46 protein-coding genes and 1 tRNA gene (2 of these 47 cut by a window edge) are annotated in these 57,671 nt (G+C 32.3%); 12 read left to right on the top strand and 35 right to left on the bottom strand.

What is annotated here, in order from left to right:
• Positions 1–276, top strand: the 3' portion of a protein-coding gene (coaD, locus tag K8Z87_RS05530; RefSeq protein WP_227476494.1) for a pantetheine-phosphate adenylyltransferase. The gene continues 180 nt to the left of window position 1, outside the view; 276 of the gene's 456 nt are visible here — the last part of the coding sequence; its start codon lies off the left edge, out of view; the stop codon is at positions 274–276.
• Positions 277–461: 185 nt separating this feature from the next.
• On the opposite strand, the gene K8Z87_RS05525 is transcribed toward coaD, so the two are convergent.
• A complete protein-coding gene (locus tag K8Z87_RS05525) occupies positions 462–1,412 on the bottom strand; it encodes a GSCFA domain-containing protein (protein WP_227476493.1) in 951 nt (316 codons plus the stop codon).
• Positions 1,413–1,445: 33 nt separating this feature from the next.
• Positions 1,446–4,055, bottom strand: coding sequence for an alanine--tRNA ligase (gene alaS, locus K8Z87_RS05520; protein WP_227476492.1), 2,610 nt, complete (start codon positions 4,053–4,055; stop codon positions 1,446–1,448).
• 231 nt (positions 4,056–4,286) lie between these two features.
• Here alaS and K8Z87_RS05515 point away from each other — a divergent pair, with 231 nt between their 5' ends.
• Genes K8Z87_RS05515 through K8Z87_RS05495 form a run of 5 tightly spaced genes read left to right on the top strand, consistent with a single transcriptional unit; the run spans position 4,287 to position 7,461 of the window.
• Positions 4,287–5,258, top strand: a complete 972-nt coding sequence (locus tag K8Z87_RS05515) for a M23 family metallopeptidase (protein WP_227476491.1) — start codon at positions 4,287–4,289, stop codon at positions 5,256–5,258.
• A gap of 1 nt (position 5,259) precedes the next feature.
• A complete protein-coding gene (locus K8Z87_RS05510; protein WP_227476490.1) occupies positions 5,260–5,589 on the top strand; it encodes a MerR family transcriptional regulator in 330 nt (109 codons plus the stop codon).
• Between the two features lie 12 nt (positions 5,590–5,601).
• Entirely contained in the window at positions 5,602–6,204 is a 603-nt protein-coding gene (locus K8Z87_RS05505) for a LemA family protein (RefSeq protein ID WP_227476489.1), read from the top strand.
• Entirely contained in the window at positions 6,205–6,642 is a 438-nt protein-coding gene (locus tag K8Z87_RS05500) for a TPM domain-containing protein (RefSeq protein ID WP_227476488.1), read from the top strand. It abuts the gene before it with no gap.
• Positions 6,643–7,461 (top strand): TPM domain-containing protein, encoded by an 819-nt coding sequence (locus K8Z87_RS05495; protein ID WP_227476487.1) that lies wholly within the window; start codon positions 6,643–6,645, stop codon positions 7,459–7,461.
• 84 nt (positions 7,462–7,545) lie between these two features.
• Here K8Z87_RS05495 and K8Z87_RS05490 read toward each other — a convergent pair whose 3' ends face one another.
• The 26 genes from K8Z87_RS05490 to K8Z87_RS05365 all read right to left on the bottom strand — a co-directional run bounded on the left by K8Z87_RS05490 (position 7,546) and on the right by K8Z87_RS05365 (position 43,331).
• Positions 7,546–10,329: an outer membrane beta-barrel protein gene (locus K8Z87_RS05490; RefSeq protein WP_227476486.1), complete on the bottom strand. Its 2,784-nt coding sequence runs from the start codon at positions 10,327–10,329 to the stop codon at positions 7,546–7,548.
• A 191-nt stretch (positions 10,330–10,520) separates the two neighbouring features.
• Positions 10,521–11,828: a ribosome biogenesis GTPase Der gene (gene der, locus K8Z87_RS05485; protein WP_227476485.1), complete on the bottom strand. Its 1,308-nt coding sequence runs from the start codon at positions 11,826–11,828 to the stop codon at positions 10,521–10,523.
• Between the two features lie 110 nt (positions 11,829–11,938).
• Positions 11,939–12,820 carry a GTPase Era gene (era, locus tag K8Z87_RS05480; protein WP_227476484.1) on the bottom strand — a complete coding sequence of 294 codons (882 nt, stop codon included), beginning with the start codon at positions 12,818–12,820 and terminating at the stop codon, positions 11,939–11,941.
• 50 nt (positions 12,821–12,870) lie between these two features.
• On the bottom strand, positions 12,871–13,734 hold the full coding sequence (locus K8Z87_RS05475; protein WP_227476483.1) for an alpha/beta fold hydrolase: 864 nt from the start codon (positions 13,732–13,734) through the stop codon (positions 12,871–12,873).
• A gap of 74 nt (positions 13,735–13,808) precedes the next feature.
• Positions 13,809–14,657, bottom strand: coding sequence for a DMT family transporter (locus tag K8Z87_RS05470; RefSeq protein ID WP_227476482.1), 849 nt, complete (start codon positions 14,655–14,657; stop codon positions 13,809–13,811).
• 130 nt (positions 14,658–14,787) lie between these two features.
• On the bottom strand, positions 14,788–15,456 hold the full coding sequence (locus K8Z87_RS05465; protein WP_227476481.1) for a bifunctional 4-hydroxy-2-oxoglutarate aldolase/2-dehydro-3-deoxy-phosphogluconate aldolase: 669 nt from the start codon (positions 15,454–15,456) through the stop codon (positions 14,788–14,790).
• Between the two features lie 7 nt (positions 15,457–15,463).
• Positions 15,464–16,486, bottom strand: a complete 1,023-nt coding sequence (locus K8Z87_RS05460; protein ID WP_227476480.1) for a sugar kinase — start codon at positions 16,484–16,486, stop codon at positions 15,464–15,466.
• A 15-nt stretch (positions 16,487–16,501) separates the two neighbouring features.
• On the bottom strand, positions 16,502–17,263 hold the full coding sequence (locus K8Z87_RS05455) for an SDR family NAD(P)-dependent oxidoreductase (RefSeq protein WP_227476479.1): 762 nt from the start codon (positions 17,261–17,263) through the stop codon (positions 16,502–16,504).
• 35 nt (positions 17,264–17,298) lie between these two features.
• A complete protein-coding gene (locus K8Z87_RS05450) occupies positions 17,299–18,597 on the bottom strand; it encodes an MFS transporter (RefSeq protein WP_227476478.1) in 1,299 nt (432 codons plus the stop codon).
• A gap of 35 nt (positions 18,598–18,632) precedes the next feature.
• Entirely contained in the window at positions 18,633–19,340 is a 708-nt protein-coding gene (locus tag K8Z87_RS05445; RefSeq protein ID WP_227476477.1) for a FadR/GntR family transcriptional regulator, read from the bottom strand.
• Between the two features lie 68 nt (positions 19,341–19,408).
• Positions 19,409–20,329, bottom strand: coding sequence for a polysaccharide lyase family 7 protein (locus K8Z87_RS05440; protein WP_227476584.1), 921 nt, complete (start codon positions 20,327–20,329; stop codon positions 19,409–19,411).
• A gap of 46 nt (positions 20,330–20,375) precedes the next feature.
• Positions 20,376–21,662 carry a PKD domain-containing protein gene (locus tag K8Z87_RS05435; protein ID WP_227476476.1) on the bottom strand — a complete coding sequence of 429 codons (1,287 nt, stop codon included), beginning with the start codon at positions 21,660–21,662 and terminating at the stop codon, positions 20,376–20,378.
• Positions 21,663–21,679: 17 nt separating this feature from the next.
• Positions 21,680–23,116, bottom strand: a complete 1,437-nt coding sequence (locus K8Z87_RS05430; protein WP_227476475.1) for a RagB/SusD family nutrient uptake outer membrane protein — start codon at positions 23,114–23,116, stop codon at positions 21,680–21,682.
• A gap of 19 nt (positions 23,117–23,135) precedes the next feature.
• Complete coding sequence (locus K8Z87_RS05425; protein ID WP_227476474.1) at positions 23,136–26,264, bottom strand: SusC/RagA family TonB-linked outer membrane protein; 3,129 nt, start codon at positions 26,262–26,264, stop codon at positions 23,136–23,138.
• Between the two features lie 293 nt (positions 26,265–26,557).
• A complete protein-coding gene (locus K8Z87_RS05420) occupies positions 26,558–26,905 on the bottom strand; it encodes a cupin domain-containing protein (RefSeq protein ID WP_227476473.1) in 348 nt (115 codons plus the stop codon).
• A gap of 24 nt (positions 26,906–26,929) precedes the next feature.
• A complete protein-coding gene (locus tag K8Z87_RS05415; RefSeq protein WP_227476472.1) occupies positions 26,930–29,242 on the bottom strand; it encodes an alginate lyase family protein in 2,313 nt (770 codons plus the stop codon).
• A gap of 2 nt (positions 29,243–29,244) precedes the next feature.
• The gene (locus K8Z87_RS05410) at positions 29,245–30,273 is read right to left on the bottom strand and encodes a polysaccharide lyase family 7 protein (RefSeq protein WP_227476471.1); all 1,029 of its coding nucleotides are present in this window, start codon (positions 30,271–30,273) and stop codon (positions 29,245–29,247) included.
• 1 nt (position 30,274) lies between these two features.
• The gene (locus K8Z87_RS05405; protein ID WP_227476470.1) at positions 30,275–32,575 is read right to left on the bottom strand and encodes a chondroitinase-B domain-containing protein; all 2,301 of its coding nucleotides are present in this window, start codon (positions 32,573–32,575) and stop codon (positions 30,275–30,277) included.
• A gap of 215 nt (positions 32,576–32,790) precedes the next feature.
• Complete coding sequence (locus K8Z87_RS05400; protein WP_227476469.1) at positions 32,791–33,927, bottom strand: T9SS type A sorting domain-containing protein; 1,137 nt, start codon at positions 33,925–33,927, stop codon at positions 32,791–32,793.
• Positions 33,928–34,268: 341 nt separating this feature from the next.
• Positions 34,269–34,341, bottom strand: a tRNA-Met gene (locus K8Z87_RS05395).
• 169 nt (positions 34,342–34,510) lie between these two features.
• On the bottom strand, positions 34,511–35,368 hold the full coding sequence (locus K8Z87_RS05390) for a leucine-rich repeat domain-containing protein (protein WP_227476468.1): 858 nt from the start codon (positions 35,366–35,368) through the stop codon (positions 34,511–34,513).
• Positions 35,369–35,485: 117 nt separating this feature from the next.
• Positions 35,486–35,680: a CPXCG motif-containing cysteine-rich protein gene (locus K8Z87_RS05385; protein ID WP_227476467.1), complete on the bottom strand. Its 195-nt coding sequence runs from the start codon at positions 35,678–35,680 to the stop codon at positions 35,486–35,488.
• A gap of 11 nt (positions 35,681–35,691) precedes the next feature.
• Entirely contained in the window at positions 35,692–37,008 is a 1,317-nt protein-coding gene (locus tag K8Z87_RS05380) for a TolC family protein (protein ID WP_227476466.1), read from the bottom strand.
• Entirely contained in the window at positions 36,998–40,195 is a 3,198-nt protein-coding gene (locus tag K8Z87_RS05375) for an efflux RND transporter permease subunit (RefSeq protein ID WP_227476465.1), read from the bottom strand. The genes K8Z87_RS05380 and K8Z87_RS05375 overlap by 11 nt, the downstream gene beginning before the upstream one ends.
• A gap of 22 nt (positions 40,196–40,217) precedes the next feature.
• Positions 40,218–41,342 carry an efflux RND transporter periplasmic adaptor subunit gene (locus K8Z87_RS05370; RefSeq protein ID WP_227476464.1) on the bottom strand — a complete coding sequence of 375 codons (1,125 nt, stop codon included), beginning with the start codon at positions 41,340–41,342 and terminating at the stop codon, positions 40,218–40,220.
• Between the two features lie 81 nt (positions 41,343–41,423).
• Positions 41,424–43,331: an ABC-F family ATP-binding cassette domain-containing protein gene (locus tag K8Z87_RS05365; protein ID WP_227476463.1), complete on the bottom strand. Its 1,908-nt coding sequence runs from the start codon at positions 43,329–43,331 to the stop codon at positions 41,424–41,426.
• A gap of 113 nt (positions 43,332–43,444) precedes the next feature.
• Here K8Z87_RS05365 and K8Z87_RS05360 point away from each other — a divergent pair, with 113 nt between their 5' ends.
• Positions 43,445–43,831 (top strand): DUF983 domain-containing protein, encoded by a 387-nt coding sequence (locus tag K8Z87_RS05360; RefSeq protein ID WP_227476462.1) that lies wholly within the window; start codon positions 43,445–43,447, stop codon positions 43,829–43,831.
• A 17-nt stretch (positions 43,832–43,848) separates the two neighbouring features.
• Here K8Z87_RS05360 and K8Z87_RS05355 read toward each other — a convergent pair whose 3' ends face one another.
• The 7 genes from K8Z87_RS05355 to topA all read right to left on the bottom strand — a co-directional run bounded on the left by K8Z87_RS05355 (position 43,849) and on the right by topA (position 53,448).
• The gene (locus tag K8Z87_RS05355) at positions 43,849–44,892 is read right to left on the bottom strand and encodes an NAD(P)/FAD-dependent oxidoreductase (protein ID WP_227476461.1); all 1,044 of its coding nucleotides are present in this window, start codon (positions 44,890–44,892) and stop codon (positions 43,849–43,851) included.
• 100 nt (positions 44,893–44,992) lie between these two features.
• Positions 44,993–45,892, bottom strand: coding sequence for a type IX secretion system ring subunit PorN/GldN (porN, locus tag K8Z87_RS05350; RefSeq protein ID WP_227476460.1), 900 nt, complete (start codon positions 45,890–45,892; stop codon positions 44,993–44,995).
• Positions 45,893–45,930: 38 nt separating this feature from the next.
• On the bottom strand, positions 45,931–47,499 hold the full coding sequence (gene porM / locus K8Z87_RS05345; protein ID WP_227476459.1) for a type IX secretion system motor protein PorM/GldM: 1,569 nt from the start codon (positions 47,497–47,499) through the stop codon (positions 45,931–45,933).
• A gap of 46 nt (positions 47,500–47,545) precedes the next feature.
• Positions 47,546–48,178 carry a type IX secretion system motor protein PorL/GldL gene (porL, locus tag K8Z87_RS05340; RefSeq protein WP_227476458.1) on the bottom strand — a complete coding sequence of 211 codons (633 nt, stop codon included), beginning with the start codon at positions 48,176–48,178 and terminating at the stop codon, positions 47,546–47,548.
• Between the two features lie 86 nt (positions 48,179–48,264).
• A complete protein-coding gene (gene porK / locus K8Z87_RS05335; protein WP_456119780.1) occupies positions 48,265–49,611 on the bottom strand; it encodes a T9SS ring complex lipoprotein PorK/GldK in 1,347 nt (448 codons plus the stop codon).
• 165 nt (positions 49,612–49,776) lie between these two features.
• Positions 49,777–50,943: a formimidoylglutamase gene (locus K8Z87_RS05330; RefSeq protein ID WP_227476456.1), complete on the bottom strand. Its 1,167-nt coding sequence runs from the start codon at positions 50,941–50,943 to the stop codon at positions 49,777–49,779.
• A 3-nt stretch (positions 50,944–50,946) separates the two neighbouring features.
• A complete protein-coding gene (gene topA, locus K8Z87_RS05325) occupies positions 50,947–53,448 on the bottom strand; it encodes a type I DNA topoisomerase (RefSeq protein ID WP_227476455.1) in 2,502 nt (833 codons plus the stop codon).
• 267 nt (positions 53,449–53,715) lie between these two features.
• Here topA and miaB point away from each other — a divergent pair, with 267 nt between their 5' ends.
• The 5 genes from miaB to K8Z87_RS05300 all read left to right on the top strand — a co-directional run.
• Entirely contained in the window at positions 53,716–55,161 is a 1,446-nt protein-coding gene (gene miaB / locus K8Z87_RS05320; RefSeq protein WP_227476454.1) for a tRNA (N6-isopentenyl adenosine(37)-C2)-methylthiotransferase MiaB, read from the top strand.
• A gap of 84 nt (positions 55,162–55,245) precedes the next feature.
• Positions 55,246–56,514, top strand: a complete 1,269-nt coding sequence (locus tag K8Z87_RS05315; protein WP_227476453.1) for a sigma-54 interaction domain-containing protein — start codon at positions 55,246–55,248, stop codon at positions 56,512–56,514.
• Between the two features lie 93 nt (positions 56,515–56,607).
• Positions 56,608–56,805, top strand: a complete 198-nt coding sequence (locus K8Z87_RS05310) for a hypothetical protein (protein ID WP_227476452.1) — start codon at positions 56,608–56,610, stop codon at positions 56,803–56,805.
• Positions 56,806–57,312: an LptE family protein gene (locus K8Z87_RS05305; RefSeq protein WP_227476451.1), complete on the top strand. Its 507-nt coding sequence runs from the start codon at positions 56,806–56,808 to the stop codon at positions 57,310–57,312.
• A 1-nt stretch (position 57,313) separates the two neighbouring features.
• On the top strand, positions 57,314–57,671 hold the 5' end (the start) of the coding sequence (locus tag K8Z87_RS05300) for a hypothetical protein (protein WP_227476450.1). 560 nt of this gene lie beyond the right edge of the window; only the first 358 of its 918 coding nucleotides appear in the window; the start codon lies at positions 57,314–57,316; its stop codon lies beyond the right edge, outside the window.

Genomic DNA, 57,671 nt, shown 5'->3' with positions numbered 1-57,671 from the left:
GAGCCAAAAGTAAAGGTGGTAACCTATAAAGGTTTAACCATTGATTTTTGTCGTGAGATTAATGCTGAATTTATACTCCGTGGACTACGCAACCCTGCGGACTTTGAGTTTGAAAAGGCTATTGCTCATACCAATAGAAAACTCTCTAATATTGAAACCGTTTTTCTTTTAACAGCTGCAAACACGTCTTACATATCGTCTTCTATTGTACGCGACGTCATAAGAAATGGTGGAGATTATTCTGTCTTAGTTCCGAGTAGTGTTTTTATTAAATAATTCTAAAAAGACAAAAAGTGCTAGCTATCTCTTTTTAAGAAGACAACTAACACTTTTGTAAAAATTGATTAATAGCATATCGAATATATTGTTAAATCGTTTAACCGTATATTTTATTCGGTTATATGCAATAAAAAAAGATAAAGTGTCCTAAATTTAGGTGAAATTAATCTAGAATTTCTTCTCTAAAATGATATATGCGGAAAGTTAGCCTTAAGGTTTTCAATCTTAATTTCTAGGTCTTTTAAAAATAATTGATGCTGAGTAGAATTTTCATTAAAAGGTTTGTGCATTAACCCTTTTTGAATAGTTTGTATTATATCCCTTGTTTTTTGAGTGGTATCATTAATCCAAACTGTAATAAAACAATTCCATATATAATCTATAGCAGTAGTGTTTGGATGAATCATATCGGTTTTATAAAATCTATAATCCCTTAATTCGTCCATCATAATCTCATAAGATGGAAAATAGAACAATTGTTCTCTCGTCGACACAACATTGTGCACTGCAGAAATTAAATGTGCTTTACTACGTGTATTTTCTGTAAAACCATCTTTTAAATGGCGTACTGGAGATACCGTAAAAATAAATGTTATTTTAGGGTTTATAGTCTTAACTAAACTGATTATTGCTTGAAGCGAAGCTGTAATATCTTCAACAGATAATAATTCTTTTAAAAATTGCTTCTGTGGTATTTTATGGCAATTGGCAACAATTTTATCGGTTTCAATAAAACGATACGTCCAACTTGTTCCTAGAGTAATAATAATATGTGATACTTCTTTTATTTGAATCAAAGTATCACTTAATGTGGTATTTAAATTAAAAACTAATGATTTTGCTTCTACCGTATTTAATTTTGAATGTGCATCAAAAGAAAAGAAAGTGTCTTTATTTGTTTTTATTTCATCTTCACTATAATAGTCTTCATTAATAGCTCTAGTAATTAAATTTTCTATAGCTAATGGGTGAAATAAAATACCAAAAGGGTTAATAATTGCCTGAAACTTATAATAATTAAACTTCTCTCCTATATTTTCAGAAAAACAAGACCCTAATAACAACACTTTAGAATTGTAATCTACCTGATGGTGAGATTGTTTTTGTAGTGATATTTTGGTTTGTAGTTCCATAATAGATTAGACAATATCGTATAGAAGGTAACCTTATATATAATTTTTAGCTGCACTTAAAGCTTCTGTAATTCCTGCTGGGTTTTTACCGCCAGCTGTTGCAAAGAATGGTTGTCCACCTCCACCACCTTGAATGAACTTTCCTAAGTCTCTAACCACTTGCCCAGCATTTAATCCGCGTTCAGTAACCAATTCTTTAGAGATATAGCAAGTTAATAAGGCTTTTCCTTCGGTAGCAGTGCCAAATATTAAGAATAAATTTTTATGCTTTTCTCCCATTCCAAAGGCTACATCTTTAATTCCTGATGGATCTAAGTCTACTTTCTTAGCCAAAAACTGAACTCCATTAATGTCTTCTAACTCATTAATTAATTCATTTTTTAGATTTTTAGCTTTATCTTTAAGTAATGTTTCTATTTGCTTTCTAAGATTTGTATTCTCTTCTTGTAAACTCTGTAGCGCTTTTACAGGGTGTTTTGCATTATTTAAGAGGTCTTTCATCTCATAATACGATCTATTATTTTCAAAATAAAAATCTTTAACTGCGTCACTTGTAATAGCTTCGATTCGTCGAATCCCAGATGCCACAGCACTTTCTGATCTAATTTTAAAATGCCAAATATCTCCTGTATTATTTACATGTGTTCCACCGCATAATTCAATAGATTGTCCAAATCTAATGGTACGCACAGCATCTCCATATTTTTCACCAAATAATGCCATAGCTCCTTGTTTCATTGCATCTGCTACTGGCACATTTCTGCGTTCTTCTAACGGTAATTTTCCATCTATTCTCCTATTGACAAAATCTTCTATTTGGCGTAATTGATCTACTGTGACTTTAGAGAAATGTGAAAAATCGAAACGTAAATATTTAGAATGTACTGCCGATCCTTTTTGCTCTACGTGTGTTCCTAAAACTTCACGCAAAGCTTGATGCAATAAATGTGTTGCTGTATGGTTACACTCTGTTCTAAAACGCTGTTTAGCATCTACAACTGCTTTAAAGGTTTCATTAATATGTTTTGGCAGGTTTTTAGAGAAATGTATAATTACATTACTCTCCTTCTTTGTATCTATGATATAAACCACATCTCCATTTGGCACTTCCAGATATCCTTTATCGCCAACTTGTCCGCCTCCTTCGGCATAAAATGGAGTTAAATTAAATACCATTTGATACATTTCTCCATCTTTTTTAGAGGTAACTTTTCGGTATCGTGTTAATTTAACCTCAGCTTCAAGTGTATCATAACCCACGAATTCTTCCTCACAATCTTCTAATAAAACCGTCCAGTCTTCAGTAGATGTTTCACTTGCAGAACGTGAGCGTTCTTTTTGTTTTTTTAACTCAGCTTCAAACTCTTGTTCATTATAAGTAAACCCTTTTTCATTTAAAATAAGTGCGGTTAAATCCTTTGGAAAACCATAAGTATCATACAATTCAAAAGCGCGCTTACCAGATACTTCTTTACCTTTTGTAGATGAGATAACACCATCGAGTAGCAATAAACCTTGATCTAAAGTTCTTAAAAAAGAGGTTTCCTCTTCTCTTATAACATTTTCAATCAACTGTTTCTGAATTTTCAATTCTGGAAACGCCTTACCCATAGTTTTGGTTAATACATCTACCAATCGGTAAATAAATGGTTCTTTCTTACCCAAAAATGTAAAACCATAACGCACTGCTCGTCGTAAAATACGACGTATTACATAACCTGCACCTGTATTACTCGGCAATTGACCATCTGCTATAGAAAATGCAACAGCTCTAACATGATCTGATATAACTCGGACAGCTATGTCTATATTTTCAAGCTTACCATATTTCATTTTGGTAATCGTCTCAATTTCTCTAATTAGTGGTGTAAATACATCTGTATCGTAATTAGATTGTACTCCTTGTAAAACCATACAAAGGCGTTCAAAACCCATACCAGTATCAATATGCTTATTCGGTAAGTTTTCTAATGAACCATCAGCTTTACGATTGTATTGCATAAATACAAGATTCCAGATTTCAACCACATGTGGATGATCCATATTGACTAAAGTTTTACCATCAACTTTAGATTTTTCTTCTTCAGAACGTATATCTACATGAATTTCACTACAAGGGCCACAAGGTCCTTGCTCTCCCATTTCCCAAAAGTTATCTTTCTTATTTCCCATAAGAATACGATCTTCAGGAATTATATTTTTCCATAAATCGTATGCTTCATTATCCATAGGTGTACCATCGGCTTTATCTCCTTCAAAGACGGTAACGTATAATATATTTTTGTCTATACCATAAACTTCAGTAAGAAGCTCCCATGCCCAAGCAATAGCTTCTTTTTTAAAGTAATCTCCAAAGCTCCAATTGCCTAACATCTCAAATAGAGTATGATGATAGGTATCATAACCCACTTCTTCTAAATCGTTATGCTTACCAGAAACACGTAAACACTTTTGAGAATCTGAAATTCTATTGTTCTTAGGTTGGGCATTGCCTAAAAAATATTCTTTAAAAGGAGCCATCCCCGAATTCACAAACATTAATGTTGGATCATCTTTTAAAACCATTGGTGCAGATGGAACAATACTATGTTTTTTACTCTCAAAAAAGTTTAAAAATTTAGTGCGAATATCTTGAGACTTCATGTTGATATATTAGAGCTAATTTTTATTAATTTGTATTAATTGGCTAACAATTTTTAATTTTTATCAGATCCTTTTTATTTAATCTTAAGGTCTAAAAAAAGCTTCTACAAATATATTCCATTAGTTTCTTAAATTTGTAATGAAAATATTTTTGTAGGTTTGATTGTTTTGTTAATAAAATTAAGACACTTATAGTGCCTTAATCACTGCAAAAATAGTATAAATTGCGACATGGCTAAGGTAAAATATTATTATGATGCTGAAACGCTTTCCTACCGAAAGGTAGAGCGTAAAAAAAGAACGACTCTTAAATATGCCACTGTTTTTATTTTAGCTTCTGCGCTTTTTGGTTTTTTCTTTGTTTTAATTGCTAGTCAGTTTTTTCAATCTCCTAAAGAATTGCAACTTGCAAGAGAATTACAAAACATGCAATTGCAATACGATTTATTGAACAAACGTATGGATGATGCCATTGCAGCCTTAGGTAATGTTGAAGAACGAGATAATGCTATTTACAGATTGTATTTTGAAGCCAATCCTATACCCGAAGAACAAAGACGTGCTGGTTTTGGCGGTGTTAACCGTTATAAAAAATTTGAAGGTTTTGATAACTCACAACTTATTAGTGAAAGTAATAAACGTTTAGATATTTTAGAGAAAGCCATTGTTGTACAATCTAAGTCTTTAGACGAGATAAAAATATTAGCAAAAGATAAAGAGAAATTTTTAGTAGCTATACCTGCCATACAGCCTGTTAACAATGAGAATTTAACACGCGTAGCTTCTGGTTATGGTTATAGAACAGATCCATTTACTAAAGTTAGAAAATTTCATTACGGTATGGATTTTACGGCTCCAAGAGGCACTCCAATTTATGCTAGTGGAGATGGTATTGTAAAGCGAGCTGATAGTAAAGCCTCAGGTTTTGGAAAGCACATCCGCATTGACCATGGTTATGGTTATGTGTCATTATACGCTCATTTATATAAATATAATGTACGTGTTAATCAACGTGTAAAACGTGGAGATTTAATAGGCTTTGTTGGAAGCACAGGTCGCTCAGAAGCGCCACATTTACATTACGAAATTATAAAAGACGGTAACCGTATCAACCCTATTAATTTTTATTACGGTAATTTATCTGCTGAAGAGTTTAACGATTTATTACAAAAAGCATCATTAGAAAATCAATCTTTAGATTAATATGCATATAAACTTACCTGAAAAACGATATTATGGCATTGGAGAAGTTGCCAAAGCTTTTAAAGTTAATGCTTCTTTAATTCGATTTTGGGAAAAAGAGTTTGATGTCCTTAAACCAAAAAAAAATGCCAAAGGCAATCGTAAATTTACACCTGAAGATATTAAAAACTTAAAGTTGATTTACCATTTGGTGAAAGAACGTGGATTTACACTAGAAGGTGCCAAAACACATCTTAAAGAAGAAAAAAAACAAACACTTAGTAATTTTGAAATTATTACTAAACTTGAAAGCATAAAGAATCAACTTCAAAAAATAAAAACACAACTTTAAAACATATCAATTATGAAAAAATGGCTACCATTAATTATAATAATTATAATTGCACTATTACTATATACTAAAAGCTCTGGGTTTTATAATAATGTTATAGAAAAAGAAGAAAATATTGGAGAGCAATGGGCAAAAGTAGAAAGTGCATACCAATTACGAAGTGATTTAATTCCTAATTTAATGAAAGTAGCTGAACGTTATGCAGAATATGAACAAGAAACTTTTAAAATTGTTACTGACGCTAGGTCTAAAGCTACCAGTATTCAAATAGATCCTTCAAATATTACTCCACAACAACTTGAGCAGTTTAAAAAAGTTCAGAGCGGAATGACATCTGCTTTATCTCGTTTACTTGCTGTTTTTGAAAGATATCCTGATTTAAAAGCTAATGAAAATTATAAAGAATTAATGAATTCTTTAGATCGTGTTGAGAAAAGAATAAAAGTAGAGCGCGATCGTTTTAATGAAAAAATAACCCCATACAACAATTTAGTTAGACAATTTCCTGGCAATATATATGCTATGATATTTGGTTTTGAGAAAAAAGAGCGATTTAATGCTGATGATGGTGCTGAAAAAGGTGTTGATGTTAACGACTATAAATCTGATAATTAAATGCCTAGCATTGAGGATTTTTTAACAGCATCTGAAGAACAAGACATTATTGAAGCCATCCGTATTGCCGAACTAAACACTTCTGGTGAAATACGAGTACATATAGAACACAATTGTAGTAATGATGTCTATGAACATGTGATGGAAGTTTTTCATTATTTAAAAATGGATAATACTAAGCTTCAAAATGGTGTGTTAATTTATGTTGCTGTAGATAAAAAAGAGTTTGTAATTTATGGTGATAAAGGAATTAATGATGTCGTTCCTATAGATTTTTGGAATACAACTAGAGACGTTATTGCTTCAGAATTTAAACAAGGTGAATTTGCAAAAGGCTTAATTAAAGGAATTAAAAAAGCAGGAGAAGAATTGACTGAACATTTCCCTTGGATACATGGAGATACTAACGAATTGGATAATACAATCTCTACCAACTAAATGATTCAACTAAAACATATAGGTATTATCATTTGCTTTAGTATTCTGACAAGTTTCTTCTTTGTCGCGAATGCCCAATATAAAATTCCGACTAAACCTGATAAAGAAACAAGTTTATATGACGAAATAAATCTATTATCTGATTTTCAAAAAAACAATCTCGAACAAAAATTAATTCGTTATGCAGATACCACTTCTACACAAATTGTAATTGCTATTATTAGTTCTACTAATGATGATGATATTTCTTTAGTAGGTGCAGAATGGGGACAGAAATGGGGTATTGGACAAGCTAACAAGGATAATGGAATATTAATATTACTAGCTAAAGACGATAGGCAAATTGACATAAACACTGGTTATGGTATTGAATATATACTTACCGATATTGACGCAGAGCGTATTATTAATAGAATTATACTACCAGAATTTAAAAAAGGAAACTTTTATTCAGGACTAGACAAAGGCACTGATGTTATTTTTAAAATTTTAAATGGAGAGTATCAAGGCACACCAAAATCTTCTGGTGATGATTTCCCTTTAGGAGTATTCATTATCTTATTTGTTTTTTTTATTATCATTATCATTATTATCTCTAACCATAAAAATGGTGGAGGTGGTCATAGAGGCAATCATAGAGATGCTACAAGTATACTTGAAGCTATTATTTTAAGCAATATGGGACGTGGTAGTTACTCTAGAGGTTCTTCTTCTGGCGGTTTTGGAGGATTTGGAGGAGGAAGTAGTTCTGGCGGTGGTTTTAGTGGTGGTTTCGGAGGCGGCAGCTTTGGTGGTGGTGGCGCTTCTGGTAGTTGGTAATAAAACCTATAAGCTAAAACAACAACCTAAATGTAGATTGTGTTTTTATTTTTAATCGTTTTTAAATTAAGTACCTTTTTGAGTCTAATCAAATATTATAAAATTATTTGATCTTGTTTCTCCTTTACTCCCTAGGCTATTAAATTTCCAACTAAAACTCAACAAAAAATACTGTTCTAATACTGTACTCTGAGTATCTTGTATAAAGTTAGCATTAGAGACACGACGTGCATTCGTATTTTGGTTTAGCAAATCGTAAACCTTAAGCGTCAATGTGGCTTTATCTCTTAAGAAGGAATATGCAACTGTAGAATTCCAAAACCAAGAAGACCTTTGAAATCCGTCTGCAACATTAGGATTAAAATTGTAATTGAGATCATTCCTCCATTCAAACTTTTTAGGCAAATACGTTGTAGTACGTAATCTTAAATTATGAGTTGTAAATTCTTGATCTTCAAAATTATTAATATCAAAATCAGTCGATGTAAATGATAATCTATAATTTGGTCTAAGCTCTAAAATGTCTTTCCATGTAAATGTTACTCCTAAACTTGGCCCTAGAGTTGTATTTGTTGATGCATATTTTACATCATCATTAAAATTTATTCTTCTGTTAACTCCAGCTGATAAACCTAAATTTAATTTTAATGTCCTTACAGAATCTATTTTAACTGTTTTATTAAATCTACCACTACCAGAAATTCTAAAATTACCATTAACATTATCGTAAGTGGTACGACGTGCAAAGTTATCATCTACTAGTGTACGTGTAATGATTTGATTTTGTACTACCGATACATTTAAATTACCAAAAAAACCTGTGCCTTTCTGAAAATCGAACTTGTTATAACCGGCATATAAACTATGCGTGTTTGTTGGTTCTAAATCTGGGTTACCTGTAATAATATTTAATGGGTTTGAAACATCTTCAAAAGCTTGGAGTTGTCTTAAATCTGGCGGACTATTACTCAATGAGTATCCTGAATATATGGAAGCTTTATTACTAAATCTATAATTAAAATTACTACTTAACTCTACCGCTTCAAAGTCTCTTTTATCACTCAACTCTGGTCGCAAAGCATCTTCATTCTCTATGGTTCTAAACACATAACCTACTTCGCCACTAATTGACCATTTTTCTTTTCTGTAAGTAACATCTACACTCGGAGTAAAACGATTATTAATATACTCAAAATCTGAACTCAACTGCGAATTAAACAAATCGTATTCTTGTGTTACATCATTAAAATCGAAATTAGAATTTAAGCTATTATCTTTACTACTTCTGTAACTTAATTTAGTATCTATAAATAATTCTTTAGCTATAATGGGTATTCTATATGTAGCATTTGCACTAATAATAGTAGACTCTCCATCATTGTTGATAAATTGATCTCTTATTACATCTGGTACGTTAAGATCTTCAAACAAAGCTTCTGAACGTTGAAAGTTTTCACCTTCGTTATTATTAAATGTGGTAGTTAAGCCAAACTTTATAAAACTTCCATTACTACCAAAACGCTTTGTAGCATCTACTCTATTACTGAAATTTCTAACTTCTCCTTCAGAAATTGAACTGGAAGTAGACTGATTGGTCAACACATTATTTTCATCAAAAGATTGATTAGAAGCATTATTAAAGCGTTCTGTATCCCCAAAGGTAAATGAAGGCCTTATATTAATAAGAAACGTAGAATCTATTTTTATATCGAACTCTGTATTAAAACGGTGATTTCTATTATCTGAAACATCTCTAGACTCTGAATTCGTAAAAAAACGACGGTCTGGTAAAATGTTTTCACTTTCAGAACGTGTATCATTTTCGGAAGAACTATCTGAATAAAAATAATCTGCAGAAACATCAAATCCTTTTGTTATTTCATCAGCATAATTGACACCTCCATTACGAGAAGTTACTATACCTTGACCGCCACCACCAAAAGAGCGTCCATTAATAGAAAAAGCACCTGTACTACTAACACTTACTGAAGATATATTTCCTAGCATACGTTCTATCTCACCAAAACTAAAACTTGGTGAGTTGATATTATTTCCACCAGCTAGAATACTAATCCGCCGATCATTATCAAATATATTTAGGATGCCAGCAAACTCATTTCTATCATCGGTTCCTGCACCTGCTGCTAGTCTCCCAAAAACGCCTTTATTATTTTCTTCTTTTATGGTTAAGTTTATGGTTTTATTTTGATCATCTCCTTCTTCACCCGAAAAAGCTTCTGCTTTAGTCTTAGTATCAGTAACCTGAACTTTGTCTATAATTTCTTTCGTTAAGTTACGTGTTGTAATTGTAGGATCATCCCCAAAAAAAGGTTTTCCGTTTACTAAAATTTTATTCACAGGTTTTCCATTTACTGTTATATTTCCTTCTGCATCGACCTCAACACCTGGTAATTTTTTAAGTAAATCTTCAACATTTGCATCTTTCTTAGTCTTAAAGGAACTTACATTAAACTCTAAAGTATCTTTTTTAACGGTTATCGGAGCTCTAGATTTAATAATAACTTCATCCAATACATTGTTATCTACTTTTAATTGAATATCGCCTAAATCTATATTTTCCTTATCTATAGTTATATCTTTAGTAAACGTAGCGTAACCTACATAAGAAATGTACATTTTTAGTATATCATCGTAGGTTCTGTCCTCTAAAGAGAATAATCCATCTTTATCCGAAATGGTATATGTCACTAAACTACTATCCTTTAGGCGTTCTAAATAAATTGTAGCAGATTCAAGAGGCTCTTTTGCATCTTCAGCTACGACCTTACCAGTAATTTTAAATGATTTTTGTTGAGAAATTGAAAAAAGACTAAATAATACTGCAAAAACTAAAATTAGTTTCTTCATGATCTTTGATTGATGATTAATAATTCAAACATATAACTATTTTTATAGTTATACAACTGTATTTTTAGTTAATTTGAAATATTAAAATTGTTGACTGTTGTTATGGTAACGAATGTATATGAATAATCGTATGAAAATTCTTAAAAAAATGATAATTAACATTAGTAAATGTTAAATTTCGTATTACCATACTACTTCTTTCGCATATAAACACTCACTGGAACTCCATTAAAATCAAAATGCTCTCTTAGTTTATTCTCTAAAAAACGTTTGTAAGGATCTTTTACATACTGAGGAAGATTACAGAAAAATGCAAATTGCGGTTGTGGAGTTGGCAATTGCATAATGTATTTAATTTTTACAAACTTACCTTTATATGCTGGCGGTGGATAGTTTTCAATTATTGGTAAAAACACATCATTAAGCTCACTTGTCTTTATGCGTTTACTCCTATTTTTATATACATCAACTGCTGTTTCAATAGCTTTGAAAATACGTTGTTTATTTAAAACCGAGATGAAAATAATAGGAACATCTGTAAATGGAGCAATTTGTGCTTGTATGTACTTTTCAAAATCACGAGCTGTACGTGTTTCTTTTTCAACTAAATCCCATTTATTAACCAATATTACAATTCCTTTTCTATTGCGTTCTGCTAACCAAAAGATGTTTTGTACTTGTCCATCAAAACCACGAGTAGCATCTAAAACCAATAAACAAACATCGCAATGTTCTATGGCCCTAACACTTCGCATTACTGAGTAAAACTCTAAGTCTTCTTTTACTTTTGATTTGCGGCGAATACCTGCTGTATCCACTAAATTAAACTCAAATCCAAAACGATTGTATTTTGTATCTATAGCGTCTCTAGTAGTGCCAGCAATATCTGTAACTATATAACGATCCTCTCCTATTAAAGCGTTAATAAATGACGATTTTCCTGCGTTTGGTCTACCTACTACTGCAAAACGTGGTAAAGCTTCTTCATCCTCATCTTCTTCAACTTCAGGTAAAGCATCTACTAAAGCGTCTAATAATTCGCCTGTACCACTTCCATTAATACTAGCAATAGTATAATAATTTCCTAATCCTAATCCATAAAACTCTACAGCATCTTCTGCACGTTTCCCATTATCAACTTTATTAACGGCTAAAAAAACAGGCTTATCAACTTTACGAAGTAATCTTGCTACATCTTCATCCATACCTGTAATACCAGACTCTACATCTACCATAAAAATAATAGCATCAGCTTCTTCTATAGCTAACTCTACTTGTTTGTCAATTTCGGCTTCAAAAACATCATCGCTTCCTACAACATAACCTCCAGTATCTATAAGTGAAAATTCTTTGCCATTCCAATCGCTCTTTCCATAATGGCGATCTCTGGTTACGCCACTAACAGCATCAACAATAGCTTCTCTTCTTTGAATTAATCGGTTAAAAAAAGTGGATTTACCGACATTAGGTCTACCAACAATGGCAACGATACTACTCATAACTTAAGTTTTAATTTGCATTACATATCCTGTAAGCGGCTGCAAATATACTATTTAGTATCCAATTTGTAGTCTTAGTATATTTTTTATATATCTAAATATATAATAAGTTACCGTTGATTGTAACCAAAACGTTTTAACTGGTTTTGATTACTTCTCCAATTTTTGTTAACCTTAACATATAACTCTATATGTACTTGCTTACCAAAAAATTGTTCTAAATCTTTACGTGCTTCCATACCAACACGCTTTAGAGCAGAACCTTTATGCCCAATAATAATTCCTTTTTGGGTTTCGCGTTCTACCATGATCACAGAGCGGATTTTTATAATCTTCTCTTCTTCAAAAAATTCTTCTGTATCTACCTCAACAGCATAAGGTATCTCCTTTTTATAATGTAATAATATTTTCTCTCTAATCGCTTCATTGACAAAAAAGCGTTCTGGTTTATCTGTCAGTTGATCTTTAGGATAAAATGCAGGAGATTCGGGTAATAACTCTACTATACGATCAAATACATTTTGAACATTAAAACCATTCAATGCAGAAATAGGATAAAACTCAGCGTTTGGAACCTTCTGTTGCCATAACTCAGCTTGTTCTTCTAATTGCTCTTGATTAGAACTGTCAATTTTATTAAGTAATAAAAGTACTGGAATCTTAGAGTTGGTTATTTTCTTAAAGAAGGATTCGTCTTTTAACGCTTTCTCACCAATCTCAACCATATAGATTAAAACATCTGCATCTTCAAAAGCAGATTTTACAAAATCCATCATAGATTCTTGCAACTCATACGCTGGTTTAATAATACCTGGTGTATCACTTAATATGACCTGGAAATCTTCACCATTAACAATACCTAAAATACGATGACGTGTAGTTTGTGCTTTAGAGGTAATAATAGATAATTTTTCGCCTATAAATGCATTCATTAATGTAGACTTCCCTACATTAGGATTACCAATAATATTTACAAAACCTGCTCTATGCATTCTTACTTAATTTGCCACAAAGATAGGTTTTTGTATTCTGATGCAATCGTTTATTTTGCAATACTATTGGCTATGTTTTGTATAAGCTTATACAAATGCGGCTTTATAAGTTCTGGTCTTGCCCATGCAATTTCATGACCTGTATTTGGCGTTGTTATAATGTTATTATTTTTAAATTTTTTTTTGGTATAATTAATATTTCCATATGGCACCAAATCGTCTTTATCTCCGTGAATATGAATTACAGGTACGCTAACTTTTGGCCAATCTGCATCTATATAAGACAACTCTTTAGCATGAGTTTCTTTTTCATCGCCTGCAACACGATAACCTGTAGGAACCAACCAACGTGTTAACCAAAATTGCGTAAATTTTTGACCTTTAACACGTTTTTCTTGCTCTGGGTCTATTGCTGGAGATATCATTACCACTCCTTTTACATTAGTATTTATAACCGCAAGTCTGGCCGCTAAAGGACCTCCATACGATGAACCTACGGTAATAACATTATCTAACTTATAAGTGCAAATTAATTTACTTATTATTTCAGCTTGAAGTTTTATAGACACTAATTCATCTCCAAAGTTTGAATACCCATAACCCGGACGATCTATAGCATATAAATTAGCTTGTTTAATTAAAGATGTATCTTTTAAATAACCATTCCAGGCTGAAAGTGAACTTGGAGAACCATGAAGAAATAGAATATTTATAGTATTATTAACCTGTTTAATTTTTTGTGCTCTAACTTTTATATCTAAAGTATCTGCGGTATAATATGATATTTCTGTAGGAATATTAAGACTACTAAATCTATCGTAAATTTCAGCATCTGTAGAACGCCATTGCAATACAGTACAAGAACTAAATGTTGCTACTATTATTAAAAAATATATAAATTTAACAAGCTTCAATACTCTAATTCTATTATTTACTTTTTCGAAAGTATAAAATTGAATACACGTTGGCACGTTATTTAACAGTATTTCTATTTCGTATTTTTTATGTTTTGTTTGTAAAATACATTAAGTATTAAACCTAATAAAATAAGAACAATTGCAAATACGCTTAATAGTGTATAAACTTCGCCAAACCAAAACACACCTATAATTAATGTAAATACTACTTCTACATACTTTACTGGCGCAATTTTGTTTGTCTCTACTGCCTGAAATGCTTTAGTCATATACAACTGCCCATAATAACCAAAAACGCCTAAACTTAGAAAAAGCAACCACTCTATATAGGTAGGCTGTTTCCAATGAAATAACATAAAAAACATACTCACAAAAGCAGAAACTCCCATAAAGTAATTAACAACTACAACTGGATGATCTCTTTTACCTATTTTACGAAGTATAACAAATACTAAACCTGTAAATATAGCTGAGAATAATGCGGCAAGCAATCCTATAGTATTCATTTGTGCATCAAAACCTTTTAATAAAAGTACACCTAAAAATGCCATAGCAAAAAACAACCATTGTGTTGGCCAAATCTTTTCTTTTAATAACAATACAGCAAATAGAGCAGCAAAAATTGGAGAGATATAGCGTATGGATGTTGCAGAACCCATAGATAAATATTTCAAAGATAAAAAGAACAATGTCATGGCTATAAGTCCCATTAATGCTCTTAACAACAATAATTTTTTATTATTACCTAATACAGAAATCTTATTCCGCTTTAAGTAAATCATACAAAACCCAAACGAACCTAAGGCTCGAAAGTATATAATTTGAGACACATTAAAATCTGATAAATACTTAACAATAGCGTTTAAAAATGCAAATGCAAACGTGCTTATAAGCATATATTTAATCGCTGATCTTAGCATTTAATGTGCTGTAATTTATTTAAGCAAAGTTAAATTAATTTCAATGATACGCTTTTAGAAACTATTTTAACCTAATTAATGGTAAAGAGTGATTGTAGTTTGCTCTAAAATCAGAATATATTATATGCAATTAATCTCTTATTTTTTTGATAATTGCTATGGTTTTAGCTGTAAGTTCCTCTATTTGATTAAAATCGTAGTTATCGTTTTTATCTTTAACAATAAGTTTTGAACCCATGCCAACACAAGTTACACCAGCATTAAACCAAGATAAAAGACTTTCTTCTGTCGGGGACACACCGCCTGTAGGCATTATGCTCGTCCATGGTTGTGGTGCTTTTATAGCTTTCACAAAATCTGGACCATAAATTCCTCCTGGAAATAGCTTAACAATTTCGCATCCTAATTCTTCAGCTCTAGTAATTTCTGTTAAAGAGCCACAACCAGGAGACCACAAAACTTTTCTTCTGTTACAAACTAATGCAATATCTTCTCTTAATACTGGTGTTACTATAAAGTTTGCTCCCATCGCCATATATGTTGACGCCGAAGATGCATCTGTCACAGAACCTACCCCTAAAATCATTTCGGGGAGCTCCCCTGACACATATTTACTTAAATCCGAAAATACCTCTTGTGCAAAATCACCACGAGCAGTAAATTCTAAAAGACGTGCACCACCATCGTAGCATGCTTTAACAATTGATTTACTTTGATCTATATTTTCATTAAAAAACAGTGGCACAAGTCCGGTTGTTTTCATTGTTTTTATTACGTCTAATCTTGTAAATCTAGCCATATTACATTTATCTAGAAACTTTACCTGTTGCGTTTCCTTTTATTAAATCTTCTATTTCTTCCTTAGTCACTAAATTATAGTCACCAGATATGGTATGTTTTAAACAGCATGCAGCTGCTGAAAAATCTATAGTGCGTTGTAAATCTGTTTTATAGGTCATCAAGCCATAAATTAATCCACCCATAAATGCATCTCCGCTACCTACTCTATCTACTATTGGTGTTACTTCTTTTATAGCAGCTTTATATATTGTATTTCCATTATATAAAATACCACCTATTCGTTGATGAGAAGCACTAATAGAATATCTCAATGTTGTTGCAACCATTTCTAAATTAGGGCAATACTCAAAAATAACATCATATAAATTAGGCAACGTAGCTTCGTCTTGATAATTAGGTTCGACTTTATTCTCACCTAACATAAAATACGCTGTATCAATATCTCCTAATATTACATGGCTATACTTTAGTAATTCAGGCATCACCTCATGAGGTTCTTTACCATATTTCCATAGTTTAGATCTGTAATTTAAATCACAAGATATTTTTAATCCTAATTTATGAGCCGTTTTTATTGCTACTAGGCATTGTTGTGCTGCTTGTTCTGAAATTGCTGGTGTAATACCACTCCAATGAAACCAAGTCGCATCTTTTAGAATAACTTCCCAATCAAAATCATCTGGTTCTGTTGTAGCAAATGCACTATGAGCTCTATCATAAACAACTTTACTACTTCGTGTTCCTGCTCCCGTTTCTAAAAAGTAAATCCCTAATCTATCACCTCCAAAAGCAGTATGATCTAAACCTACTTTAAGCTTACGCATTTCTTTTACCGTGCAAGCTCCTATATCATTATCTGGAACCTTAGTTACAAATTCAGTATCAATTCCGTAATTAGCTAAAGACACAGAAACATTGAACTCACCGCCACCATAAGAAGCTGCAAATGATTTTGCTTGTATAAATCGCAAATGCCGCTCTGTAGATAAGCGCAACATTATTTCTCCAAATGTTACTACTTTTTTCATTGTATTATTTTACAATTAAATACCTAAAGCTTGTCCTCCACCAATTTGAATAGTTTCCGCTGTTATAAAAGAAGCATCTTTACTTGCTAAAAAAGAAACTACACTTGCAACATCTTCAGGCTGACCTAATCTTCCTAACATAATATTATTTGCCCAAGAAGCAAAAACCTCTGGTTTAGTTGATTTAATTTGCTTATGAAAATCAGTATCAATTGTACCTGGAGATACAGCGTTTGCTCGTATTCCATATTCAGCTAAGTCTTTAGCTAAAGCTCTTGTTATTGCATGAACACCAGCTTTTGATGTGCCATAAATTCCTGCTCCTGGTCCACCTGCTGTCCATCCTGCATTTGATGTGTAATTAATTATTGACGGATGTTCTCCTTTCTTTAAATATGGAATAGCAGCTCTTGAAGCAAAAAATACTGAATCTAAATTTAGCGCCATAACATTTCTATAGAACTCAGTAGTCATTTCTTCAAATCGAGATCTACCGCCAAGACCACCTGCATTATTCACTAAAACATCAATTCTACCATATTTTTCACCAATAGCTTTAATGTTTTGATCTACAAGTGCTTCTTTAGTTACGTCAAAACCATAATATTCGGCTGTAATCCCTGCCGAGCTTAATTCTTTAACTCTTTTAGCACCTGCTTCGTTATCAATTCCATTAATAATCACGGTATATCCATCTTTACCTAATCGTTCTGCTACAGAGAAACCTATGCCACCTGTCGCTCCCGTTATTATTGCTATTTTTTTGTTTGAATTCATACTTTTCAATATATTATTATAAATTATAGATTGGTTTATTTTTCTTTTAAGGGTTCTATTTTAGGGCATAATAACCAAACAGCTAATAGTGCTATAACAGCTAAAGCTCCACCTACTATAAATGCTGGTATATAGTTTTTACCTGCTGTTAATATTGGAATTAAAGCCGTTAGTCCAAATGCACCTAATTTTGCTGCTGTTCCGGCAAAGCCAGATAAGGTACCTACTATTTTACCACTGAACATATCACTAGGTAGTGTTTGTACATTACCAATTGCTGTTTGAAACCCAAATAATAATACAGCCATTATAATAACTGCATTGGTCGCTGATCCTGGTGCTTTTAACAGGAAAAAACAAGGAATCATAATTAAACAACCCAATGTAATTACCATTTTTCTTGTTTTATTAACAGTCCATCCTTTACCTAATCTATTTTGAGCTAAAAGTCCACCGAACCAAGCACCTAACATTGCCCCTACATAAGGTACCCATGCAGAAAATGCAATTTCTTTTACATCGAGACCAAAAACTTCATTAAGATATATAGGAATCCATACTATAAATAACCACCAAATAGGATCTATTGCTGCTGAAGCAATTATGACTCCCCAACTTTCTTTATGACTAAGAAGTTTAGCTGTACTAGGATTATATCCTTCTTCATGATCCTCATCTTCTTCAATATTTTGATTTTGTTGCCCAGATAGGATATATTTTTTCTCATCTTCTGATAACCAAGGATGCTTTTTTGGTGGTGATTTTACAAGATACAACCATGGTAATAACCATAAAAAGCCTATTAGACCTACACAAACAAATATTGCTTTCCATGATAAATAGACAGAAAGAAGTCCTATTATTGGATATGCAACAATTCCTCCAACAGCTGCTCCAGAATTGAATATGCCTTGGGCTAAAGCTCTTTCTTTAGTAGGAAACCATTCTGCGTTGGCTTTTGCAGCGCCTGGCCAATTACCCGCTTCTGCAATTCCTAAAATCGATCTAAAAACAGAAAAACTCAACATGCCTTTCGCAAACGCATGAAGCATTGTAGCTATTGACCAAATCCCTATTGATAAAGCAAACCCTATGCGAGTACCTATCCAGTCAAATATCTTTCCAAATATTGTTTGACCGGCAGCGTAAGACAATATAAATACAGCTGATATTGTACCATAGATAGCTTTCGTATCATCCGAATCCATGTCTGGAAATAAATCTTTAGCTATATCTGGCCATAATGCTCCAAAAGCTTGTCTATCAATATAATTTATAACAGCTGCTAGGGCTACTAAACCTACTACCCACCATCTAAGTCCTTTTATCTTCATAATGTTTTATATCCGTTATTATCTAGGAATTACTATTAAGTTTTAATGTTATAACAATACTGATATAAAACAGCAAAATGATCTTTCATTTTTTGTTTAGCTAATTTTGGGTCTTGTGCTTTAATCGCCTCGTATATAGATTTATGTTCATCGATTGCCTTTTGCGGCAAATCATTATCGCAGACATGATATTTAGTGAAATTAGTTATGATTTCGGGAATTATAATAAGCATAAACTCATTCATGGAATTATTACCACATGCTTTTGCAATAGCTAAATGAAATAATAAATCTTCTTGCACTGCGTCTTCCCCATTACGTACTTTAGTACTATATGCGTCTAATGCAGATTTCATTTGTTGCAAATCCTCTTCAGTTCTTCTTAATGCTGCTAATCTTACCGTTTTTAATTCTAATAAAATTCTAGTTTCTACTAGTGATTTAAAATCTGGTTCTTCTAGACTTAAAATATCTTCTATTAAACCATTTAAAGCTATTATGCCTATGTTAGCTACAAAAGTTCCACTTTGTGGTATAGACTTTAATAAGCCATAAAATTCTAATTTTTGTATTGCATCTCTAACATTACTTCGAGATACTTCAAACTTATCTGAAAGCATGCGTTCTGAAGGTAATTTGTCTCCAGGTTCTAGATTTTTATAATTAATTAAATCTCTAATATTAGAAATGATCTGCTTTTGAATTGTTATTCTATCATTCTTTATTATTGTATCTAATTTCATAAACGAGTTTATTATAATTCTACTTAAGGTTATTATATACTAAATTAAGCATTTAAAATGCTATACAATTAATGACTAACTTCCAATTCATAATACCTAACTTTTGCATATGCACCTTCATCTCTAGTTTGAAAATAGTTACCTGCTTTAAAATAATTTTCAAAAACGCCCCATTTTTTAATATGAATACTGTCGTAAACTTTGTATTCATTTTTATTTAAAATTATAACCATTTTACCTTCACTTACTTTTACTTCTAGAGTAAATTTTCTAAAGCCTACTTCTTCTTCAAAATTAAAACCTACATCATTTCCCCATGCGTCTTCATGAAGTATTTCTGTATCAGAAGCATTTAAATCTTTTAAGACTTTAGTTTTAACTCTAACCTTACCTTTATCCCAATAGATTTTTAATATAGGTGGTGCATTATTATCATCTTCACCAATTAAATCACGTTGTTCATTAGTTAATCTACCATGTATTTGCATAATAATGACTCTATGATATTTACCTTCTGAATCTTTTGTAACCTCATCGATAGCAAGTTTTCCTTTCATATATCCGCCATCTTTAAATGTCCAATTAACATTATTCTCACCAGGAACCATTTGTTCTCTCAACTCGGATCTGGTAAACTTGGTGTTTCTAGTTTTAGATTCTGTAGGTAAAGCATGAAACACAATAGCTCCTCTTGTAGAGTCAATGTACATATAAGGTTTTGCGACTTCATCTAAAGCAAAATCTTTAATCTCTGGCGGAGATATTTCATAAGGTCTCCCTTTATCATTATTTACGGGAAGTGTAACTTTCCAGTGGCTTAAATCTATATTTGGTAGTTTAACCTTCTTTTTACGCTTTTTTGATTTCTTATCTTTCTTCTTTAATTCAGATACTTGCGATGCATTATCGGATTGCTTGTCTTGAGCATTAATATAGATCGAAAAAACAAAAGTAATTAAAAGTAAAAGTGTTTTTTTCTGATATCGCATCATTTATAATATTTATTTTATGCTTAAGATTCGGTATTAATCTATATTAAAGCGTTGTTATTTCAATATCCGTAAGAAATACTTCATTAGAACCTGTAACAGTGTTTGTAGGAACAAAATAAAGTATTACAAAACGCTGTACAACAGAATCTAAAATATCTTCTGTACTTTCATCTACTCTACTCTGAGGAAAAGCAAATGATGAACTCGCATTAAAATTAAATGTTACTTGTTGCCATGTATCTACTTCTGGCCCAGCAATTACTTCATGACTAGCTAGAGCTAAAGACATTAAATCATCATCACTAGTAGGCTGTCCGGATAACACATAGAATGTACCTTCAACAACACCTTCAGGTGTGGTTTCAGATTTTATAAAAGCAGAAATCTCATAACCAACATTTGTTTCTATTTCAAAAGGTTGATAAGCTCTTTCTCCAGAACTATCAAATTTCAATGATCTTCCTGATGTACCACCAGCACTTTGAGCATCTGTACCTGAAGAACTTGCTTTATCTGTGGTTCCTGAACCACCGTTATTAACAGGGTTAGAAACCCAAGACTCTAAAGGATCGTTTCTCCAAAAATTAAATGTAGAAGAAGAGCTATCATTAAAAGAGTTATCTGGATCTATAGTCCATGCATCTACTAAATCATTATTATTCATTTCTGAGGTAGGATAGCTTTCCATATCTCCATTTTGAATAACAGCATCAAATGTTGCTACAACACCAACATTTACCTCTTTAACTATATCTGCTGTAACTCCATTAGAATCTGTAATTACTAAAGTAACATTGTATGCTCCTGGAACCGCATATGTATGCGTAGGATTAGTATCTGTCGAGGTATTACCATCTCCAAAATCCCAACTATGTGATTCAGCAAAAACAGAATTATCAGTAAATTCAACAATTAGACCAGCTGTTGTAAAATTAAAATCTGCAGAAGCAGGTGGCTGAATAATTTCTATAGTTTCAGTATGAACAGATGTTTGATTCAATGAATCTGAAGCCGTTAATGATACTACATATGTTCCTTGGCTAGGAAATATATTCGTTGGATCTACATCATTTGATGTGTTTCCATCTCCAAAATCCCAGTTAAAAACAATTGCATTATCAGATTGGTTTGCAAACACTACTCGAGTAAAGTCATTGACTCCAGTACCTGCTTCAAAGGTAAAGAATGAAGCGGGTGGCGTCTCATCCGCTATAGAACCTTCTTCTGGAAGATCATCTATAAATTCACATGAGAAAAACACAAAACTAAAAACCAATAACAGTATAAAATTTAGTTTAAAGGTATTTTTATTGAAGTTTATTGTATTCATAATATTATATTTTAATTTTAATATCCTGGATTTTGAGTTAATACACCTTGACTTATAGCAATTTCTGGACCAGGAATAGGCAACAATAATTCAAAGGCTTGAAAATCATGGCTATTTGCCGCCGAAAACGCTGCTAAAACTTCTTGAGCAACACCAAATCGCTTTAAATCTAAGAAACGGTGATTTTCAAATGCTAATTCTACACGTCTTTCATCCATAATTAATTGTCTGGTAATTACCGTTTGTGGATCTAGACCTGCTCTCACTCTAACTGCATTAAAGGATTCTAACGCAGCTGATGACGTCGTTTGGTCAGCTCCTGCTAAAATAGCTTCTGCATGCAATAGCAATACATCTGCATAACGTGTTACTATCCAATCATTTCCTGCAATTCTTGGATTTGATGGCACAGTAAAGGTTCCTACATTAGGATCTGGTATTGGTAAAAATTTCACTGTTTGAAAAAGACCTGGGTTTCCTGGATCTTCTCTAATTGTAAATTGTGTTCTGTCACCACCATTATTTTCAAGAGCTTCAACAAGTTCTGCAGTAGCATAATTTGATCCTGTACCACGACCTACAGCATCTAAAAATTCAGCTGAAAAGCCTTGGCTATCATTTACTAGTGTATCATCAAAACCTATAGAGAAAATTGTTTCATTATTAGCTTCTGTATAGAAAACATCAAAGAAATTAGGCTCTAAACTATAATCACCACTTGCTATTACACTTTCTAAAAGTCCTTGAGCTTGACCATACTGACCTAAAGTTAAGTACACTTTAGCTAATATAGTTTGCACAGCAGCTAAAGAAGCTCTTGATCTAGATGAATTATCTAATCCACCATTAACTGCAAATTCTAAATCATCAATGATAAAGTTATAGATGGTATCTTCGTTTACTCTTGTAAACGCAATAACCCTATCTTCTTCTTCTTCAGTATTTAAAATTCTATCCACTAAAGGGACATCTCCATAAAAACGCACTAAATTAAAATAGGCATAAGCTCTTAAAAAACGTGCTTCTGCTTCAAATCTGTTTACATTACTTTCAGAAGCATTTCCTAAATTTTCTAAAACTAAGTTAGCTCTAAAAATAATGTTATACATACTTCTATAATATGTAATTACAGCTGCAGTTTGCGGTAGCACAGTAAAGGTTTCAAAATCAAAACCTTGAGGAGATCCACTTTTGGTCCTAGCATTATCACTTAATACTTCACCCATTTGGTATTCTACTTGAATAGCCAAATGTGGGTTATTAAAACCTCCATCTCCTTCAAGAGGATTACTACCTTGTAAGCCATCATAGATGTTTATTATTCCTGCTAGAATCTCATCATCATTGTTGAAAAAATTATCGACAACAATAGCAGAAGTTGGTATTGGATCTAAATCACACGATCCAAGAAAAACTATTGAAAATAGAACTATATATATCTTTTTAAATTTCATAATCGTAGTTTTTTAAGTATTAAAATTGGGCATTAAGGCCAAGTGATATGGTTTGTTGAATTGCAGTTCCTCCTCTTTGGTAACCAAAAGTTAATGGGCCTTGAGGTAAATTTCTTATATGTTCTGGATTCCAACCTGTGTAATCGCTTGCAGTAACAAATAATAAGTTTTGCCCTGTTGCATATAGTCTTAAACTTGATAATTTTAGTTTTGAAGTTATATCTTCAGGGAAGTTATATCCTAAACTTATAGTACGTAAAGCTAAGTACCCTGCATTTTGAACCAATTGACTTGTAAAAATTCGTGGTACCAAAAATTGTTGATCTGGTGTGGCAGATCGATCGAAATCCACAGTATTACTATTAAAGAAGTCGAAAATATATTGGTCACCTAAATTATAGGTTTTTGCTCCATGACTTCCTTGAAACAAGAAACTAAGATCGAAATTTCCGTATCTAAATTCGTTACCAAAACTCCAAACCAAATCTGGGTAAGGATCACCTAAAATGGTCTTATCATCATCATCAATTATTCCATCTCCATTTAAATCTTTTGCATAAACGAACTGTGTTCTATTACCTACTTGTCTAAAAGGATCATTTAAAAATTCAAATGGAATGTCTCTATCAAATACATATCCGTAAAAAGATGAGATTGGTTGGCCTACTTGATTTATCCATTCAACTAATCTACTACCATCACCTGTATTAACTATTTGTCCATTAGAATCCCCGAAATCAGTTAAAGTATTATCATTAAAAGATCCTATTAATGAAGCAGTCCATCTAAATTTTTCTGTACTTAGAATCCGTGTTCTTAACTCTAGCTCAAATCCTTCATTTTCAACTTCACCACGATTTACAAGCGCAGTAGTTAAACCTGTACTTCCTGCAATTGGATTGTTTAATAACAACTCATCGCTTGTTCTTTTGTAATAATCTAATGAACCTGAAATAGCATTGTTTAAAAACCCAAAATCTATACCTGGATTAATCTCTATAGATCGTTCCCATTGTAATAACTCATTAGGAATATTAAGAGGATTAAAACCTGGCGTAATACCACCATCTATTACAGCACTACTAGGCCCTAATAAACCTAATGACGGGTAGTTATCTGTTAAAAATGATCCAGAATTTAAACTGTTTGTTCCTGTTAGACCATAACTTAATCTTACTTTTAATTGATTAACCCAATCGGTCTCTTCTAAAAATTGTTCATTAGATATTACCCAACCTGCCGATACTGCCGGAAAGATACCATACTTACTATCTTTACCAAAAACAGAACTTCCATCTGTACGAATACTTGCATTGAACAAATATTTATTATCATAAGCATAAATAACTCTTGTATAAAACCCATTTAAAAAGTTTTCATAATCAAAAGCTGTTGCATCATTAATAATAGATCCACCACCAACGTTTGGAATTATATCTGAGGTAAACCCGCTCGTTTCAATTTGAGACTCTTCAAAGAATCTACGTTCAAAAGATGCACCTGCAATTGCACTTATATCGTGTTTGCCAATTGTCTTATTATAACTTAAAACATTGTCAGATATTAAAGCCCAACGGCTTCTTGTATCGTAAGATGCGTTGGCTGCAGCAGCTCCATTTCTTGATTCATTGATCCCTTGAAAATCAGTGTTTATTCTATTTTCATATGTCGCCGTAAATGTAGTTCTAAAACTTAAATCATTAGATATTTTATAGTCAGCAAAGAGGTTACCATAAAAATTATATCTATTTTCAAAACGTTGTCTTTCTAATAATTTTGCTAAAGGGTTAGTATTACTTGTATTACTAATATCCGTTGCACTAGTTGCTGGTACACCTTGAAAATTGCCATTTTCATCAAAAATACTTGTAGCTCCATCAGGAAATTGCCAATCATCAAACATTCTCTGTAGTGCATAATCCCCAACTTGGACATCTGCAAATCGTCCTCCATCTCTAACTCGATTTACAAATTGAATATTAAACTCATCTAAACGTGCTGGCACCCATGATGGTTGTCTTATAACATCGTAAAGCCCTGTAGCGCTAAATCTTCTTCTTTTTGAGTAAGATGGTGAAAAACTTGCACCAATTTTAAGTTTATCCGTTAACTCTGTTCTAATTTTTAGTTGCGCTCTATATCTTTCAAAATCATCAGTTAGCAGCACACCTTCATCAGATACATAACTAAGGTTAACATTATACTTTGTTTTCTTTGTTCCGCCACTTACACCTAAACTATGACTTGTAATTACACCACCATCTATAATTATATCTTGCCAATTGTTTTCTGCATTTATCAACTGTCTGAATTGGCTTCCTAGAGAAAGGCTACCTGTTATATCTATTTCACGTTGTAATTCTCCTTCAAAATCGATATCATAATCATCACTTTTTCTACCTTCTTTAAACCCTGTAAATGTATTATATGTGAATTTAGCTTTACCTTCTTTCCCTACTTTAGTCGTTATTTGAATAACTCCATTTGCTCCTCTAGATCCAAATATAGCTGCTGAAGCCGCATCTTTTAATACCTCAAAAGACTCTACATTATTCATATCTATATTTGTTAAGAAATCGGAGTCTACAACAGCCCCATCAACAACAACTAAAGGTCCATTATTAGATGTAATAGAACCAGCACCACGAATCCTAATTGTTGGTGCTCCACCAGCTTCTCCTTCTGAATTTCTAATATTTACACCAGATACTTGACCAATTAATGCCTCATCAATCCTAGATACCGCAATTTGATCTAGCTTTTCATTCTTAACTTTAGAAATTGCTCCTGTTAAAAGGCTCTTTTTCTGTGTTCCATAACCAATTAAAACGACTTCGTCTAAAAGATTATCATCATCTTCTAAAGCTACATCTAGTGTTTTTTGAGCATCAATGATTATTGTCTTTGGCTTAAAACCTAAGAATGAAAATTGAAGCACATCTCCTTTCTTAACATTAATTTGGTACTTCCCATCAATATCCGTAGACGTTCCATTTGTAGTACTAACGATAAGGATATTAACACCTGATATAGGCATCTTGTCTGATGCAGCCGTAACAGTACCTTTAATAAGGTAACTATCTTGCGCATAAGAAACTACTCCGAGAAAGAGAGTAATAATTAAAATAAATTTTGTTTTTAAATTCATGATTTAATTTTTAAGTTAATTGCCAATTCAGCATGCACCCATTACTTAAAAATCACATTTATTACAAATAAAGAAAAGGTTTTTTTGTACCTTTGTAATATAAATGTTACTAAATAATATTTATAGCAACTTCACAACCAAGAAGTAAATTATTAAAGGACAGTTTTTAAAAAACCTGTCCTTTTTTAATGCTATAAAATTGGTTTACCAGATTGGTTTACCAAATATATGTAAAAAAATGTTAATTACAAGTTTTCAATGTAATTATTCTAATTTTTTTCGACTAAAATAAGTTATTCCATAAAATCTTCTCTTATTGGACTAAAAACATCTATTAAAACACCTTCTGCTTTACAGACAGCTCCGTGTAATACATGAGGAGGAATATAAACGGTATCACCACCTTTTACCAACTTTGTTTCATCACCAATTGAAAACTCAAACTCACCGCTTTCTATATAAGTTACTTGACTGTGATAATGCTCATGCTTGTACCCAATTCCGCCTTCATCAAAATGAACTTTTACTAGCATGATTTTATCATCATAACCCATGATTTTTCGTTTTACACCTTCTCCAACGGTTTCCCATTCTAAATCTTTATCGAGAATAAACTCTTTACTTGCTCCGTAAGTTTTCATATTATATATACGTTTAATTATTTTTTAGTTGTAATAATGTGTTCCTTTCCATTGATAGGTATGGCCATTTACTTCAAGAATATGTGAAGCTTTATCTGATGCATTATCATTAGATATAATAAATACTCTTTGTTCTTCAGATTTTAAATCTATAGATAAGGCAGAATACTTTTCTGAATTAAATAAAACTTTCACTTCTTTTATTTCACTGTATGCTCCATCGGCTTTTTCTGTAACAGGATTATAATTACCGTGTGGTTCTATAACCGTTGCAAAAATGGTTTCTTTTGCATTTCTTCTAATAATAAATGCAGGATCATTACGTAAATTAAATTTTGGATCATTGGCTCCTAATCTTGCTAAAAGAATAGTATCATCTGTTTTTGTAGCTGTAGTTAACCCATAGAATTTTCTATTGTTTAACCAAGTAAATTGCAATGATTCTGTATTAGATTTACCACTAGCTTCTTTCCAAAGATGTTGATAGCCATTTTTTGATCCTAAAGCTGATAGCGAGCTAGGTGTTTTGGCCTCAAAACCTTCGGCAATGATTTGCCCAAAATAATAATATGGTAAATCGAATTGATGTGTTTTATCGGAATTCACTCTAAACATATCTATAACGAAAGGTTTCTCTAGAGCTTCTTCTTTTATCATTACCATTGTACGATGTAAGTCTGTTCCAGAATATGCATTATTCTCTTTGGCACTCATCACTTGAACTTTAGCATTTGAAACATCATAGATATACTTCTCTGAATGATTTTTACTTCCTGTTGCAAAATCCCCATTAAAATGAGGCACCTCATCTTGTATAATTGTGTTGTGCGCAATAGTTTGTTTTGCCCAAGTTTTGTTTTCTTTTAAATAGCCACCACCATTCTTTTGCTCTACATTGACATAGCGAGACAATCCATAATCTTGTAATATTTCTTCTCCATTTTCATAAAGTGAAAATGAAAGTTTATCATAATGACCATGGCTTAAACCCTGACCTGTATATTTCATAACTAAAGCCATAGTATTTAAAGAATCATTATATCTTAAAATCCCTACAGCTCCTTCATCACCATTGGCTCCATCACTCAATTCTATAGATGTTTTTACAAAAGGTTTTGCTTTTTCATCTCTAATACCCATTGCTACTGCTAAGCCACTAGCATCTAATTGTACTTTATTCTGTGCTTTAGCAACAGATAATAATTCTGGCTTTTGATTGCCGTAATAGTAAGCTATATTAAGTGCAGAAACCAATGATGTTGTATAATAAGACATCCCTTTTTGGCAATCGTTTAAAGGAAAAAATTCGCCATCAGCATCAGTAAGATTTAAAAGTGCATCCATAGCTTTAAGCAAAACACCATCTTTATATTCAAATATTTTTAACTCTGGTTTTTTATTCTGAAGAGCTTCTGCAAAAATCATAAACGGATACATAGCATAACGCTGATAATAAGGTCCTTCTGTATAAAACCCATCAGGTGAAAAAGGCTGATCTAAATTGGCTAAAAAACCTGCTTTTCCATCTTTATCATAGATAAACCCTCCATCATTATCTTTTTTGGTTAAGTCAACATCATCTTTACTCAAACCATATAAAGCACGTTGCACTAGCTCATCATCATCCATTACCAAGCCTATTAATCCTACAGCTACATTACCCCAAGTACTATGATTATGCACGCGATTGAAATATTGAGGAGTTTCTATCGAAAGAAAATCTGCGTAAGGCCTAAACAGTGTTTTATTTAAGTAATCTGTTTGTTCTTTTGGTAACCAATCGTATATACAATCATAAGCTTGACTTGTATATACGAGCCAATTAGAGTCATTAAGGCATTGCCAAAAAAACTTACCTCTAGCATAACTTCGAGGTTGAGGATGACGACCAAGTGTCGGATACATTTCTGCATACTGAAGTAACATATCTCTAACATAAACAGCATACTTTTCATCACCTAATATCTGAAACAACACGCCTGCTTTTTGCATATTACTATAATTAGCTTTATGTTGTGTGTGCGTGTAGCCACCAGCCATATCTTTAGGAATCGGCACATCTATACCTTTAGCTATTGCTTTATCAATTTCTTCTTTAGCTTTAGATAAGGTTGCATCAAAAATTGGCACATTCCCTAATTCTTTCTTTATATCTGAAACTGCGTTTTGTGTTAATATTAAATTAGGGTGAGAATCACTAATTACTTCTGGTGATTTCTTTTTTGAACTATCTTCCTTGCATGCTGTTATTAATAACAGTAAAGACAATAAAACAAAAAGTCTATAGATTATTGTTATAGGGTTTGTAATGCTCTTAAAGCCTATTAATTTTAGCATTATTAATTATCTTTTTTTGGTTGAACACCTATACTCAATGCGCCTTCTTTAAACCATACTTCGGCGTAACTCCCGTTTTGATATTGCTTATCTATATCTCCATCATAAACTTGAGACTTAGTAGATTTAGGGTTAGCCTGATTATAAGCTCCTTGCTTAAAGTATTGTAACTCTCCTGCATAAGCAGATTCTTTTTCTACACCATCTCTTCCTCTCTTGAAATATGTATTTTTAATCTGTTCTGGTATACTTGCTTTATCTGCAAATTCTGATTGTACTAAACTTTTAGTAAATGTTTTTGTTTCGTGATTTTTACTAGTAAATGTTAAGTACATAACACCTTGGTAGATATTTACTTCATAACTAAACTCTTCACCTAAAGCAATACCATCTTTTGGTTCAGTAGGATACGAGTTTTCTGTTTCTCCAACTACAGAGAAGTCATAACCCCAAACAGCTGTAGAGAAATCCCATCTCCCTGAATTATCACCATCATGATTGATTTCATAATTCCAAAATACAGAGCCTTTTGTATGACCCGGAAATTTTTTATAAAAGATCTTTAATGGTTCGTTTTTATGACCTTCGTCTCCATGGATTTGCCCAATAACAACAGCATAAGAAGATGATACTGTTGCGTCTCCTGTAGTAGAAACATTTTTAACTTTTAGAGTTCCTGTTAATCTCCCACCTTGCATTGGTCTCCAATACTTTTTTTGATGCAGCTCACTCCGCGTATTTTTAGATGTTTTAGATGTGACGCCTGCGTTTGGCGCTTTGTAAACTACCCAATCAATACCTTGTTCTTTTTTTACATAAAAGAAATCTTCTTTTTGAAAACTTTTTAGATCTTTGACGCTGGTGCCATCTCCTAATAAAATTTTACATTCTTCAACTATCGGTAAAACATCACTCGGATATATTTTAATTGCTTCTACAATCTCTTCATTAACTTCTGAAGTTGTTTCGTTTTTTTGTTTACAGGAATAGAATGCTAAAAGCATCAGTACTAAGGCTAGGTATTTTCTCATTTTAATACACTAATTTCAATTTTAAATTCTGAACTATTTTTACCTCTCCCGAGTTTACTAAAGTAGTATTCTCATCTTTCTGACCTTTTTCACCCCAAAGAATCGCCACTAATTTCACAGGATTATTTTTAAAAGTATTATCAACAAACTTTACATTGACAATGCCTCTGTTTTTCAATAAAATATTGTCTTTATCGGTTTTACCACTATTTGTAAATGTATTTCCTGTAAGTGTTAAGTATCCTCCAATAGTAGATTCATCGTAACCACCACGATAATAATTTAGAACATCTTCATCTATAGCATTAAAGGTTGAATTTTTAATGGTTACAAACGCTGCATTATAATCCCCTTTATCATTGGTTTCTTTATTTAATCTAAAACCTGCTTTGCAATTTTTAAAGTTTGAATTTTTTACCATAATAGTATCTGCAAAAGCGCCTTTTGATACTTCTAAAATGCTTTTAAAATTTTGAATTTCCGTATTATTAATAAAAAGATTGTAGGCTTTACTCATATTCTTATCTAGAGTTGTAAAAGTATTCTGTTCACCTGTACCATTTATAATAACGTTATCTAAACTTAATCTCCCTTTTGGTAAAAATCTAAAAGCGGTTTTAGGAGAAGTGAAATTGATTATTGCTTTATTGGAAGCATCCTCAGATGCTAACTCAATATGCTGGCTAATTTGCAATTCTTCAATTACTTTATAATTACCTGACTTTAGTATAATTTTTGTCTTTCCGTTGGTGTTTTTTATAGCGTTTATAAAGTCATTTACATTACTTACTATAATTTCTGCTGTTTTTTTAGTTCCCGTATTCGACATAAACCAATCTGCACCGTATTGAGATTTATCCATTAGAACAGAAGCCTCAGGTGAAGCTACAATAGAGCCTATATTATTTTCAGCATCTTGTCGTTTGTTACCAAAAATATCTTTATCTATTTTATTAAAATCAAATCCTTTGTAGGTCTCATATTGGTTTGTTGACTTTTTAAAAATATCTGAACCGCCTTCTAAAGCTAACGTTTTAGTTTTTAGACCTTTGGAAGTAAATTCTGAAGCTACCTTAAAATTAAGGATATTCGATTCAAATTTTACTCCATCTACTTTATCATAAGCTTTAATTAAGGATGCATTATTAGCACTAGAATACACTAAATTATTGGCAACTATGACACGTTCTGGTCGAGCTGAACGAATTTCACTTGGTGGTAATACCTCAGCCTGACTTAAATTAGCTCCTACACTAAAATGAAATGGAGTTTTACTTTCAATAAAAGAATTGTAAGCTATAACTGCGTCCGTAACTTGGTTGTAACGGTTTAAAGGAGACTTAGGAATTCCGTTCATTACCGCGATTGGCGCTCTAAATTCGTTTCCTTTTAATTTGTAGAAATAATTATTTGTAATCCAATGCCCAGTATTAATAACTCTAATACCTCCAATGAATTCTGAATTATCGTTACCTATAAAAACATTACCGTCTATTTTAGCATAGTTACCATGGCGCAATACCAATGAACCTTCGCTTTCAAAAAACACATTATTACTAAACGTGTTAAAATTAGATTTACTAGAAATAATTTCTACCTCACCATTACAACGTTCAAAATAGTTATTACTTACGTTTACATAACTCGGAGTCATTGAAGTATAACTGTCTCCAATTTGCATAGTTTCTGACCTTGGTCCGCCTTTTCTAGGTCGAGGCCCAAAATGATTATGATGAATTTGATGGTAATTATTAATATGCTGATTTCCTTTTAAGAATACGCGAAGTGTAGGCCCTTGATTTGATTTGCCAGCAATATAACAATGGTCAAGCTCATTATATTGTCCCCAAAATTCTATCCAATGATCCTTAGTATCTCTACTAGGTTGCGTAAACTCTTCAATTACACAATTAGTTACCCTTGAATGGTTAGCAAACAACGTATCATTTACTTTAAAATTAATAACAGCATTTGATGGTGTATATCCATTTTTAAAGTACAAGCCATCAACTACTAAATAGTCTCCACCCAACTTAAGGCTTGACTCACCCTCAATAGTTACTTTTCCTGGTGTCTCTGCTTTTAAGGTTATAGGATTACCTTCTTTACCTTGTGCTATAAATTTTATTTGGAGATTTTTATACACGCCTTCCTTTAAAACAATATGATCTCCTGGCTCAGCATTTGCAATAGCTTTATCTAATTCTTCAGCACTAGACACTAGTGTTTCTGTAATCTTAGTTTTAGTATCACATGCAAATACTAATAAAAGTAGAGCTGCGACTATACTTGTTTTTTTCATATAATTAATGTGTAATGAGGTATTGTTAGCTTTTAAAATACTACAAGTGTATAAATCTTATTCTGAGTAAAAAACAGAATAAATACCTTAAATAAGGTATTTTTTAGTATTGCTTGCTTAATAAAAAACGCATTAACCACCTTTAATCTTCATTAAGTTACTTTAAAACACTTTGAAGTTAAGGCATTAATGCGTTTTATATTCTCAAATAAATTTTATTTAATAATTATCTTTTGAGTTGCACTTGTGTTTCCTGCATCAATCTTCATAAAATAAACACCTTCATTAAGGTCTGAAACATCCACTCTATTGTTTGTTAACTCTTTTTGAGACAGTACATTTTTACCCAAAACATCATAGATATTAATTGAGGAAATTTCAATATTATTTGACTCTACTGTTATAAAATCATCAGCAGGATTAGGATAAATACTTAACCCTAATAGTGTTAAATCTTGTGTAGATAATGTATTTTGAGTTGGGTTTGGACCACCTATGTGGTTTAGCAATGAACCCTCCCAACTTTCTGGATGTGTTCTAACTTGAGTACTATTAGATCCCAAATTCCAAACTCTTGGGGAAGTAGTACTTGAAGGCACATCACCACCAACCCAGTCTACTGCGTCAACTGAAGCATCATTATTAACAACACTACCTGTAGAATTACCTATACGAGCAGCATAGTCATATTGTGTTGGTGTTGATATTACTGTTGCTGTTGAAGGACGTTCTAAAGTAGCTACTGCAGCAGATTCTGCAAAAATAACATCTGCATAAGCATATTCTGTAGCATCATCGTCATCAATAAAAGCTACCCCATCTATAAATGTCCAAATATCTGTGAAAGCTGTATCAATTTCCCCATCATCATTATCATCTATATCATCACTTGATGAAGGAGCACCATTTCCATTAGTATTTACCAAAAGAAAACTATGGGATTGTCCTTCAAGATCTCCATCTGTGACATCAAACAAAATAGTAGCATCTGGGTTTACTGTATAATCATGACCTGTGGTTAATATTACCACAAAACCATTAGAGCCAATAGTTACCCCAGACAAATCTATAATACCTCCTTGAGGACAAGGAGTAACACCATCATTATTAACAGTACAACCATTACTTGAATCACCATTAGATTCTATATCCCCTGGATCGTTTTCATCTCCTTCTACCTGAATTAAGTAAGTATCAGCAGCTATAGTAGCTCCTGGATCTCCTCTTAATTCTATGTATTCAAATCCGAAATCCGATCCAGAAGGATTGACCATAATTTCGCTTATAACAAGATTTTGGGCTAAAGCCAAATTCATGAAAAAGATTGCAATCAAAAGTAATTTTGTTTTCATATTCTATAGTTTTAAAATTAGCGTTCTCAATTTAAATTGTAGTATTTAATAAACAAATTAAAATTGGTTTACCAGATTGGTTTACCAAATATATGTTTATTTTTTAAATACACAAGATTTTTTTTGGCAAAAAATTTAATTATTGTTTGTTTAGATGAAAATATCTATATACAAAATAAAGTGTTATGTGTTTTTTGACCATGTCGTTTGTAGGCTAAGCTTTGAAAAAATAAATAAAAAACAAGAACTACCTCATTAACTATTTAGTCCTTTAAACTTAGATGCAAAATCTCGTTTTATTGTACAAAAAAAGCCTCACATTTCTGTGAAGCTTTACTTAGTAGCGGGAACTGGACTCGAACCAGTGACCTTCGGGTTATGAGCCCGACGAGCTACCTACTGCTCTATCCCGCGATATAAAATTAAAATGATTTTCTTAGCTTTTAACTCTCGGTTCATAATGCCGACTCAATCATTTTAGGACTGCAAATATAATACTTTTTTTAGATTACAAAAGGATTCAAAAAAATAACCTTCAAAATAATTTTGAAGGTTATCTTTAATTTTATTTTATATAAATAGCTTAATTATCATCTTCGTCTTCGTCATCTGTTTCTTCATCTAAAGTTGCTAATTTTCCTCTGGTATTAGAAGCATCTATATCTATATTAATAATATTTGGTAATTGTTCTTGTAAATTAGCCAAATTGCCTTTAATGGCATTATTACCCAATAATAAGGTGTTTAACTTTGTTAAGTTAGCAAGCCCTGAAGGCAAACTACCATAAAAACTATTATTAGATAAAATTAATTCTTCAAGGTTAGTTAATTCACTAATAGAATTAGGAATGGCTCCTAATAGATTATTATCAAATACACTTAATTTCTTTAAGGCTTTTAAATTAGAAATCGTAACAGGTAATTTTCCCATCAGTTGATTACTACTTAATAATAAATTTTCTAAATGCTTTAGCTTCCCTATTGATACAGGAATTGGTCCCATAAAGTTATTATTAAATAATTCTAAAGACTTTAAATTTACAAGATTACCAATACTATTAGGAATACTGCCTGATAAATTATTAGAAAAAAGATATAAACCTTCTAATTGAGTTAATGTCGTAAGTCCATTTGGTAAGCCGCCTTCTAACTTATTAAAAGATAAGTCTAAGGTTTTTAATTCAGTAAATGCTTTTATATCTTCAGGAATATTTCCTTTAAGATTATTAAAATTCAATTTTAAAGCAACAACTTGATCGTTCTCTATGGTAACACCATGCCATGTATTAATAGGTTGGTTTAAATCCCATGTAGTATTCCAAGATTCACCTTCAGTGGCGTTATACAGTGCTATAAGGGCGTCTTTTTCTGTTTTGGATACGTCTGCATATGTAAATGCAAAAAGCAATAAGCATAATACGGTTAATTTTAAAGTTTTCATTTTAGCGGATTTGGGTGAGGGAAGTTAATTATAGCATCAAATATATATGTCAATCGGTTAAATGACAAATTTTTTCGATGAAATGCACTAATTAAAAATTAATTAATTGATTGTCAGTCATTTAAAAAAATACTGCTCTATATTATTTACAGTAAAATTTTCGATTTTTCCACCATTTATCACCACTATAATTTGAAGTGGATTACAACAAATTTCGCAATCTTCGATATAATTCTGATCTGGTTGAGAAACATCTATAAGCATAGAAATAGTCTCCCGGCAATGTGGACATTGAAAAAAATGCTCATGCATAAAGCTTTTGTTTAAAAATCTACATTAAGAAGTTCTCCACTAATCTGTAGCACCAATAACTCTGCAATTTTAGCCTGAAATTTTGCTTGAATTTTACTCAATTCAGCATTTAATAAATTTAATTGCGCTTGGCGAAACTCTATAGAAGTAGCTTGCCCAAGTTTAAAGCGCTCTGCAGTACGATCAAAATTATTTTTAGAGGTAACAATATTATCTTCTTGAACTCTATAAACAGTTAATTTATTTTGATAATCGTCCCAAGCATTATTAAAATCGCGCTCAATACTCTGAATTAAACTCTGCTTTTCGTACTCTTGATTTTGTAATGCAATTTTTGCATTTTTATAGATATTTACTGCTCTACCATCAAATAAATTCCATGTTAAATTTAGACCTCCACTTATACCTGTGTTTGTTGATGTTGTTAAAAATGAAGCTGCGTTGTTATTGTTTTTATTCCAACCGTAAGATCCCGTAAGACCTATTGTTGGTAAAAATGCTGATGTCCCAGATTTTAATGTATAATTACTAATACTTATGTTTTTATTAACCTGTAGTAAGGATACATTATTAGCTTTCATTTTTGTTAATAGATCGGCTTTATTTAATTGTAGTAAAAAATTAACTTCAGCATTTACATCAAACGTGTTTTCATCTAGCACATTACCAATAACAACATTTAAATCGCGCTTTGTGTTTTTATAAGCTTGTCGCTGGTTGATTAAATTAATACTATCATTATTAATATCTACTTGGGCATTTAATACCGCTAATTTTGTGCTTTGCCCATATTCAAATTGATATTCTGCACGTTTTAATCGGTCTTTCGTAATTGTAATTGTCTCTTCTAAAGCGTTAACATTTTCGGATAATTGAGCAACATTATAATACACAGTAAACAACTGAAAAATAGTGTTTTCTATAGTTTGTCTTGCTTGTAATTCTGTTAATTGGTGTGTTTCTTTTAAACGCTTATAATCGTACAAACGACCAAGACCATCAAATAAGGTGTAATTAACATTTACTCTTGCATTGTAACGCGAACTCGTAGCTCCATTTAATGTTGTAACATCACCGTTTAAGAATTCTGCTTCTGTATTATCTCTATTAAATGTAGCGCCTGCGGTACCTGTTACTGTTGGTAAATAACCTGTATTTAAAACTCCTTTATCATTAGCTGCTATTGTAACATTATTTTTTGCAATTTTTATTCCGAAATTATTTTCTAAGGCGAATGTAATAGCTTGCTCTTTAGTTAAAATATTTTGTGAATGAATTGATGTTACACTAACCAACATCAATATAGCTAGTAAACTTCTAATGTTCATTGTCTTGATTTTTTTCTTTTATAGCACGCTCAACTTCTTCTTTAGTAACTTCATTACCTGTAGCTAACCATTTTACATTTGTTTTTATACTATTACTAAATGATAGAAAAATAGGAAGTACTATTAACGTTAATAAGGTAGCATAAGCAATACCGAAAGAAATTGCTACGGCCATAGGTTTTAAAAACTGTGCTTGTCTACTTTTTTCTAGTAATAATGGCGCTAAACCTGCAATGGTCGTTAAAGACGTTAAGAAAATAGCTCTAAACCTAGATTTACCAGCATTTAATAATGCATCTTCAAATTTTAAACCTTCACGTAAATTGGTATTAAACCTACCGATGAGTACCAATCCATCATTAACCATAATACCAATTAAAGCGATAATGCCTAATAAGGAGATGACATTTAATTTAAATCCAAAGAACCAGTGACCCCAACCTACTGCTGTAAAACTGAATGGTACTAATAAAATTAATAATAAAGGTTGACTGTAACTTCTAAATGTAAATGCAATGGTTAAATAAATAAGAATAAATACTATAACACCTACTTTTGCTAGTGAGTTTGTGAGTTTAACAAATTCTCTATTTTGCCCTTCATATGAAGGTGTAATTGATGGATATTTTGATTGAATATCTGGTACAATATTCGATTTAATATCTGCTAAAATATCTGTAGCACTATCTGAAGGATCTTTTAAATCTGCTGAAACTTGAATTTCTCGTCTCCCTTCTAAATGATTAATAGCTACATCTCCTCTTTCAATAGAATAATCTGCAATGTCTTTTAATATTACACGCTGCCCTGAAGGTGAAATGATTCGCATTTCATCTAAATCATTAATTGAAGATCTATTCTCTTTATCATAACGCACCCAAACACGTATTTCATCTTGACCTCTCTGAAAACGTTGTGCTTGTACGCCAAAAAAAGCAGAACGTACTTGTGTCATTACTGTTCTTAGGTCTAAGCCTAATAAATAAGCACTTTCTTTAAGTTTTAAACGTATTTCTTTTATCCCAACAGGATCATTATCTTCTATATCTTTTAACAAAGGGTTTGCGCTTAATACTGTTTTAAGTTCTTTTTTAGCCGCTTTTAATTCTTCGATATTATTACTTAATAGCGAAACAGAAACTGGTTTTCCTCCAAATCCTCGACCAGAACCAAAAATTAAACGTTCAACTCCTATTACTGGACCAACCAACTCTCGTAATCGGTTAGATACTATACTTGATGTTACTTCATCTGGGCGTTCTTCACCAGGCAGTAAATTTATGGTTAACCTTGCGCTAGAAGCGCTGTTGATATCTCTAATTGTATTTTTAAATAAAACCTTATTAGTGCCTTTGAGGTATTTTTCAGACAATTCTTGATTAACGATATAGGCCTTTTCTTCAATTAATGAAATGATAGAATCTGTAGTTTTTACATTAGTACCATTTGGCATATCTAACTCAACATCTACACGATCACTTGCCGTAGTCGGAAATAAAGTTACTCCTATTATACCTGCGCCAGTAGATCCAAAAGTTAAAATTAAAGCTGCTAAAAAGAAGCCTATTGTTAATACTTTATAACGTAATGCAAATTTAAAAACAGGCATATATAAACGGTCTCTGAAATAAACCATAATACGATCTCCTATAACATTAACCAGTCTCATTTTAGCGAAAAACTGTTTTATTTTAGATTTAGAGTTTTCCTCTTTATTTTGACGTAATGCTTTTGAATGCGCTAAATGTGCTGGCAAAATAATTAGTGCTTCAACTAAAGATATTGCTAAAGTTAACATTACAACAACAGAGACTTCTCCAAAAAATTCTCCTATTCTACTATCTAGAAACAAGAAAATTGAAAAGGCTAACAGTGTAGTTATAATTGCAGACACTACAGGTGGAATTACTTCCATAACTCCATCAATAGCTGCCTCAGTAGGTGTTTTACCTTTTTCGTAATGTTGGTATATATTTTCGGCAATGACAATGCCGTCATCAACTAAAATACCAATAACGATAATCATCCCAAATAGCGATAATATATTTATAGTAACCCCAAACTCACTAACAAACATAAACATTCCTAAAAAAGCGACAGGAATACCTAAAGCCACCCAAAATGCTAAACGCGTATTTAAAAACAGTGATAAAAATATAAGCACCAGAAGTACTCCTTGAAAAGCATTTGTTAGTAATAAATTTGTTCTTTGTCTTAGTGCTATAGATTGATCATTAACAACATCTAACTTAATATTAGTATTGCTGAGATTAAAATCTTCTATATAGGTTTTTACTTTGTCTGCGGACGATATTAAATCTTCACTATTTGTACTAGTTACCGTAACATTTACAGTGAGCTCTTCATTAAAATACGATGCATTAGGTGACTCAGAAAAACGATCTCTTAAAATGGCAACATCTTTAAGACGAACGGTTTTACCATCAGCAGTTCCTTTGACAATAATATTAGATAATTCGTCTCCATAATACGATCTATTATTGGCTCTAATTAAATATTCTTCTGCATTTGTTTTAATAGTTCCACCCGTAACCAATATATTAGAAGCTGCTACTGCCTGAGAGACCTCATTAAAGGTTAAATTATAGGCTAGTAAATTAACTTCATTAACTGCAATCTCAATTTCTTCTGCTGGATAACCTGCAATTGCTATTTGCGATATACCTTCAATACCTCTTAAATCATTTTCTATTTGCCTACCGATTTCTTTAAGTGATTTTAAAGAAATATTTGTTCCACTAACAGCAAACGATATAGTTGGCCTAACAGATTCTTGCTTTGCAACTACCAAAGGCTCCATACCTGTTGGAAAAGAAGGCACGCGATCTACGGCATTTTTAACTTCTAATAGCACAAAATTTATGTTCTCTCCTTTAGGAACTTCAATAATAATATTACCACTATTTTCTCTTGATGTAGACGTTACACGTTCTATACCTCTTAGTCCTTTTAAGTTGTCTTCAATTTTAAGAATAATTCCTTCTTCTACTTCTTGAGGTGAAGCTCCAGGATACGTAACATTAATTGTAATGGTATTGGTTCTAACAAGCGGAAAAAACGAAGATTTTAGAGACGATAAACCAATAAAACCAAAAGCTGCAAATGCAAAAAGAACAACATTTACTGCTACATGGTGCCTAATAAAATAAGCAATAACTTTTCTCATAATTTAAATAAAATTAATTGCTTTATTTAGTATTGTCTTCTTCAAAAATCTTAACCAGCATGCCTGCAAAAGCTCCTTGTAGTGGCCTTGTAACTATCACAGTGCCATCAGCCACATCTTTTAGCACTACTTTAGCATCACTAAAATATACAGGGTTTACTGAAACCACATCTAAAATACTGTCTTGTCTCACTACATATATTTCATTATTATCTAAAAGAAGACTCCTATTCACTTCTATAGCATTTTCTTCTTGTTTAGCTTCTAGTTTAGCTTCTAGATACATGCCTTCTTTTAAACGCTCATCTTTAACTTCTATAAATGCGGTAACGGTTTGTGTAGTTACATCAATACTTCCATTAACACGGCTTACAGTACCTTCAAAATTTTGTGTACCTTCTAGATTATTTAAAGCTACCTTCTTTCCCTTTTCTAATAAATCTGCATACGATTTACTAATAGCTACTTCCATTTCATAGATCGTAGGATCAATATATTCCCCTAATTTTTGTCCTGCTCTAACTAAGGTGCCTTCTGTAACTAAGGCTTGAGTTAAGATCCCTCTAAAAGGTGCTCTGATATTATATTTAGAAAGGCGTTGTTCTAAGTTTTTAGTATTATAATAATTAGATACTATACCACGACCAGAAATAAAGTAATTCTCTTTTTCTGAAGTCATCTCTGGCAGTTCTGGAGTAGTTTTATTGATATCAAAATTATTCAGATACTCTTGCCATTTATTATATACTTCAGGAAAATCTAATCGTAAATCTGGCATAATAGCCGTGAGCGCATTGTACAAATTACTCTTTGCTGATTGTACTGTAGCATAATATTCTGAAGCGTCAATACTAATTAATTGCTCTCCATTTCTATATTCCTGACCTGGCTTAAATAACTTACGTCCTGGCTTAAATACTCCTTGGACTTCAGCATATATTTCAACACGACGCTTTGCCGTTAAATTACCATTTGCAGAAATGATAATAGGTACAACAGTATTTTCAACCTTATCTGCAAAAACAGTTTTAACCACTTTAGGTGGTATAGGTCTAACACGTTGCTTACTATCAATTAAATACTTTGCTCCAAAGATTGCTCCTACAACTAATAAAATACCTAATACAGCTAATATTGCTTTCCTCATTCTATTTTGATGGTCTGGTTTAAGACCGCAAAAGTAGTAAACTGGTAATATTTTGAAGTTAAAGAATCTATAAAAGATAGATTATGAAATTTGGTCTAAATCCTCTTGAACTGTTTCCCAATCTGCCATCAAATCTTCTAAGCGCTTCTTTTTAGACTGGTATTGATTAAAAAATTCCGGATCTGAAGCTGTAACCTCATAGTCGGTAGCTAAAGCCACATCATCATTCTTTATTTCTTTTTCAAGTTGATTAATCTTAGCTTCAATATTACTAAGACGGTTATTTAAAGATTTTAGTTTTTTCTGATCTTGGTAGTTTTGCTTATTACTTTCTTTTGCAACTGTTGTTGTCACTGTACGTTTTTCTGCCTCTCTAAGATTTTCAATATTTCGTTGTTCTAAGTAATAATCTATACCTCCAAGATATTGTTTTATCTTTTGATCCTTGAATTCATACACTGTTTCTACTAAACCTTGAAGAAAATCTCTGTCGTGAGAAACCAATATTAAAGTTCCTTCAAATTTACGCAATGCTTCTTTTAAAACATTTTTAGATTTAATATCTAAGTGGTTTGTTGGCTCATCCATAATAAGCACATTAAGTGGTTGTAATAACAGTTTGGCTAATGCCAAACGATTACGTTCACCTCCAGAAAGTACACGTACATACTTATCCACTTCGTCTCCTCTAAATAAAAATGATCCTAATATATCTCTAACCTTGCTTCTATTGCTTTCATTAGCAGCATCGATCATAGTATCTAAAACAGTTTTACTACCGTCTAAATACTCAGCTTGGTTCTGAGCAAAATAACCGATTTGAACATTATGCCCAATAGTTAACTTCCCTTGATGCTGAAGCTCGCCAATCATTATTTTAGCAAGTGTAGATTTGCCTTGTCCATTCTGCCCTACAAACGCCGTTTTTGCATCTCTAGGTATTGCTAAATTTACATTAGTTAAAACTTGTAGATCATCATAACGCTTAGATATATTTTCTATTTCTACAACGACTTTTCCTGGAGTAATGGATACCGGAAAATTAAGTGACATTACACTGTTATCTTCTTCATCAACCTCAATACGATCAATCTTTTCTAATTTTTTAATTAAAGATTGTGCCATTGTAGCTTTAGAAGCTTTTGCTCTAAATTTTTCAATTAACTTTTCTGTTTGCTGTATTTGTTTTTCTTGATTTTTTTGAGCCGCTAACTGCTGAATCTTCATTTCTTTACGTAAAGCCAAAAACTTAGTATATGGCTTATTATAGTCGTAGATACGACCTAATGAAATTTCAATAGTACGATTGGTTACATTATCTAAAAACATTTTATCATGAGAGACAATCACCACTGCACCACTATAATTCTTTAAAAAGTTTTCTAACCAAATAATAGATTCAATATCTAAGTGATTGGTAGGCTCATCTAATAATAATAAATCATTGTTTTGAAGTAAGAGTTTTGCCAACTCTATTCGCATTCTCCAACCACCAGAAAATGTATCTGTCAATTTATTGAAATCCTCACGCTTAAATCCTAATCCCTGAAGTATTTTTTCAGTATCACCTTGATAGTTATAACCACCTAAAATTTCATATTGATGCTGAATATCATTTAAATCAATCATTAATTGATTATACGATTCACTTTCGTAATCTGTACGCTCGGCTAACTGTATATTAATCGTTTCTAATTTAGCCTCGCATTCTTTAATTTCTTTAAAAGCTTCATAAGATTCTTCTAAAACTGTTTTGCCAAAATCGAAATCAATATCTTGTTTTAAAAAACCTATTTTAAGTGCTTTATCTGCCGCTATTTGCCCAGTATCCGATTCTTGCTCTCTAGATAAAATTCTAAGCATTGTCGATTTTCCGGCACCATTTTTCCCTATTAAACCAATACGATCTCCATGACCTAGTTTAAAGGTAATGTCTTCAAAAAGATATTCTCCTTGAAATGATATGGATAGATTATGAATATTTAGCATAATTTTTATAAATAATACAATTGTTTTAAACGTTGCAATTGTTATAGTATGTTACCTTAAAAAAGATACCTTTACACAGGTTTTAAAAAATGCAAAAATAAAGGTTTTTAGCTATGATTAGAAAAGGAATGAAACTTTATAGTATTCTTTTTGGAGCTTGCCCAAAATGCCATGAAGAATCTATGTATGTAGAGAAAAATCCATACATTTTATCTGACACCTTAAAGATACACGAGCGTTGTTCTAATTGTAATATTAAATACCGTATGGAACCGTCTTTTTTTTATGGCTCTATGTATGTGAGTTATGGTGTTGGTATTGGATTTGCCTTAGTTGCTTTTGCTATAAGTTATTTGGTTTTTGAAAGTTCTTTAACCACTGCTTTTATTGCTATTGTCGCTACATTAATTTCATTTATGCCTATTATTATGCGCGTCTCTAGAAACATATGGATCAACCTTTTTATCTCATACGACAAAACCTATAAAGTTAGAAGCTAGAAGTTGGAAGTTGGAAGTTAACCAAAACGACTTATATCAATCTCTTTATCTAGAACAACACTATTCTCTATATAATTATATAATTTTTTAGCAACATAAGGTGCTATCATTACGCCTCGGGTTCCTAATCCATTTAGTACATACATATTTTTATATGTTGTATGCCTACCTACCAAAGGACGCCTATCTTTTACCGTAGGTCTTATACCAGCTTTATGTTCTACAACCTTAAAATCACAGGTTATAACTATTTTAAGTTTTTTTATAAGCTCTGCTTTTCCTTCTTCGGTTGGTGTATTGGTTTTATCATTCCACTCATAAGTTGCTCCTACTTTATACAAATCATCACTCATAGGAATAATAAATACTGAAGATTTTACTGCATAATCGATTTTTAGATCTGGAGCTTTTATAGTTATAACTTCACCTTTTGTACCATTTAGTGGTAACTCCTTAAAAAATGGATTCTTTTTTATTCCAAAACCTTCTGCAAAAACAATATGTTTTGCTTTATAATCTCCATAATTTATTTCGTCACTATTTATTTTGAGTTCATCGTATTGAAAATGCTCTGATTCTAATTGCTCATTTTCTTGTAAGCTCAACTTGTATTCTAATATTAACGTTTTTGTATCTATTCGGCCAGCATGTAGTACTTCTCCAAAATCAAAATCTGTATTAATATTAGGGTTTCTATTTTTAATAAACTCGGTTGATAAATAAGGTTCTAAAGTTAATTTATCTGATGCAACAAGCCATTGATTTTGTTCTTCTATAGAATTGAATCGTCTTAAGAGTTTTAACTTATAGTCTAATTTTATATTTAAATCTATTTCTATTTTAGCATACATTGGTAATGCTAACTCTAACTGTTCTTTAGCTTTCCATACCTCAGAAAAACGCTTTAATATTACAGGGTTATATAAGCCTGCTGCAACTATAGAGGATTGCTGGGAAGCGTCATCATAAACTACAAATGTTTTATTGTTTGTTTTTAAAGTTTCGCAGAATGCTATACTCGCTAAACCACAACCTACTATTATATAATCTACCGATTTCATTAATGCAAAAATATTTAAAAAGATTAATGTTTGTTGTAAAATGATTACAACAAAAAACGCTCACTTAAAAGTGAGCGTTTATATTTTTATACTGTAAGAATTAATAATTCCACATGTCGTGTTCAAAGCTTCGAATCTTATCTTTTATACGATCAGATTCCATCAATTGCATTAAGGCATTATCCTTAATGTAATCTTTAACTTCACGATCACCATAGACATTTTCTTCTTTATACATATAGCCATTAAAACGTCTAGCATTTAAAATATGATCGAAAGAAATGGACATAGCACTATTTCTATCATTAAAAGCTTTTGCCTCGTGTAAAATATCCCTAGCTTCTGGGAAAAATACCCAAAATAAAGGTACAGGCTCTTTATTAGCTTCGTCATCAGTGTCTATATAATTGACATCTGGTGCTGCTGGTGCTATAGCCAACAAACGATATTTCATTTCGCCTTGACGTTTATCAAAATACCAAAGTCCTTTCATATGATATTCTAGAATATCAAAAGCTTCAATATCACGTTGTGTAATATATTCAGGGTCAACTTTACCTTCTGCATTATATTGATCTATACCTGCATCAAGTGTATCTACTTTTCGCATAGAACCTCTCAACTCTTCAAGCGTACGTTCTTGTGCGAAATAAGAATCTGCATAAACTGTAGAAATATCTCCAGATTTTACAGCATTCCATAATACATGAAATAAAGAACGACGATCAACACCAATATTATTAGTATCGATTGGATAGTATAAAGGAAAGTTAACACGTTCTTCTAAAACCACTTTTTCCCAAGTCATTTTAGAGAATAAACGATCTCTATCATCTACATACCCATATTCTAAAGGTCTGTCATTGTCTAAAAGCAATTGACCTTCTGTTTTAAGTCCAATTTCCTCAGCAATTTTAGCGTTTAAGATATTTGCTTGAGCAAACAATCCGTTAGCTGTAATGACAATTGCAATTGTTAATATTAAATTCTTTATTTTCATTGTATTGTATATTAAAATTTGAGGCTTTTAATCCAATATTAATTAGCTAACTCAATAACAACTGGTGTTACTGTTTTAATCTTAATCGGATTATTTTTTGCTTTTGCCTTTATATTAATAAATTGTATAGCATCTCCTCTTCTTGCCGATCTTAATGCATTTTTAGCTGCAGTGTTTAATCGATTTCCTGTAACATTTACTGATGGCTTTCCTGGCACTTTTATTGTATAAGATACAACATCTAATGGCAAAGCAAAATCAAAGTCATCACCAAAGTCTGCAGTTAATTTTCCGATTTCTACATTATTCCTTGGTAACTTACCACTACCTTCTTGACCATTAAATGATCCTAAAGGTTTTGGTAAATCTTTAATTCTAAATACTTTTTTATCAGACACAAGTTGTCCGTCATCTAAAGTCGCTGTAACATTTATAGACACTTCTCTTCCACCTTGTGGCTTCATTATATATTGTCCTCCAGGACAAGTAAGACCTGGCGCAGTAGCTTTTACTTTATTATCTGATACGCCTGCAAAAGAGATCGTCATTGGGTTATCTACACCTCTATATACTACATTCATTTTATCAGCAGAAATGGTTGCTGAATTAGGTCTTGGTACAACTACATAATTACCTTCAATAGGAATTTGTAACGGTTGTCCATCTTCTAAGAATGTAAAAGTACCGTTGATTTTTTGTTCACCAACATTACCAACTGTAAAATCTAAACGAGCAGCACCAGTAGAATCAACTGCTTCTTCAACATTAATATCTTTTCCACCAACAGACATCGCCGTAGGTTTAACATTAGCATATTTGCCTAACACTACTCTACCTTGGAATTTTTCACCTGCAAAGAATGCTGATTTATCTGCTAATACAATTGCTTTATAATTTTTTAAAGTCACAGCTTCATCTAATGTGTTTCCTAAAAATAGGTTATACATATTAGTTTCAGTTAACTTTACATCATTTTGCATTGCTGTTAACTTAGTATATGATGCTATTGCTGGGAATCCTTGATAGTGGTAATCTAACCACTTTAATTCCTTACCATCCTTGTTTTTGACTTTATCCGTATTAAAACGCTTATCAAAATTAGCAATCGCTGTTCTGTATTTTACATCATTACCAAGAATTGTTTTGATATCTGACTTATATTTTTCAATAGTAGCCATTACTTCATCACCTTTCTTAGTTAAACGATCACCAGTAAACCAAGCTTCATCTAAAATATCAGTTTTATCCATTGCTTCGAATGGTAATTTTCCTGTTTCAGATTCTATTTCGTACTTACCTTGTTTTAAAAGATCCGTTTTTAACGATTCAATATATTTATAGAAATCTTCAGAAACCACACTAATCTGATTAGCTTTAGCTGCTGCATCCTCAAACTCAGCTGGTTTTTCTTCAGCTTTTGTTACTAGATTTGCAAGCATACCTGCGTTTCCTTCTGTTGCTGACACGTTAGAATCTGCAAACTTTGCTTCCATAAGACCAAACGCTGATAATACTTCTTTAGACATATTCATTGCCATCATAGCAATAAATACTAAGTACATAAGGTTGATCATTTTTTGCCTTGCATTGGCTTTTCCTCCTGCCATAATAATTAGTTTTTGGGTTAATTAATAGATTTGACTTAAAAGCTAATTAGCTTTTATTCATAGCAGTAAGCATTCCTCCGTACACACCATTTAATGATGATAAGTTAGATGCCAATGATTGCATTTGCTCCTTAAGTTTCGTCGCATTTTCAACAGCTTCTTCGTTAATTGAAGCTTGGCGATTTACACTTTCTAATTGCACTTTATATAAACTGTTTAATGACTCCATTTGAGCCGCAGCTAATGATAATTCTTCACCATACTTTTTAGTAGCAGCCATAGACTCAACAGTTGGGTTAAGGTTTTTAGCAGCACCTTCAAAGTTTTTAATACTATCACCTAAGCTTGCCATAAGCTCACCATCGATCTGTGCTTCTTTTAATAACTCATCTAATTTTTTAGACAATAAACCTTCAGCGTCTTTAGGTTGCTCTTTTTTCTTTTTATCTACGCTTGCTCCTCCTTCTAATTCAGGATAGACCAATGACCAATCTAATTCTCCACTTTGTTTTTCAAAAGCTGAATATGTAAATACTAAAGCTTCTACAATCATACCAATTGTTAAAATCTCTGAACCATAAGGCCAGTGTTGGATTTTAAATAAAGCCCCAACAATTACAATTGCTGCTCCTAATCCGTAGATCATATTTGTTAACGTAAGTTTTCCTTTTTGCGCCATAATTTTAGGTTTTTAAATTTTTAAGTTAATATGGTTAACTTAAAAAGTAGGTTAATTAATGTTTAGTTTATAGATTAAATTTTTGTTTAGTGACCTTGTGCATTATTAGTGACTTCTGTACCCAAATAATCTTGTACAGTTCTAAAACCAATATAACTTCTTGCAGAATCTGCATATTCGTAATCTCTAGAACTTACTTGTAAAAAGTAAGCAACATCTTTCCAAGATCCTCCTCTAACAACTTTACGTTGGTTGTTTTTATCATTAACATTTGGATTAATACTAGATGAATATTCGTAAGAAGATGATGTATAAGAACCATTAACCCATTCTGACACGTTACCTGCCATATTGTATAAGTTAAAATCATTAGGTTCATAAGCATCGGCTTCTACTGTATATAATGCTTGATCTGCTGCATAGTCGCCACGTAAAGGTTTAAAGTTTGCCATAAAACAACCTCTATCATTTTTTGTATAATGATTACCCCAAGGAAATGTAGCTCCTTGAAGACCTCCACGAGCTGCATATTCCCATTCAGCTTCGTTAGGCAATCTGTATATATTTACTGGTTGACTTCCTTTACCTTTTCTGTAACCATTATGATATAATGTTCTCCATTGACAGAATGCACGTGCTTGATCCCAAGATACACCCACAACTGGGTAATCTCCATAGGCATCATGCCAGAAATAATCATTATGCATTGGTTCATTGTATGAGTATGCAAAATCTCTAATCCATGCTGTTGTATCTGGATAGATTTCTACTTCTTTAGTTGTAATTACATCTGAACGTCTTAATGAACGGTTTTTTGCGGCAGCATCTAAATCCATTTCTGAGAAACGAAATTTAAATTGAGACACATCCCAAATGCGTTGTCCATTATAAGATTCTTCTGGTGGCAAATACATACCATCCATAACTCTTGCATATGGAACATCTGGATACTCGTTAGTATCAAAAATCAATTCTACATCTCTATTAACCACGCGACCTCCTTCATCATATTGCTCTAACATAAACTGTTGATATGGATTTAGATTGGCAGGATCAGCACTTAAAAATGCATACTCACCAATATCTCCATTACCAGGAGTTTTATCTTCAAGTTCAGCTTCTTCTGCTAACTTGTATCTTAAGATAGAATCTCTAGTCCATTCTACAAATTGACGATACTCACTATTTGTGATTTCGGTTTCGTCCATGTAAAAATTACGAACAGTAACCGTTCTTGTTGGGGCATCTTGTATGCCTGCTAAATCGTCATCGGACTTACCCATAATGAATGCTCCACCTGGGACAAGTGTCATTCCGTAAGGCTTTTCGGGATGCCATTTTTTACCTTTAGCGCCGACAACCTGTCCGCGATCACCAGAGCTACAACTTACTATAAAAGTAGCTGCGGTAATTAGTAAAATAAGCTTCTTAATTTTCATAAAAACTATAGGTTAAATTAGTATCCATAAATTTTGAGATGGTAAACATATTTATATAAATCGGAAAAAACAACTTTTTTTCTATTTTTTTTGCATTTCATCCTAAAAAAATTGCTTTTTGTCGATAAAATACTTTTAAAATATCGATGAACTGCATTTTTAGAAGTTATTCTTCCTGTAGGCTTTGTACCATCTTTCAGGGGTTTCTCCCTCCGTAGCAGCAACATAATCTGCATGGGTGCAAGGTAATAACGTGTGCTTTTTTAATTTATTATTAAGATTTGCTAAAAAAGGAATTTCTATCCACCAACGTCCAGTTTTTAGACTCTTAAAGAAAATAAGTTCTTCTTCTTCTATAAGAACATTATATTTTTGGTACATATTAGAGTCTTTAAAATCGTCATCTTTGACTCTACAATTTACACCTTCTATAAAATACCATATCATTTGAGCAATTAGCATTGCTGTTATAGGGTCATTTACATCATACTGATATTCATAAATACCAAATGAAGACACTTTATTACTTATACCTGCATAACGTGTTATGGCACATATTTCTTTTCCATCTAATCCATTAGGAGAAAATTTTTGTTTACCTGAAACTTCTGCAGAACGTATAGATTTTAAATCTACACTTACAATATGTGCATCTCGCATTACGGGCTCTACTATATTTACATTACTAGAAACTTCGCCTAAGCGATAAGCTTCAAAATAAAGTTTCTCCATCAAGTCTATTTCTTCTTGAGAATTAAAATAGGTTTGATAACCTATAGTAGAGTAATTGAATAAATTATAAGGTTCTTCTAAAATAATTTTACCGACATAGCTATTATTCTTTATTGGTAATGCCGCATCTCCAAGATCGAAATTTGTATCTACATTAACAATATTAACCATCGGTAGTAAATTATCGTAAGCACGATAATTTATATAAGTCAAATCTTGACTTCCTCCTATTATAATAGGTATAATGTTTTTTTCTACTAAAACCTCTATGCTTGTCTTTAGTGCAAAATACGTATCTTCAACAGATTCACCTGGCAAAATATCTCCTAAATCTGCTATTGTTGTGTGCCAATTCCCCGGGAATAAACCATACAATGCAGTTCTTATAGGATCGAAATTTAATTCGGATCCAATATAATTAACATCATTTCTATTTTCGTGAACCCCAATGATAGCGATTTGAGCATCATCGATGTCAGGCATTCCATTTTGGTTAGAGTGAATCTTAAATTTCCTACCTAAAGCTTGATTTGACAATAATTCGCTGTGCGCTAAAACCGCATCAGAAACTGGCGATAGAAAATTAAAGTTCATATATTATTTCTTTTTGGCTGTCGTTTTTCTTTTTGTTGCTTTTTTCTTTTTTGGAGCATTCTTTTCTAGTATGGCTTGTGCTTCTTCTAGTGTCATCTCCGAAACATCAACAGTTTTTGGCAACTCTACTTTTTGTTTACCCTTAATGACATTGTGTCTTCCCCAACGCGCTTTCTCAACACGTACTCCTTCAGCTTCCCATACATGAATAAGTTTATCCTTTTCTTTTTGAATTTTATCTTCAATCAAAGTTATAATATCTTCATCAGATAAATTATCCCAATCGTACTTTTTATTTACATTGATAAACATATTGTTCCATTTAATAAATGGTCCAAAACGTCCTTTACCTTTAATAACATCTAAACCTTGATATGTATATATAGGAGCATCTGCTAATTCTTTCTCCTTAATATATATAAGTGCTTCATCATAATCTACACTAAGTGGATCTACACCTTTAGGTAAAGACACAAATTTCTTTCCGAATCTTACGTAAGGCCCGAAACGTCCGTTATTCACCTCTACTTCTTCATCCTTATAATGTCCTAGTGCTTTTGGAAGCTTAAATAAGTCCATTGCTTCTTCAAAAGTTATAGAACTTAATTGCTGATCTGGAGATAGACTTGCAAACTTTGGTTTTTCTTCATCTTCTATAGTTCCCATTTGTACCATGGCACCAAACTTTCCTAAACGCACACTTACTTGTCTTCCGCTATCTGGATCAGTACCTAAAATACGTTCCCCAGATTCACGCTCTGCATTAGCCTGTACATCTTCTACTTGTGGATGAAATCCTTTATAAAAATCTTTCATCATAACGCGCCAATCTTCTTTGCCTTCAGCTATGTCATCAAAGCTCTCTTCTACTTTTGCCGTGAAGTTATAATCTAGAATACTTTCAAAATGATTAACTAAGAAATCTGTAACAATAGTTCCTATATCTGTAGGCACCAATTTTCCTTTATCAGAGCCTACACGCTCTGTTAATTGTTTTTCATTTATAGACTGATGTTCTAAAGTTAATTGTACATAGTTACGTTCAACTCCATCAACAGTCCCTTTTTCAATATAATTTCTATTCTGAATTGTAGAAATTGTCGGCGCATAAGTAGATGGTCTACCTATACCAAGTTCTTCTAATTTCTTTACCAAAGCTGCTTCCGTAAAACGTGCTGGCGGTCTTGTAAAGCGCTCTGTTGCTGTAATGTATTTATTTGATAACGCATCTGAAACATGAAGCTCTGGCAACAAGCCAGATTGTTCTTCATCTTCATTATCATTTCCTTCTAAATATACTTTTAAAAACCCATCAAATGTTATAATCTCACCATTAGCTACAAATAACTCATTTACTGGAGAAGTACTGTTTACCTGAATTTTAACATTGGTACGTTCTAAATTGGCTTCACTCATTTGAGACGCTATAGCGCGTTTCCATATTAAATCGTATAAGCGTGCTTGATCGCGTTCTGCTCCTACAGAATGATTAGCAAAATTTGTAGGTCGTATAGCTTCGTGAGCTTCTTGTGCTCCTTTAGATTTTCCTTTATAGTTTCGAGGCTTACTGTATTGCGAACCATAAGCAGTTACAATTTCATTTTCTGCACCTTGCTTTGCTTCATCAGATAAATTAACACTATCTGTTCTCATATAAGTAATTAAACCTGCTTCGTATAAACGTTGGGCATTACTCATTGTTCTACTTACAGAAAAGCCTAACTTACGAGAAGCTTCTTGTTGTAACGTTGATGTTGTAAATGGTGGTGCTGGAGATTTCTTAACTGGTTTTTTTTCAAGATTGGCCACTTCATAAGAAGCTCCAATATTTTTACTTAAAAATGATTCTGCTTCAGCTTTAGTTTCAAAATTCTTAGGCAGCTTGGCTCTAAATGAAGCACCAGAAGTTGTTGTAAACTCGGCATCTACTCTATATGAAGCTACAGGATTGAATTTTTGTATATCGCGTTCGCGTTCTACAATTAAGCGCACAGATACGGATTGCACTCGACCTGCTGACAAACCGCCTTTAACTTTTCTCCATAAAACTGGAGACAGCTCGTAACCCACAATACGATCTAAAACACGTCTTGCTTGTTGAGCATCTACCAAATTATAGTCTATACTTCTTGGGTTCTCTATAGCTTTATTTATAGCACTTTTTGTAATCTCATGAAAAACAATACGTTTCGTTTTTTCTTTATCTAAACCTAATGCTTCTGCTAAATGCCATGCAATAGCTTCTCCTTCTCGATCCTCATCACTTGCTAACCAAACCATCTCAGCTTTTTTTGCTAAAGCTTTTAGTTTCTTAACAACATCTTTCTTGTCTTTAGACACCTGATACTTAGGCATAAAATCACCATCAACATCTACTCCAAGTTCTTTAGAAGGCAAATCTGAGATATGTCCAAAACTAGACTCTACCTTATAATCCTTACCTAAAAATTTCTCTATAGTTTTTGCTTTTGCTGGTGACTCAACGATAACTAAATTCTTCGACATTTTTCATTTTTTAAGGCTACAAATGTATGTGAAAAAAAATTCACATTCCTAATAAGTATTGAATTGTATATTATTTTTTAGGCTTTTAACCTTCTTTAAGACCCTGTTAATTAATGTATGTTTCAATATTAAAATTAATATAACCACTAACAAATCGATACTGTCAACTTGTCATAATCTGCAAATAATTTCTATCTTTGCATGCTTATTGCGCTTTTAAAAAACGCACCTATTATATAAAAATTCTCGTTTTTTCGAGAAATGAATATGGAGAAAATAATTGACGAAAATAAACAAGGAGAACACCTTACTATAGCCCCTAAAGTTGGCAATGAACGAAAACTTTTTATAGAAAGTTATGGTTGCCAAATGAATTTTAGTGATAGTGAAATTGTAGCTTCTATACTTTCTAAAGAGGGTTTTAATACTACAAAAAATCTAGAAGAGGCTGATTTAGTATTGGTGAATACATGTTCCATTAGAGATAAAGCCGAACAAACTGTACGTAAACGTTTAGAAAAATACAATGCTGTAAAAAAAATCAATCCTAAAATGAAGATTGGTGTTTTAGGATGTATGGCAGAACGTTTAAAAAGTAAATTTTTAGAAGAAGAAAAAATGGTTGACCTTGTGGTTGGCCCGGATGCATATAAAGATTTGCCCAATTTAATTAGTGAAGTTGATGAAGGCCGTAATGCTGTAAATGTTATTTTATCTAAAGATGAAACTTACGGAGATATTGCTCCTGTTCGTTTAAATAGTAATGGTGTTACAGCTTTTGTTTCTATTACTAGAGGTTGTGACAATATGTGTACGTTTTGTGTGGTTCCTTTTACTAGAGGTAGAGAACGCAGTAGAGATCCACAATCTGTTATTGAAGAAGTTAACGATTTAGCAAGTAGAGGTTTTAAAGAGGTAACGCTTTTAGGGCAGAATGTAGATAGCTTTCTTTGGTATGGTGGTGGTTTAAAAAAAGACTTTGTTAAAGCCTCTGAAATGCAAAAAGCGACCGCAGTAAATTTTGCAAACCTATTAGAACTATGTGCCAAAGCACAACCTAAAATGCGTTTTCGTTTTTCAACATCTAATCCTCAAGACATGACTTTAGATGTTATTGAAGTGATGGCAAAATATAGAAACGTATGTAACTATGTGCATTTACCAGTACAAAGCGGAAGCAATCGTATTTTAAAAGAAATGAATCGTCAGCATACACGTGAAGAGTATTTTACTCTTATTGATAATATTAGAACTCTAATTCCTGATGTAGCCATTAGCCAAGATATGATTGCTGGTTTCCCTACAGAAACAGAAGAAGATCATCAAGATACTTTAAGTTTAATGGATTATGTAAAGTACGATTTCGGATTTATGTTTGCTTACTCTGAGCGGCCTGGCACTACTGCTGGCCGTAAAATGGAAGATGATATTTCTGCTGATGTAAAACAGCGTCGATTAAACGAAATACAAGCTTTACAACGTCGTCATAGCTTATATAGAACGCAACAACATGTCGGTAAAGTTGAAGAAATACTGATTGAAAAAACGTCTAAAAAATCTGATTTACATTGGTCTGGAAGAAACTCACAAAATACCGTTGCTGTGTTTCCGAAAGAACATTATAACGTAGGAGATTTTGTAAATGTAAAAATAACAGATTGTACCAGTGCAACACTTATTGGTAAAGCCGTTGGGTATTCTGAAAATAATTAACTTGTTATTCTTGCTTACGCACGAATCTCATAAAATAGAATTAAAAATTAATTAAAAAGATTCCCACTTCCGTGGGAAATAAATATGGAATCTATACAAGCCATAAAACAACGTTTTGGAATTATTGGTAATGACGCTAAACTTAATCGTTCTATAGAAAAAGCGATACAAGTTGCTCCTACCGATATTTCTATACTCGTCACGGGAGAAAGTGGTGTTGGCAAAGAAAGTGTTCCAAAAATCATACATCAACTTTCGCATCGTAAACACGGCAAATATATTGCTGTAAACTGTGGAGCTATACCTGAAGGCACTATAGACAGTGAACTGTTTGGACACGAAAAAGGAGCATTTACAGGAGCTACACAAACTCGGTCTGGTTATTTTGAAGTCGCTGACGGCGGTACTATTTTCTTAGATGAAGTTGGCGAACTTCCATTAACGACTCAAGTACGTTTATTACGTGTTCTAGAAAATGGTGAGTTTTTAAAAGTAGGCTCTAGTAAAGTTCAAAAAACAGATGTTCGTATTGTAGCAGCTACAAACGTAAATATGTTTGAAGCCATAGAAAAAGAAAAGTTTAGAGAAGATTTATATTATCGTTTAAGCACTATAGAAATTCATTTGCCTGCTTTAAGAGAACGCAAAGAAGATATTCATTTGCTATTTAGGAAGTTTGCTAGTGACTTTGCTTCAAAATATAAAATGCCTACAGTTAAACTAACAGATGATGCTGTTCAACTTTTATTAAAATACCGATGGAATGGTAATATTAGACAACTAAGAAATGTTGCTGAACAAGTTTCAGTTTTAGAACGCAATCGTACTATAACCGCACTCGCATTACAATCGTACTTACCTTCTGGCGCAGGACAAAATTTACCAGCAGTTATAAAAGGCACAAAATCTGAAAGTGATTTTAGTACAGAACGCGAAATTTTATACAAAGTGTTGTTTGACATGAAGAGCGATCTTAATGATTTAAAGAAGCTCACCATGGAGCTTATGAAAAGTGGCAACGTTAAAGATGTCCAAAAAGACAACGAGAGTTTAATACAGAAAATATATAGAGACGAAGATTCTGATAATATTGAACCACCTGCAAAAGATGTAGAAGTTTTAGCTATTCCTCAAAGTGTGGAAGCTACTCCAGAGATTATCACCGAATCTGAAGATAAATATCACTTTGCAGAAGAGATTGAGGAAGAAGAAACTTTATCATTACATGACAAAGAATTAGAATTAATTAAAAAATCTTTAGAACGTCATAGTGGAAAACGTAAATTAGCTGCCGCCGAACTCGGCATTAGTGAGCGTACTTTATACCGAAAGATTAAACAATACGATTTGTAGGTATTAGACACTTCGACAAGCTCAGCGAGACATGTTAGGTGTTAGGTGTTAGGTGTTAGGTGTTAGGTGTTAGGTAAAAAATAATAAATATAAATGAAAGCTGTAGAAATTTTTAGAATTAGAAAACGTTTTGGGCCTAACAGCTCCGAGACCATTAGAGAAGAAGCTGAAAATTTAGTTAATGAAAAACATTACAAAGGCTATCGCTTAATTAATGTAGATTTTGATATTGCGGACAATGCAGGTTATATCTATGCGTTTATAACTATGAAACGCCCAAACAGTTATTAAATGAAATACATAAAATATATAATTACCATTATTGCTTTTACAACGGTATATAGTTGTAAAGTCAGTTATGGTTTTACAGGAGCGGATACTGGTGTTGCAGAAACATTTCAGGTTAATTTCTTTCCTAATAATGCTCCACTTAATGAGCCTGGTATAGATATACAGTTTACAAATGCGCTTCAAGATTTAATTCAAAATCAAACGAGTTTACAATTGGTTAATTCTGGTGGAGATTTAACTTACGAAGGTGAAATTGTAGAGTATCGTATATCTCCAACGACGGCAACATCAGATAATACAGCGGCACAAAATAGACTTACTATAGGTATACAAGTTCGGTTTTATGATAAAAATGACGAAGAAAAAGATTTTGAAAGGCGTTTTTCATTTTTCTTTGATTTTGCCGGTTCAGCACAACTAACAGGAAGCCAAAAGGACACAGCTATAGAAACCATTTTTGAACGTATAACGCAAGATATTTTTAACGAATCCTTAGCCAACTGGTAATATGCAATTACAAGAATTGACATACTTAATGCAGCATCCTGAAGCTCTAAACACTGAGCAAACAGATGCTATTAAAAAGATTGTCGATGCTTACCCCTATTTTCAACCTGCACGCGCGTTATATCTTAAAGGTTTAAAGAATAAAGAAAGCTACAAATATAATAATGCCTTAAAAGTTACTGCTGCTTACACCACAGATCGCAGTGTTTTATTTGATTATATAACTTCAGAAGTTTTTAACCAAAATGCAATCTCTGATGTCATTAAACAAAATTCAGAATACTTAAAAGATATAACTGTTACGGATATTGATGACATTTCTGTAAATAAAAGTGTTACAATAGACGATGCCTTAAAGC

It is taken from the genome of Winogradskyella immobilis (assembly GCF_021887715.1).
Classification (GTDB): domain Bacteria; phylum Bacteroidota; class Bacteroidia; order Flavobacteriales; family Flavobacteriaceae; genus Winogradskyella; species Winogradskyella immobilis.
This window is presented reverse-complemented; position numbering and strand designations above follow the sequence as displayed.

Excerpts from the sequence above, each read along its gene's own strand:
- K8Z87_RS05415 (WP_227476472.1), bottom strand. The coding sequence starts at position 29,242 with ATGCTAAAATTAATAGGCTTTAAGAGCATTACAAACCCTATAACAATA.
- K8Z87_RS05365 (WP_227476463.1), bottom strand. The coding sequence starts at position 43,331 with ATGCTAAATATTCATAATCTATCCATATCATTTCAAGGAGAATATCTT.
- era (WP_227476484.1), bottom strand. The coding sequence starts at position 12,820 with ATGCATAGAGCAGGTTTTGTAAATATTATTGGTAATCCTAATGTAGGG.
- K8Z87_RS05355 (WP_227476461.1), bottom strand. The coding sequence starts at position 44,892 with ATGAAATCGGTAGATTATATAATAGTAGGTTGTGGTTTAGCGAGTATA.
- K8Z87_RS05495 (WP_227476487.1), top strand. The coding sequence starts at position 6,643 with ATGATTCAACTAAAACATATAGGTATTATCATTTGCTTTAGTATTCTG.
- miaB (WP_227476454.1), top strand. The coding sequence starts at position 53,716 with ATGGAGAAAATAATTGACGAAAATAAACAAGGAGAACACCTTACTATA.
- K8Z87_RS05385 (WP_227476467.1), bottom strand. The coding sequence starts at position 35,680 with ATGCATGAGCATTTTTTTCAATGTCCACATTGCCGGGAGACTATTTCT.
- alaS (WP_227476492.1), bottom strand. The coding sequence starts at position 4,055 with ATGAAGTCTCAAGATATTCGCACTAAATTTTTAAACTTTTTTGAGAGT.
- K8Z87_RS05315 (WP_227476453.1), top strand. The coding sequence starts at position 55,246 with ATGGAATCTATACAAGCCATAAAACAACGTTTTGGAATTATTGGTAAT.
- K8Z87_RS05455 (WP_227476479.1), bottom strand. The coding sequence starts at position 17,263 with ATGAATTCAAACAAAAAAATAGCAATAATAACGGGAGCGACAGGTGGC.
- porM (WP_227476459.1), bottom strand. The coding sequence starts at position 47,499 with ATGGCAGGAGGAAAAGCCAATGCAAGGCAAAAAATGATCAACCTTATG.
- K8Z87_RS05435 (WP_227476476.1), bottom strand. The coding sequence starts at position 21,662 with ATGAATACAATAAACTTCAATAAAAATACCTTTAAACTAAATTTTATA.
- K8Z87_RS05465 (WP_227476481.1), bottom strand. The coding sequence starts at position 15,456 with ATGGCTAGATTTACAAGATTAGACGTAATAAAAACAATGAAAACAACC.
- K8Z87_RS05445 (WP_227476477.1), bottom strand. The coding sequence starts at position 19,340 with ATGAAATTAGATACAATAATAAAGAATGATAGAATAACAATTCAAAAG.
- K8Z87_RS05405 (WP_227476470.1), bottom strand. The coding sequence starts at position 32,575 with ATGAAAAAAACAAGTATAGTCGCAGCTCTACTTTTATTAGTATTTGCA.
- K8Z87_RS05460 (WP_227476480.1), bottom strand. The coding sequence starts at position 16,486 with ATGAAAAAAGTAGTAACATTTGGAGAAATAATGTTGCGCTTATCTACA.
- K8Z87_RS05430 (WP_227476475.1), bottom strand. The coding sequence starts at position 23,116 with ATGAAATTTAAAAAGATATATATAGTTCTATTTTCAATAGTTTTTCTT.
- K8Z87_RS05330 (WP_227476456.1), bottom strand. The coding sequence starts at position 50,943 with ATGAACTTTAATTTTCTATCGCCAGTTTCTGATGCGGTTTTAGCGCAC.
- K8Z87_RS05375 (WP_227476465.1), bottom strand. The coding sequence starts at position 40,195 with ATGAGAAAAGTTATTGCTTATTTTATTAGGCACCATGTAGCAGTAAAT.
- K8Z87_RS05470 (WP_227476482.1), bottom strand. The coding sequence starts at position 14,657 with ATGCTAAGATCAGCGATTAAATATATGCTTATAAGCACGTTTGCATTT.
- K8Z87_RS05310 (WP_227476452.1), top strand. The coding sequence starts at position 56,608 with ATGAAAGCTGTAGAAATTTTTAGAATTAGAAAACGTTTTGGGCCTAAC.
- K8Z87_RS05515 (WP_227476491.1), top strand. The coding sequence starts at position 4,287 with ATGGCTAAGGTAAAATATTATTATGATGCTGAAACGCTTTCCTACCGA.
- K8Z87_RS05525 (WP_227476493.1), bottom strand. The coding sequence starts at position 1,412 with ATGGAACTACAAACCAAAATATCACTACAAAAACAATCTCACCATCAG.
- K8Z87_RS05420 (WP_227476473.1), bottom strand. The coding sequence starts at position 26,905 with ATGAAAACTTACGGAGCAAGTAAAGAGTTTATTCTCGATAAAGATTTA.
- K8Z87_RS05370 (WP_227476464.1), bottom strand. The coding sequence starts at position 41,342 with ATGAGGAAAGCAATATTAGCTGTATTAGGTATTTTATTAGTTGTAGGA.
- K8Z87_RS05425 (WP_227476474.1), bottom strand. The coding sequence starts at position 26,264 with ATGAATTTAAAAACAAAATTTATTTTAATTATTACTCTCTTTCTCGGA.
- K8Z87_RS05505 (WP_227476489.1), top strand. The coding sequence starts at position 5,602 with ATGAAAAAATGGCTACCATTAATTATAATAATTATAATTGCACTATTA.
- porN (WP_227476460.1), bottom strand. The coding sequence starts at position 45,892 with ATGAAAATAAAGAATTTAATATTAACAATTGCAATTGTCATTACAGCT.
- K8Z87_RS05360 (WP_227476462.1), top strand. The coding sequence starts at position 43,445 with ATGATTAGAAAAGGAATGAAACTTTATAGTATTCTTTTTGGAGCTTGC.
- porL (WP_227476458.1), bottom strand. The coding sequence starts at position 48,178 with ATGGCGCAAAAAGGAAAACTTACGTTAACAAATATGATCTACGGATTA.
- K8Z87_RS05440 (WP_227476584.1), bottom strand. The coding sequence starts at position 20,329 with ATGCGATATCAGAAAAAAACACTTTTACTTTTAATTACTTTTGTTTTT.
- K8Z87_RS05450 (WP_227476478.1), bottom strand. The coding sequence starts at position 18,597 with ATGAAGATAAAAGGACTTAGATGGTGGGTAGTAGGTTTAGTAGCCCTA.
- K8Z87_RS05500 (WP_227476488.1), top strand. The coding sequence starts at position 6,205 with ATGCCTAGCATTGAGGATTTTTTAACAGCATCTGAAGAACAAGACATT.
- K8Z87_RS05390 (WP_227476468.1), bottom strand. The coding sequence starts at position 35,368 with ATGAAAACTTTAAAATTAACCGTATTATGCTTATTGCTTTTTGCATTT.
- K8Z87_RS05400 (WP_227476469.1), bottom strand. The coding sequence starts at position 33,927 with ATGAAAACAAAATTACTTTTGATTGCAATCTTTTTCATGAATTTGGCT.
- topA (WP_227476455.1), bottom strand. The coding sequence starts at position 53,448 with ATGTCGAAGAATTTAGTTATCGTTGAGTCACCAGCAAAAGCAAAAACT.
- K8Z87_RS05490 (WP_227476486.1), bottom strand. The coding sequence starts at position 10,329 with ATGAAGAAACTAATTTTAGTTTTTGCAGTATTATTTAGTCTTTTTTCA.
- K8Z87_RS05380 (WP_227476466.1), bottom strand. The coding sequence starts at position 37,008 with ATGAACATTAGAAGTTTACTAGCTATATTGATGTTGGTTAGTGTAACA.
- K8Z87_RS05410 (WP_227476471.1), bottom strand. The coding sequence starts at position 30,273 with ATGAGAAAATACCTAGCCTTAGTACTGATGCTTTTAGCATTCTATTCC.
- K8Z87_RS05510 (WP_227476490.1), top strand. The coding sequence starts at position 5,260 with ATGCATATAAACTTACCTGAAAAACGATATTATGGCATTGGAGAAGTT.
- K8Z87_RS05305 (WP_227476451.1), top strand. The coding sequence starts at position 56,806 with ATGAAATACATAAAATATATAATTACCATTATTGCTTTTACAACGGTA.
- der (WP_227476485.1), bottom strand. The coding sequence starts at position 11,828 with ATGAGTAGTATCGTTGCCATTGTTGGTAGACCTAATGTCGGTAAATCC.